The sequence below is a fragment of the Bartonella sp. CE47NXGY genome (assembly GCF_042195415.1).
Classification (GTDB): domain Bacteria; phylum Pseudomonadota; class Alphaproteobacteria; order Rhizobiales; family Rhizobiaceae; genus Bartonella.
On sequence record NZ_JBHIOI010000013.1, the window covers coordinates 1 to 42,479 of the forward strand.

38 protein-coding genes and 3 tRNA genes are annotated in these 42,479 nt (G+C 36.4%); 17 read left to right on the plus strand and 24 right to left on the minus strand.

Translation table 11 applies throughout. The features are described 5' to 3' along the window. Positions 1-344 precede the first annotated feature (344 nt). The 4 genes from ACFIL3_RS05370 to folE form a co-directional block, all read right to left on the minus strand. Entirely contained in the window at positions 345-851 is a 507-nt protein-coding gene (locus ACFIL3_RS05370) for a hypothetical protein (protein ID WP_015856440.1), read from the minus strand. Positions 852-988: 137 nt separating this feature from the next. Further along, positions 989-2,161: an alpha/beta hydrolase gene (locus ACFIL3_RS05375; RefSeq protein WP_375681906.1), complete on the minus strand. Its 1,173-nt coding sequence runs from the start codon at positions 2,159-2,161 to the stop codon at positions 989-991. A 193-nt stretch (positions 2,162-2,354) separates the two neighbouring features. Then, positions 2,355-2,439 (minus strand) — tRNA-Leu (locus tag ACFIL3_RS05380). 137 nt (positions 2,440-2,576) lie between these two features. Then, positions 2,577-3,188: a GTP cyclohydrolase I FolE gene (gene folE / locus ACFIL3_RS05385; protein WP_375611579.1), complete on the minus strand. Its 612-nt coding sequence runs from the start codon at positions 3,186-3,188 to the stop codon at positions 2,577-2,579. 125 nt (positions 3,189-3,313) lie between these two features. On the opposite strand from folE, the gene ACFIL3_RS05390 reads away from it, so the two are divergent. The 3 genes from ACFIL3_RS05390 to thrS all read left to right on the plus strand — a co-directional run bounded on the left by ACFIL3_RS05390 (position 3,314) and on the right by thrS (position 6,181). Continuing rightward, positions 3,314-3,742: an iron-sulfur cluster assembly scaffold protein gene (locus ACFIL3_RS05390; RefSeq protein WP_375611578.1), complete on the plus strand. Its 429-nt coding sequence runs from the start codon at positions 3,314-3,316 to the stop codon at positions 3,740-3,742. Further along, positions 3,743-4,093 (plus strand): membrane protein insertion efficiency factor YidD, encoded by a 351-nt coding sequence (gene yidD / locus ACFIL3_RS05395; protein ID WP_375607118.1) that lies wholly within the window; start codon positions 3,743-3,745, stop codon positions 4,091-4,093. A gap of 111 nt (positions 4,094-4,204) precedes the next feature. Beyond that, positions 4,205-6,181, plus strand: a complete 1,977-nt coding sequence (thrS, locus tag ACFIL3_RS05400) for a threonine--tRNA ligase (protein ID WP_375611577.1) — start codon at positions 4,205-4,207, stop codon at positions 6,179-6,181. Positions 6,182-7,229: 1,048 nt separating this feature from the next. Here thrS and ACFIL3_RS05405 read toward each other — a convergent pair. The 5 genes from ACFIL3_RS05405 to ACFIL3_RS05425 form a co-directional block, all read right to left on the minus strand. Next, on the minus strand, positions 7,230-7,733 hold the full coding sequence (locus ACFIL3_RS05405) for a MerR family transcriptional regulator (RefSeq protein ID WP_375607116.1): 504 nt from the start codon (positions 7,731-7,733) through the stop codon (positions 7,230-7,232). A gap of 196 nt (positions 7,734-7,929) precedes the next feature. Beyond that, complete coding sequence (locus tag ACFIL3_RS05410; RefSeq protein ID WP_273791377.1) at positions 7,930-8,244, minus strand: integration host factor subunit alpha; 315 nt, start codon at positions 8,242-8,244, stop codon at positions 7,930-7,932. A gap of 77 nt (positions 8,245-8,321) precedes the next feature. Next, positions 8,322-9,296 (minus strand): beta-ketoacyl-ACP synthase III, encoded by a 975-nt coding sequence (locus tag ACFIL3_RS05415; protein WP_375629381.1) that lies wholly within the window; start codon positions 9,294-9,296, stop codon positions 8,322-8,324. 49 nt (positions 9,297-9,345) lie between these two features. Next, entirely contained in the window at positions 9,346-10,416 is a 1,071-nt protein-coding gene (gene plsX, locus ACFIL3_RS05420; protein ID WP_375613059.1) for a phosphate acyltransferase PlsX, read from the minus strand. A gap of 149 nt (positions 10,417-10,565) precedes the next feature. After that, positions 10,566-11,123, minus strand: a complete 558-nt coding sequence (locus tag ACFIL3_RS05425) for a DUF177 domain-containing protein (protein ID WP_375613060.1) — start codon at positions 11,121-11,123, stop codon at positions 10,566-10,568. A 221-nt stretch (positions 11,124-11,344) separates the two neighbouring features. Here ACFIL3_RS05425 and ACFIL3_RS05430 point away from each other — a divergent pair, with 221 nt between their 5' ends. Beyond that, positions 11,345-11,824, plus strand: a complete 480-nt coding sequence (locus tag ACFIL3_RS05430) for an outer membrane protein assembly factor BamE (protein ID WP_375674487.1) — start codon at positions 11,345-11,347, stop codon at positions 11,822-11,824. Positions 11,825-11,897: 73 nt separating this feature from the next. On the opposite strand, the gene nusB is transcribed toward ACFIL3_RS05430, so the two are convergent. The 6 genes from nusB to glyA form a co-directional block, all read right to left on the minus strand. Next, a complete protein-coding gene (gene nusB / locus ACFIL3_RS05435; protein WP_015856452.1) occupies positions 11,898-12,368 on the minus strand; it encodes a transcription antitermination factor NusB in 471 nt (156 codons plus the stop codon). A gap of 2 nt (positions 12,369-12,370) precedes the next feature. Then, positions 12,371-12,826 (minus strand): 6,7-dimethyl-8-ribityllumazine synthase, encoded by a 456-nt coding sequence (locus tag ACFIL3_RS05440; RefSeq protein ID WP_375611572.1) that lies wholly within the window; start codon positions 12,824-12,826, stop codon positions 12,371-12,373. Between the two features lie 81 nt (positions 12,827-12,907). Continuing rightward, on the minus strand, positions 12,908-13,525 hold the full coding sequence (locus tag ACFIL3_RS05445) for a riboflavin synthase (RefSeq protein WP_375611571.1): 618 nt from the start codon (positions 13,523-13,525) through the stop codon (positions 12,908-12,910). Continuing rightward, positions 13,507-14,637: a bifunctional diaminohydroxyphosphoribosylaminopyrimidine deaminase/5-amino-6-(5-phosphoribosylamino)uracil reductase RibD gene (ribD, locus tag ACFIL3_RS05450; RefSeq protein WP_375611590.1), complete on the minus strand. Its 1,131-nt coding sequence runs from the start codon at positions 14,635-14,637 to the stop codon at positions 13,507-13,509. Before ribD ends, ACFIL3_RS05445 begins: the two co-directional genes overlap by 19 nt. Continuing rightward, positions 14,630-15,112, minus strand: a complete 483-nt coding sequence (gene nrdR, locus ACFIL3_RS05455) for a transcriptional regulator NrdR (RefSeq protein WP_375611570.1) — start codon at positions 15,110-15,112, stop codon at positions 14,630-14,632. The genes ribD and nrdR overlap by 8 nt, the downstream gene beginning before the upstream one ends. An 11-nt stretch (positions 15,113-15,123) precedes the next feature. Next, positions 15,124-16,437, minus strand: coding sequence for a serine hydroxymethyltransferase (gene glyA, locus ACFIL3_RS05460; RefSeq protein WP_375611569.1), 1,314 nt, complete (start codon positions 16,435-16,437; stop codon positions 15,124-15,126). Positions 16,438-16,759: 322 nt separating this feature from the next. Here glyA and argC point away from each other — a divergent pair, with 322 nt between their 5' ends. Further along, on the plus strand, positions 16,760-17,692 hold the full coding sequence (gene argC / locus ACFIL3_RS05465; RefSeq protein ID WP_375613064.1) for an N-acetyl-gamma-glutamyl-phosphate reductase: 933 nt from the start codon (positions 16,760-16,762) through the stop codon (positions 17,690-17,692). A gap of 20 nt (positions 17,693-17,712) precedes the next feature. On the opposite strand, the gene ACFIL3_RS05470 is transcribed toward argC, so the two are convergent. The 4 genes from ACFIL3_RS05470 to hfq form a co-directional block, all read right to left on the minus strand. Next, the gene (locus ACFIL3_RS05470; RefSeq protein WP_375629412.1) at positions 17,713-18,789 is read right to left on the minus strand and encodes a COX15/CtaA family protein; all 1,077 of its coding nucleotides are present in this window, start codon (positions 18,787-18,789) and stop codon (positions 17,713-17,715) included. A 146-nt stretch (positions 18,790-18,935) separates the two neighbouring features. Next, positions 18,936-20,762: a hypothetical protein gene (locus ACFIL3_RS05475; RefSeq protein WP_375638201.1), complete on the minus strand. Its 1,827-nt coding sequence runs from the start codon at positions 20,760-20,762 to the stop codon at positions 18,936-18,938. A 144-nt stretch (positions 20,763-20,906) separates the two neighbouring features. Continuing rightward, positions 20,907-22,250 carry a GTPase HflX gene (hflX, locus tag ACFIL3_RS05480; RefSeq protein WP_375681907.1) on the minus strand — a complete coding sequence of 448 codons (1,344 nt, stop codon included), beginning with the start codon at positions 22,248-22,250 and terminating at the stop codon, positions 20,907-20,909. A 53-nt stretch (positions 22,251-22,303) separates the two neighbouring features. After that, complete coding sequence (gene hfq / locus ACFIL3_RS05485) at positions 22,304-22,543, minus strand: RNA chaperone Hfq (RefSeq protein ID WP_005773461.1); 240 nt, start codon at positions 22,541-22,543, stop codon at positions 22,304-22,306. Positions 22,544-23,198: 655 nt separating this feature from the next. On the opposite strand from hfq, the gene ACFIL3_RS05490 reads away from it, so the two are divergent. The 8 genes from ACFIL3_RS05490 to mazG all read left to right on the plus strand — a co-directional run bounded on the left by ACFIL3_RS05490 (position 23,199) and on the right by mazG (position 36,902). Continuing rightward, positions 23,199-27,758, plus strand: coding sequence for a hypothetical protein (locus ACFIL3_RS05490; protein WP_375681908.1), 4,560 nt, complete (start codon positions 23,199-23,201; stop codon positions 27,756-27,758). Positions 27,759-28,762: 1,004 nt separating this feature from the next. Further along, the gene (locus tag ACFIL3_RS05495) at positions 28,763-31,081 is read left to right on the plus strand and encodes an NADP-dependent malic enzyme (RefSeq protein WP_375611563.1); all 2,319 of its coding nucleotides are present in this window, start codon (positions 28,763-28,765) and stop codon (positions 31,079-31,081) included. A gap of 189 nt (positions 31,082-31,270) precedes the next feature. Continuing rightward, a complete protein-coding gene (locus tag ACFIL3_RS05500) occupies positions 31,271-31,555 on the plus strand; it encodes an acyl carrier protein (RefSeq protein ID WP_005773457.1) in 285 nt (94 codons plus the stop codon). Between the two features lie 10 nt (positions 31,556-31,565). Continuing rightward, complete coding sequence (locus ACFIL3_RS05505) at positions 31,566-32,741, plus strand: beta-ketoacyl-ACP synthase (RefSeq protein WP_375681909.1); 1,176 nt, start codon at positions 31,566-31,568, stop codon at positions 32,739-32,741. A 15-nt stretch (positions 32,742-32,756) separates the two neighbouring features. Next, positions 32,757-34,031 (plus strand): beta-ketoacyl-ACP synthase, encoded by a 1,275-nt coding sequence (locus ACFIL3_RS05510; protein ID WP_375613071.1) that lies wholly within the window; start codon positions 32,757-32,759, stop codon positions 34,029-34,031. A gap of 57 nt (positions 34,032-34,088) precedes the next feature. Beyond that, the gene (locus ACFIL3_RS05515) at positions 34,089-35,117 is read left to right on the plus strand and encodes a zinc-binding dehydrogenase (RefSeq protein ID WP_375633158.1); all 1,029 of its coding nucleotides are present in this window, start codon (positions 34,089-34,091) and stop codon (positions 35,115-35,117) included. A gap of 6 nt (positions 35,118-35,123) precedes the next feature. Further along, a complete protein-coding gene (locus ACFIL3_RS05520; protein ID WP_273791402.1) occupies positions 35,124-36,053 on the plus strand; it encodes a lipid A biosynthesis lauroyl acyltransferase in 930 nt (309 codons plus the stop codon). Between the two features lie 33 nt (positions 36,054-36,086). Beyond that, on the plus strand, positions 36,087-36,902 hold the full coding sequence (gene mazG, locus ACFIL3_RS05525; RefSeq protein WP_375681910.1) for a nucleoside triphosphate pyrophosphohydrolase: 816 nt from the start codon (positions 36,087-36,089) through the stop codon (positions 36,900-36,902). A 70-nt stretch (positions 36,903-36,972) separates the two neighbouring features. On the opposite strand, the gene ACFIL3_RS05530 is transcribed toward mazG, so the two are convergent. Continuing rightward, on the minus strand, positions 36,973-37,338 hold the full coding sequence (locus tag ACFIL3_RS05530; RefSeq protein ID WP_375681227.1) for an iron-sulfur cluster assembly accessory protein: 366 nt from the start codon (positions 37,336-37,338) through the stop codon (positions 36,973-36,975). Positions 37,339-37,944: 606 nt separating this feature from the next. Here ACFIL3_RS05530 and ACFIL3_RS05535 point away from each other — a divergent pair. Next, positions 37,945-38,021, plus strand: a tRNA-Pro gene (locus ACFIL3_RS05535). 250 nt (positions 38,022-38,271) lie between these two features. On the opposite strand, the gene ACFIL3_RS05540 is transcribed toward ACFIL3_RS05535, so the two are convergent. After that, positions 38,272-38,739, minus strand: coding sequence for an Hsp20 family protein (locus tag ACFIL3_RS05540; protein WP_375613075.1), 468 nt, complete (start codon positions 38,737-38,739; stop codon positions 38,272-38,274). Between the two features lie 258 nt (positions 38,740-38,997). On the opposite strand from ACFIL3_RS05540, the gene ACFIL3_RS05545 reads away from it, so the two are divergent. The 3 genes from ACFIL3_RS05545 to ACFIL3_RS05555 all read left to right on the plus strand — a co-directional run bounded on the left by ACFIL3_RS05545 (position 38,998) and on the right by ACFIL3_RS05555 (position 41,293). Continuing rightward, the gene (locus ACFIL3_RS05545) at positions 38,998-39,915 is read left to right on the plus strand and encodes an alpha/beta hydrolase (protein WP_375629406.1); all 918 of its coding nucleotides are present in this window, start codon (positions 38,998-39,000) and stop codon (positions 39,913-39,915) included. A gap of 843 nt (positions 39,916-40,758) precedes the next feature. Next, the gene (cpdR, locus tag ACFIL3_RS05550; protein WP_005773448.1) at positions 40,759-41,121 is read left to right on the plus strand and encodes a cell cycle two-component system response regulator CpdR; all 363 of its coding nucleotides are present in this window, start codon (positions 40,759-40,761) and stop codon (positions 41,119-41,121) included. 97 nt (positions 41,122-41,218) lie between these two features. Beyond that, positions 41,219-41,293: transfer RNA gene (locus ACFIL3_RS05555), tRNA-Val, on the plus strand. 88 nt (positions 41,294-41,381) lie between these two features. On the opposite strand, the gene ACFIL3_RS05560 is transcribed toward ACFIL3_RS05555, so the two are convergent. From ACFIL3_RS05560 to ACFIL3_RS05570, 3 genes are all read right to left on the minus strand, one after another. Further along, on the minus strand, positions 41,382-41,756 hold the full coding sequence (locus ACFIL3_RS05560; RefSeq protein WP_375681911.1) for a helix-turn-helix domain-containing protein: 375 nt from the start codon (positions 41,754-41,756) through the stop codon (positions 41,382-41,384). Positions 41,757-41,902: 146 nt separating this feature from the next. Next, positions 41,903-42,133: a hypothetical protein gene (locus ACFIL3_RS05565; RefSeq protein ID WP_375674992.1), complete on the minus strand. Its 231-nt coding sequence runs from the start codon at positions 42,131-42,133 to the stop codon at positions 41,903-41,905. A gap of 116 nt (positions 42,134-42,249) precedes the next feature. Next, complete coding sequence (locus tag ACFIL3_RS05570; protein ID WP_375611041.1) at positions 42,250-42,477, minus strand: hypothetical protein; 228 nt, start codon at positions 42,475-42,477, stop codon at positions 42,250-42,252. Between the last annotated feature and the right edge of the window lie 2 nt (positions 42,478-42,479).

The following is a 42,479-nucleotide window of genomic DNA, read 5'->3' on the forward strand; positions in this document are numbered from 1 at the left end:
AACTCAATAGAATCAAGATTCACCTATTCCCTTATATTAGACATAACTATTTTATTTTACTTGCTTTTTATTTGCCTAATGAATATACTAACAACTTTATGACATTGGTAAAATTATCCGGCGGGCTATTATTAAAAGAATCAGAAAGTTTTTTGTAAAATTCTTTCCACAAACATTTTTTTCAATAAAGCCACCTAATTCATCAGCCTTAACTTTAGCAAAGATATAAGGCATGTGTTTCATTTATTAAAGAAAAGAATTTGCTTTAAAAAGGTTATAGCCTTCTATCTAACAGCGTTTTTGCTGTAAAATTCAAATTATCTATCTGCTCAACTAAAGAACTTTTATTGTTTAGCTTTTGTGCTTTTTTCAAAGAGATGTGGGCTTTCAAGAATAAGCTTCTCTCGTGCTTTTTGTAACTGTTTAATGACTTCATCAATCTTTGACGGAGAACAAAAAGATTCTTGGCTATTCAACAAATGCAGCCTCTCCTTTCCCTCATATAAACATTGCATCTGAGATTGAAGAATTCTAACTTCTTGAAAAAAAAGACGTCCTGTTTCCTTAAAACCATTATTAAGTGCAAAAAGTTGATCAGAAATGGATAGCAGAATTTGTTTTAAAAAACGCTCATTTTCTTGGCGTTTACGATATTCTAAAATAAGAGCATGGCTTATCTCATCTAACTGTTTTTTTGTAGAATCAATTTGACGCAATAAATTTGGTTTTTCCCCCATATCACCTTTTCTCACCTTCACAAGCATAGCATGAATGTCTAATAACTTAATTGCGGAATGAGATAAATAATCAACAACTGTAGGCGTATTAACATAGCGTTTCCGTGCAATCATCACAAACTCACCTAATGACTGTTTTTTACATTCATCCCGCTATTTATTTTTCATTTTACAAGACCATTCTAAAGAAAGTGCTAAAAAATATTACCTCCAATACATTATTCGATGGAGCCCCTTCTCTCTTTTCACGATCAACGTGGAATCCGTGGAGAGAGAAAACGTACAGGTGTATAAAGGATAAGATGTGTTGTTTTTTCCAACACACTACTACCATCAGCAAGAAGGGCTTGACTAGGTGACAATTCTGTACCTTGCATAATTGTGGAAGCCAAAGAACCTTCTCGAGAAAGAGCCATCAACGTTGGCGAAGATGCAAAGACATTGTGTGCTCCCCCATCCACATGAGAAAAATCAAGAACAGCTATTCCATTTTTACGCAACATTTCAATATCTGAGCCATCGCCCACACGATGATGTCCACCCGTAAGACGTCCTGAAACCGCAAGAGCTTTATCCGCTCTGGATACTAAAATAGCGGTTGGCTGCGGAAGTTTTTTTATATCATTAAGTTGGCGCTCAAATACATCAACATCAATATCTGGTGCAGCCATTAATAAACTTGTAATACGACGAATAGGCTTATATTTTCCCTGTAACGCTAACGTTCTAAATGCTTCCATTATAACAAAATTGCCCATAGAATGTGCAATAACCGAAATTTGATCAGCATTGGTTTCACTAATAAGTGTTAAAAGCTCTATCAATCCGTCACGGGCAAAATTAGCACTGTCACGATCATAAATATAAAGAGGAACTGATCCGGCCGAAGGCCAAGAATAATGCACAGCGACAACATTTAAAGAATAATCGTGTGTAAATTGTGCTGTACGAAATGTACCATCTGCAAAATTATTATTATACCCATGGATAAAAAGAAAAACTTCTCTTTTTCCTTTTGGCTTTTTTGCTAAAGCAGCATTTAATTGCTGTTTAAACTGTTCTTTATTATCGTATTTTTGCAATGCTACTGCTGCAAAATACTTATCATGCGTAGGTTTATAGGCATTTATTTCAACAACTCCCTTTACATGTTGCTGAGGAATTCCTACGTCAACGCGATTATAATGAACTTTATTTGATCGCTCTGCACCATAAGGTTGAGCGTAATTATTTTGCATCATACGACTTGTTGCAACATACACTGGAACGACGGCTTTTGGAGAAACTGGTTTCCCTTCAACTTCCCTTTCTACGGCAGTCATAGAAGGTGTTGCATGCACCCCATGCCAAAGTACAGCACGTGAATCACTACACGCTGATAATAAAGAAATACAAATAAGAAGTGTTAAATATCTCAGAATCATTATACTTCTCACTGCAACTTCACCCCACCTTATAAAAATATAACATTTCAAATGCATAGATAAAGTAATAAAAAACGAAACATTATTGGCAACACACCAACAAATAACATACAAAAAAGATTTTTCTATAATGCCTATAAATCCCCTCTCTCTAACATAACTTCATCTCATTATGGAGAGACTCACTGCTAACTGGTGCGGTCGAGAAGACTCGAACTTCCACGGGTTGCCCCACAGCGACCTCAACGCTGCGCGTCTACCAATTCCGCCACGACCGCACGTGGAAAGAAAAAATCTTGGTTTTTAGCCTTTAACAAATCATAAAGAAAGGTACAAGCCAATTTTCTTTTTCTCATAATTTATTTTATCCGGATGCTTTATAACTTAATAAAGATTAAGAGAAATATGGGCTTTACTATGACCTTTGAACCATCATCATAAAATGTGCTTGTGCCGCTTGATCTTTTTCATAATAACCATGAAAGTTTTTTGTAATTGTTGTAGAGCCCTGTTTTTGGATTCCTCTCATAGCCATACACATGTGCTCAGCCTCAATCAATACTGCTACACCATGAGGCTTCAGATACGTTTTTAACGCGTGAGCCACTTGCGCTGTCATAGCTTCTTGAGTTTGTAAACGACGAGAAAAAATATCTACAACACGTACAATTTTTGAAAGACCAACAATTTTTGCATTAGGAAGATATGCTATATGTGCTTTCCCAATAATTGGGATCATGTGATGCTCACAGTGTGAATAAAAAGGTATATTCTTTACGATTACGGCTTCATTGTATCCTGAAACCTCTTCAAAAACTGTACCTAAGGTTTCTTTAACCGATTGACTATAACCATTAAAAAGCTCGCGATATGCCTTGGCTATACGTTTTGGAGTATCTAAAAGCCCTTCTCTATTTGGATTTTCCCCTATCCATAAGAGTAATGTACGAATCGCTTCTTCCACCTTTTCAATACTCGGACGCTTTTCTTCAGATAAATTTGCGTCTTCTTTAACAACATTACGCATTCAAAAACTCCAAGCTTACTCTATACAAAGCATTTGCTCCATACCTATCTCATTTTGTATAATCTCTATATAAGCGAATTAAAAGTTTAAACAATCACGACTTTCAAAATTTCAGGCAATAGCGCATGATTGATACTATCTATAATGATAAAATACTTAAATATGCTGCACATATAGGCAAAATTGGGCGTCTTAATAATCCTGATGCAACATCAAGAAAACATGCACACCTTTGTGGTTCGACAATCACTGTAGATTTAAAAGTGGAAAATAGTATTATTACCGATTTTGCTCACGAAATACATGCATGTGTGCTAGGGCAAGCTTCAGCTTCACTTTTAGCATCTCATATCATCGGACAAACAACTCAAGATCTTAAAATATTGCGTGAAGTTATCTACCAAATGCTAACGCAAAATGGTCCTTCTCCTCAAGCTCCATTTGAGGATTTTTCTTGCTTACAGCCCATTAAAGACTATAAAGTGCGCCATGCAGCAACACTACTACCCTTTGATGCAACGATAGACTGCATTCAAAAAATTGAAGAAAAATAAATGTTCAAATCACAATCTAGACAAAAAAAGTTGACTCGGAATTACACAGGCACTTGGCAAAAAACACCCGGACGATTATTGGGTATTTTCTTAATACGGTTCTATCAAATAACACTTTCGAGCCTTATAGGCAATCAATGTCGCCATGCCCCGACTTGTTCAGAATATACATATGAAGCGATTGCACGCCATGGGCTTTGGGCTGGTGCATGGATGGGACTCTTTCGTATCATGCGTTGTGGGCCCTTTGGAACAGATGGCTTTGATCCAGTCCCTCCATCGCTTGGAAATTCTTGCTGTTTTTATAAACCTTGGCGTTACTGGAAAATTTCTGACAAACACAACAAATAATCCTTTTCTTTTTTCACATGTATTGATAAAAAATTAGTCTATAAGCTTTTTACTCAATTTTCACGAAACCATCCGCAATCGTTAGCGGAATTGGATTAAAAGGGTGTTTTTATGTCTTGCTCTATTTCTCTTTTTTTTCCCGATGGTTCAAAACGTAATTACCCCGCTGAAATGACAGGCTTGGAATTAGCAGAATCTATTTCTAAATCACTTGCAAAAAAAGCAGTCGCCTATAGTCTTGATGGTATCACGCGAGACTTATCGGATCCATTGGGACAATCTGGTCAAGTAGAGATTATTACCCGAGAAGATTCACGCGCTCTTGAGCTCATAAGGCATGATTGCGCCCATGTCCTTGCTGAAGCAGTGCAAGAGCTCTTTCCTGAAACGCAAGTAACAATAGGTCCTGTCATTGAGAACGGATTCTATTATGATTTTGCACGCCAACAACCTTTCACATTAGATGATCTCACCGTCATTGAAAAGAAAATGCGTGAAATTATCCAACGCAATAAACCTTTTAGAAAAGAAATTTGGTCTCGTGAAAAAGCAAGAAAAGTTTTTTCTGAGAAAAAGGAATTTTATAAAGTTGAACTTATTGATAGCATTCCTGAAAATCAAGATTTAAAAATCTATTATCAAGGGGAGTGGTTTGATCTTTGTCGCGGACCGCACATGCAATCTACAGGGCAAATTGGGAATGCTTTCAAATTAATGAAAGTTGCAGGAGCTTATTGGCGTGGCGATGCCAATAATCCAATGCTCACGAGAATTTATGGAACAGCATTTGCAAATGAAAATGACTTAAAAGCCTACCTCCATATGCTAGAAGAAGCTGAAAAACGTGATCATCGCCGCTTGGGACGTGAAATGGACTTATTTCACTTTCAAGAAGAAGGGCCAGGAATGATTTTTTGGCACAAAAAAGGTTGGAAAATGTTCCAAAATTTGATCAGCTATATGCGTAGACGCCTTGATGATCATCAATATGCTGAAGTTAATGCACCACAAGTTCTCGATAGGTCACTCTGGGAAATATCTGGCCATTGGGGTTGGTATAAGGAGAATATGTTCAAAGTAATTTCAGCAGAAGAAGATTCAGATCATGGGAATGTTTATGCCCTTAAACCAATGAACTGCCCTGGTCATGTGCAAATTTTTAAACATGGTTTAAAATCTTATCGTGATTTGCCTATTAGACTTGCTGAATTTGGACTTGTTCATCGTTATGAGCCTTCAGGCTCTTTACATGGTCTTATGCGTGTGCGTGGTTTTACACAAGATGATGCGCATATTTTTTGTACTGATGAACAATTAGCCGATGAATGTCTCAGTATTAATGATCTTATTTTATCAACTTATGCCGATTTTGGTTTTAAAGAAATTAGTCTTAAGCTTTCAACCCGTCCAGAAAAACGAGTTGGATCTGATGCATTATGGGATCATGCAGAAAGTATCATGGAATCTGTCCTTAAAACGATTGAAACAAAATTTGCAGGACAAATCAAAACAAGCATCCTTCCAGGTGAAGGAGCATTTTATGGTCCAAAATTTGAATATACATTAAAGGATGCTATCGGTCGTGAATGGCAATGTGGAACAACACAAATAGACTTTAATCTCCCTGAACGTTTTGGTGCATTCTATATTGATAAAGATTCAGAAAAACGTCAACCTGTTATGATCCACCGTGCTATTTTTGGATCAATGGAGCGTTTTCTTGGTATATTAATTGAAAATTTTGCTGGACATATGCCACTTTGGCTTGCTCCTGAACAAATTGTTGTTGCAACAATTACATCCGAAGCAAATGAATATGCCCAAAAAATAACAGCAAAACTTAAAGCTGTTGGGCTTTCCGCAACAATAGATCTCCGCAATGAAAAAATTAACTATAAAATACGAGAACATTCTTTACAAAAAGTCCCCGTAATTTTGGTATGTGGCAAACGTGAAGCTGAAACAAACAGCGTAAATATGCGCCGCTTAGGAAGTACAAATCAAACCCTTTTATCTGTAGAAGATGTGATTAAACAACTCTCAAATGAAGCAACACCTCCAGATTTGCAACGTGTAATAAATGCATAATATCACGGAAGATGGTAATACGTTAATTTTTTACTATAAATTTTCAGTTTTTGTACAAAATGAAATAATTTGATATTGTAGTGTGTTTTTGTTTCATGCACAATGACCTGTCACCAGAAAGAATAACGTGCTCTTTCTCTACAAGGTGGATTGGTGAAAAAGTTGAATATAAGCTATGAGCTGTTTAAATGCAAAAATCATAGACAATTGAATATTAATAATAACATTAATCTTTTACCTTTATAATGAAAAAATTCTGCTATTATCATGGATAGATCATTACAATAATTATAGAAACATCAAGCAAGAAAACTGAAAACAAGATTATATTTATTAATAAAAAATATGTAAAATTAGCTGAACAATGATATTTCTTATTCGTAAGATAAGCCCTTATAAAAAGGACAAGATATTGATTTATAATGATAATATATCGTTGTTCATATTAAATAAGGTTTCGAATATCATAGGCTTCTCTTATTTTTAATATGTTTATGTTGAATCTATCAAAATCATTTGCTTGCACGAAACAAGCGGAATGAGTGCGTGGATAAAAATTATTGAGAAAGGACTTTTAAAATGCCTACAATGAACCGCCTAAAGTGCTAAGAATTGTTGCAGTCATTGAGAACAGGCTATAATTATAATGATGATGCCGACTTGAACCTTCATAAGTATAAAAATAGCGGTACTCAACGAGTTTACCATTAATCATTCACGAGGCATTATGGTAAAATAAGATTAAGAAGCCTTAAGAAACATCTCTTTAAAACAAGCACATGAATTGGTAAGCTAATGGCATTCTACATCCCGCAATCTACACTGATGAGATATTGCCTTAATTTTTATAAAGCCAAATCAAAAAAAATGGCAAAACTCAGCGTTTATTCTTTCTCTTCTTCATGTTTTACCAAATGAAAAACTCTTATAAAAAACTCGTTAAATATACACATACGATATATGACTACTCGTTGAACGTATAAAATTCTGTGCACATCCATAAAACATCTAAATATCTACGAAACACATATAAAATAAAAAAATATTATTATCGTGCTCTATCAAGAACACGCTTACATTCAATGAGTTCAAACAGAATTTCTTGTAACAATGCTTTATCAGTTTTATCTTTGTAAAGATTCACAGAACCGACAGATGTTTCTCCCTCATTCCTCATGAAACTCAAAAGCCCAAAAGAAGATTTCTTAGGCTTATTGCTAGCATTTTCAGAAGTTTGTCCTGCATGTTTCTTCTCTATGACCACATTCATAGCATCAAGATCACCATTACCCAATGCAGTCACAAAAGCAACACCATTTTCTTTCAAAAGGCGTTGCACACCTTTTATTGTATAACCCTGATCATATAGTAACTGCTTGATACCATTGAGCAAATCAACATCGACCGGACGATAATAGCGCCTTCCTCCCCCACGTTTCATTGGTTTAATCTGCCTAAAACGTGTTTCCCAAAATCTTAAGACATGCTGCGGAAGCTCCAATAACTCCGCTACTTCGCTAATTGTGCGAAAAGCATCAGAGCTTTTATCCATTTTGTAACACCTTATTTAAAACAAAATAAATTACTTCACAATGACTCATTCTGTCTCAATTTCTCAACAAGATTAGTCAAAAATAAGACCATCATTGATACCTTACTCACCAGTCTTTTTCTAAAAAATAAAGACCCTTATTTTATACATTTCTTTAACAAATACCAAACATACCATGGCATTTATTTATGAGATATCATTTTTTCTGTTTTGCACGATGCGAATCTAAAATTCTCTGTTTAAGGACATTGGCAGCCTTAAACGTCACAACACGTCGCGGCGGAATCGGTGCTTCAACACCTGTTTTTGGATTGCGTCCAACACGTTCATTTTTACTGCGAACCTGAAAAGTTGCAAAAGAAGATAATTTAACCGCTTCACCTCTTACAAGTGAGTTGCAAATCTCATCCAAAACCAATTCGACTAAAGCTGCTGATTCAGTATGTGACAAGCCCACTCTTTTACAAACTACGCTCGCTAAATCTGCACGCGTTACTGTCTTACTTGTCATTATAACCACCTATTAAAATATTAAAAATTACAAAATGACTTATACGTTTTCTTGAAATATGGTCAAGTAGCCATAATTTACCAACGAATAAGAATTGCTCCCCATGTAAATCCACCTCCCATGGCTTCTAACATGATAAGATCTCCTTCTTTTATTTTTCCATCGCAAACAGCTGTTGTTAAAGCCAACGGAACTGATGCAGCAGACGTATTACCATGTTGATCAACGGTAATCACAACTTTATCTAGTGAAATTCCCAGCTTTTTAGCAGATGCTTCAATAATGCGCTTATTAGCCTGATGAGGTACAAACCAATCTAGTTGTGAAGAATCCATACCTGCAGCTGCAAAACAATCATCAACCACATCCGTTATCATACCAACAGCATATTTAAAAACTTCTCGTCCTTCCATACGCAAATAGCCTGTCGTTTGTGTTGTTGAAGGTCCACCATCAACATATAGCTTATCTATATAAGCACCATTAGAGCGCAATTTCGCAGACAATATACCACGCTCAAAAGCAATATCACCCTCAGTTTCTAGTGCTTCCAAAATAACAGCACCAGCACCATCACCAAACAAAACACATGTCGTACGATCTTCCCAATCTAAAATTCGAGAAAATGTATCGGATCCAATAACTAAAATTCTTTTAGCCCCTCCACACCGTAAATAAGAATCTCCTGTTGTTAAAGCAAAAATAAAACCAGAGCAAACAGCTTGAATATCAAAAGCAAATCCATGGCTCATTCCCAAAGCATGCTGAATTTCAACAGCAGAAGCAGGAAAAGTACGATTCGGGGTGGACGTTGCTAAAATAATACAATCGATGTCTTTTATTGTTAAACCAGCATTTGTAAGTGCTGCTTGCGCAGCCTCAACTCCTAAAGAAACAGTTGTTTCATTTTCACTGGCAATATAACGTTGGCGTATTCCTGTACGCTGAACAATCCATGAATCTGACGTTTCAACAAACTTTGCAATCTCATCATTTGATAAACTTCTTTTCGGCAAAGCACTTCCTACACCACGTATAATTGACCGAATCATTCAGCTCTTACCTTTTCTTCAAATTTTTTATTTCTATTATAAGAGCTTATCATAAGGACTCTCCATTCATCACCGCTTCATCTTCTTGGTCAAAAAGTGTTGCTTTATTTTCATGAAATCGCCGTAAATCAGCCGTTATTTTTTGTAAAAGTCCATTATTAACCATTTTATAACCAACGCGGATAGCAGAAGCAAAGCCATTAGCATTAGCACTGCCATGACTTTTTATAACAACACCATTCAAACCTAAAAGAACTCCTCCATTCACCCTATCAGGATCCATTTTATGTTTCAGTATACGAAAAGCACCCCGTGATAAAAAATAACCAAGAGATGTTAAAAAAGAACTGCGCATTGCAGAGTTTAAAATCTCTCCTATCTGTCGCGCGGTTCCTTCTGCGGTTTTTAAAGCAATATTACCAGAAAACCCCTCTGTCACAACAACATCGACTGTTCCTTTTCCAATGTCATTGCCCTCAACAAATCCTTTATATTCCAATCCTTCTAATTGCACTTCACGCAATATCATTCCTGCTTTTTTTATTTCATAAAGTCCTTTAACCTCTTCCACCCCCACATTTAAAAGCCCAACACTTGGTCTTTCAGTGTGATATAAAGCGCGAAACATACCTGCTCCCATAACCGCCAAATCAACCAACTGACTAGCAGAGGCACCAATTGTTGCTCCAATATCTAAAACAATACTCTCACTGCGCAGTGTTGGCCAGATACCCGCAATACCAGGACGTTCAGCCTCTGCAAGCATTTTCAAACAAAAATAAGACATGGCCATGAGTGCACCCGTATTACCAGCAGAAATGCAAGCATCAGCTTCACCATTTTTTACCGCTTCAATGGCGTACCACATTGATGATTTACCACGTCCATTACGAAGTGCTTGGCTTGGCTTTTCATCCATGCGTGTATAACTTTCTGTAGGGCAAAAGCGCGATACAGAATCCAAACAGGGATATTTTTTTAAAACCGGACGAACTGCCTCCTCTACTCCATAAAATAGAAAATAAATATTTGATAAATATTTTTGTACAATTGCTGCTCCTGCAATAGCTGCTTCTGGACCGTAATCACCGCCCATGACATCCACAGAAATTCTAATCACGCTTGCATATCCCACATCTTTTCATTTACATCTTTAAATACATATTATGATTTTTGGCTCCTGAATACTCACACAGCACATCTTGCGAAAATCGCTCCGCAGAAAATACCGTTTAGCATACAATAGATATTTTTTGTATGTTTCTACAATCACTTCCAATTTTTCAAAACAGAAAATGGAGAGAATTTTCGCTCTGCTTCTTCTAAATTTTCACCCATATTCATCTTTATCCCTTCTTTACGTGGATAATGATTAATAGACAACTCAAAAAACTCTTCCATGATTGCGCCAATATCAATTTTATCATCATAAAACACTTCAGGAGTATCAAGCCCCCCCACATCTAAAAACAATTCCCCTGTATCCTCTGATATTTGGGGCTTCATCAAATTTGAATCTTCAGGAACAAAAACAACCTCAATATTTTCACAAAGGATATTTTCTAATGGTTCCAATGTAACAACACATAACTGTAGTATACGCGCTTGCAACAGACCTTTTATACGCACTCCGCGTTTTTTCCACGGGAAAATATGGAATTTTCCCTCACAAGATTTTACTTCAATTAAATCATGGTTCTGGGCTAAATGTGTACATTCTTTTTTGTTTGCACAAAAATGAACCCTTATACCTTTAGCAGGTAGAGAACGTACAGATATTGGATAAGCCAAAGCAAATGTCATTTGAGGAACATTTTGAACATTCATTGACAACTCCCAAACATAAAAACGCGTAAAGCACTATGTTTTTATTTATCTCAAGTATTTATGCATTTTTTTCTTTTCTAAAGAAATTCTATATGGCATAATTTGCTTTATAACAGGGAAACTCAGTGTAAGCTACGGTAGATTAAGTTAAAATTAGAAAAAACTTGAGGTTGCCTTCTTGTCCTACATCTCAGTATAAAAAGGAGATACCATTGTTTCAAATGCCTCACATAATAGCCTTAATCAAACGTAAATTATTGATTGGTCTATCAATAGCAAGCATAGGAATGCTTGCTGGGTGTAGCCTTCTTGATTCTTCAGGTTCGAGCCAAATTTATAGAGAGGGCTATGTTCTTGATAAAAATGCTCTAAGTTCTATCTCTATTGGCTCAAGTCAAGAGCAAGTTCTTTTAACTTTAGGGACCCCTTCATTAAAAACAAAATATGATAATGAAGTTTTTTATTACATCTCACAGACACGTTATCGTGGGATGCAGTTTATGAAAACAAAGATTATTGATCGCAAAGTTTTAGCCATTTACTTCAGTAAAAATAATCAGGTTACAAAAGTTGCAAATTACGGATTACAAGACGGTCAAGTGTTTGATTTTATTACACAAACAACACCAACTGTAACGAAAGAACATCCTTTCTTAATTCAAATTATAAAAGGCCCTGTGAATTTGCCACCCCATAACTAAATTATATAGTCTGCATACCGTTTCAATATTATAGGTCTGATAATATCAGATCTATAATAGGGATTTGTAGCTCTTAGAGGCGGACTTTTTTTGCCATACTGTCGAGAACTGCATTAACAAGTTTTGGCTCATCACCTTCAAAAAACGCCTTTGCTATGTCAACATATTCATTCATGACAACTGCAACGGGAACATCTTTACGGTTGATCAACTCCCATAAACCTGCTCGTAAAATTGCTCGCAATATAGAATCAAGACGTGAAAGAGACCACTCTGCAGAAAGCTGTTGATGAAGCAGCGGATCAAGCTGCTTTTGATCTTTTACAACACCCGTTATAATAGCCAAAAACCACTGAAAATCAGCTTCAAGATATTGATCTCCATCAATATCTTTTCCCAAACGATAAGCCTCATACTCAGCTGCCGTTTCCATCACCCCCGAACCCACGATATCCATTTGATAGAGTGCTTGAACTGCAGCGAGTCTTGCTGCTCCACGTTTATTGGCTGAACGCGGAAAATGTCTGCTTTTTATATCAGCCATATTTAACGATTATCTCCAAATCTCTTTTTTAGAGCGATCATACATAAAGCAGCTTCAGCCGCAAAACCACCTTTATTTTTATCATCTAGTTTTGCACGCACCCATGCTTGTTCTTCATTTTCAACAGTCAAAATACCATTTCCAATAGCCAAGTGCTGATGAACAGTTAAATCCATCAATGCACGACAAGAATCATTAGCAACAATTTCAAAGTGATATGTTTCACCCCGAATAACACAACCAAGAGCAACATAACCATCATACGATATCTTGTTTTGTTCAGCAAAAGCTATTGCACTTGGTATTTCTAATGCTCCAGGAACCGTTACAACATCATAACTTGCTTCAGCTTTTTGCAAAGTATTCACTGCACCTCTCAAAAGTGCATCAGAAATCCCCTCATAAAAACGTGCCTCAACAATCAATACGTGAGGCTTTTTACCTATCTCTTTCATCATAATGGAATTCCACAAAAAACGAATCAAAAAAATCAAAGTTATAAAGCATAAAATTCTGAAAACGATCAATAGAGTGTTGGCTTATTCATCTTCTCTTTTTAAAGTAAAAAGTTTTGCAGCATAACGAGCAAGTTGATCAATTTCCAAATTGACCCGATCTCCAATTTTAGCTTGTCCCCACGTTGTCATTTCAAGTGTATGGCGAATAATAAGAACATCAAAAACACAATCCTCAACACCATTAACAGTCAAAGATGTCCCATTAAGTGCAATAGATCCCTTATTAACAATGAAAGGCATAAATTGTCTTGAAACTTTTAAATAAAAGCGAATTGCATCCCCTTCATTTTTTTGATCAATGATTTCAGCCAAACCATCAATATGACCAGAAACTAAATGTCCTCCCATTTCATCACCCAATCGAAGCGAACGTTCCAAATTAACAAAAGTTCCTTTTATCCATTGTGCAAGATTCGTTAAACGTAATGTTTCTTCCCACGCCTCGACAACAAACCAATTGGAATCTTCTTGCTTTAATCCTCGCTCTACAATTGTCAGACAAATTCCTGAACAAGCAATTGACGCCCCAATTGCTAAGCTTTCTATAGCATAGCGGGTAGAAATCTTTAAACGCATCCCCTGCTTTAAAGGTTGAACATCTTCAACACAACCAATATCCGTTATAATTCCTGTGAACATAATGTCTTACGTCTCCACTTATAAAAACGGTCATTTCCAAACATTCTTGTCTCAATCTCATGAAACTGCGAGAGATAATTTCCAAAATGAGGGGCTTCAATACGATTTTTGCCTAAAACAATGGGGGTATGAAAACATATCAAATGATCAACACAACCAGCATTCAAAAATTTTTCCCCTGTCTTGACACCCCCTTCCAATAAAACACTATTAATCCCATGTTTATAAAGCATCTGTAAAAGAGCAAAGGGTTCTACACAACCATTGTTCATCTCGACCGAATAAACAGACACACCATATTGCTCCAATGCATTTTTTTTGCTTTTCTTTGAAATATCCACATCACAAATAACCCATGTAGGAATTTTTATGGCTGTTTGGACAACTTTTGCATCAAGGGGGATAGATAAATCTGCATCCAAAATAATACGAATTGGTGAGCGCATCTCCATCCCTGGCAAGCGGCAATTGAGTTGTGGATCATCTGCTAATATAGTACCAATACCAACGAGGATAGCATTATTTTGAGCACGTAGAATATGCGTATGGGCATGAGAAAGTGTTCCACTAATTTTTACGCTGCCCTTCTCTCTTTTTCCAACACCATTATCGGCAGAAATTGCCATTTTAAAAGTGACCGCACAGCGTTGTATCTTCCTTATGCACCAATGCGTCCATAAGGATTCAAAAGCCTCTTCAGCTAAAATGCCCTCAACCACTTCAATACCCGCCGCTCGCAAAAGAGCAATACCATGACCATCAACACGCTTGTCACAATCAGTCAGCGCAATAACAACTCGAGAAACACCTGAATCAATAAGCGCATTCACACACGGCGAAGTTTTTCCATAATGCGCACAAGGTTCTAAAGTAACATAAGCAGTCGCTCCTTGAGCCAAAGAACCTGCCATGTGTAAAGCTTGCACTTCCGCATGAGGACTCCCATGAATAGCTGTTACGCCATAGCCAACAATAAAAGCCCCCACAGCACCATTATCGTTTCGCACAATTAACGTACCAACGGAAGGATTCTCACCTGTAAGACCGACATGACGTTCTGCTAAACGAATAGCTGCAGCCATAAACCGTTCATCTTGCACTTTTTTATTCATCAAAACGAGATTCTGTATCCGCGATACCCTTTGACAATTCATCTATAACATCGTGAAAATCGCTTGCATTACGAAAATCTCGATACACAGAAGCAAAACGAATATAAGCAATATCATCAATTCTTTTCAATGCTTCCATCACAAGATGCCCAATTTTTTCTGAAGAAATCTCTGGTTCTCCCAAACTTTCAAGCTGGCGTACAATGCCAGAAATTGCTCGTTCAATATGATCGGGATCAATATTGCGCTTACGTACAGCCACATCAACTGATCGCATTAACTTATCACGATCGAAGGGTTCACATCGTCCACTTTTTTTAGCAACCAAGAGCTCACGCAACTGAACACGTTCAAAAGTTGTAAAACGACCACCACAAACGGAACACACACGGCGGCGGCGAATCACTGCCCCCTCTTCTGCTGGACGAGAGTCTTTGACCTGTGTATCCTCATATTGGCAGTAAGGACAGCGCATCCTTTGTATCCTTAACGAGTGGTAAGATAAGAGTAAAGAGGAAATTGATTCGTTATATCTTTTACCTTTTTCTCAACAGCCATTTCAACGGCATGATTATCTTCATCACTTTTTGCACTCCGAAGACCATCAAGAACTTCTGAAATCAGATGACCAACTTGAATAAACTCTTTTTCTAAAAAACCACGCGTCGTGGCAGCAGGTGATCCCAAACGAATTCCCGATGTTATAGATGGCGTTTCAGAATCAAAAGGAATGCCATTTTTATTGCAGGTAATATGAGCGCGTCCCAAAGCCAATTCAGCACGTTTACCTGTTAGATTTTTAGAACGTAAATCAACCAACAACAAATGATTATCTGTACCACCAGAAACAATATTAAAACCATTACCCTGTAATGTTTTTGCTAAAGTTTTCGCATTAGCGACAACATTGGCACTGTAACTCTTGAAAGAGGGACGCAAAGCCTCCTCAAACGCAACAGCCTTTGCGGCAATCACATGCATTAAAGGACCACCTTGAAGACCAGGAAAAATTGCAGAATTAATTTTTCTGGATAAAGCCTCATCATTTGTCAATATTAAACCACCCCGAGGACCTCGAAGCGATTTATGTGTTGTTGTTGTTACAATATGCGCATGTGGAACAGGTGAAGGATGCACGCCACCAGCAACAAGACCAGCAATATGAGACATATCAACGAGTAAATGAGCACCGATTTCATCTGCAATTTCACGGAATCTTTCCCAATCCCATAGCCGTGGATAAGATGAGCCCCCTGCTATAATAAGTTTTGGCTTACGTTCTTTTGCAAGCTGCTCAACCTCATCCATATCAATAATCTGATCTTCTTGACGCACACCATAGGAAACAACATCAAACCATTTTCCTGACATATTAACAGGTGAACCATGCGTAAGGTGACCTCCAGCATTTAAATCCAACCCCATAAATGTGTCACCAGGCTGAAGTAAAGCTAAAAAGACAGCTTGATTCATTTGGCTACCAGAATTAGGCTGTACATTCGCAAACGCAGCACCGAAAAGCTGTTTTGCCCTTTCAATAGCTAAATCTTCAACGACATCAACAAATTGACACCCACCATAGTAGCGCTTTCTTGGATAACCTTCTGCATACTTATTGGTTAAAACAGACCCCTGCGCTTCAAGGACCGCTCTTGAAACAATATTCTCTGAAGCAATAAGCTCAATTTCATGTTGTTGACGCTCAAACTCCCCTCTAATTGCGTCAAAAATTGCACCATCAACAGTTTGTAAATTATCATTAAAAAAGCGCTTTTGTGCGTCATTTTCTTGCTGAGTCATAAAACACATTCCTAACATAAAAAAATAAAGTCAAGGAACGATAACACAGCAAACCATGCAAACCAAACATTTTAAACTACTTACACTCAAAAATAATGAGGCAAATATTTATCTTATTCTTTGTTATAAAAACAGCGAAAAACTTTCCTCTCGAGAATAGTAAAAAATGAGATTACATTTCTTTTTTTACACTCTTATTTGTTTACACCTTTTACAAAAAATATCTATAATCTAAAGAAATTCAATAATTTAATGATTAAAAATAATTTATAATGTGAAAAGCTGAATATAATAGGCAAAGTTAATACGAAGGCAAATAAAAATGCTAACCAAAGTTTTTATTGATGGTGAACATGGCACAACCGGACTACAAATACAAAAACGCTTAGAAAGGCGTACAGATTTAAAACTACTCTCTCTTGCTCATAAAGATCGCCATAATGTTCATCTGCGACAAGACTATCTTAATCAAGCCGATATTGCTATTTTGTGTCTTCCAGATGATGCTGCACGCGAAACGGTTCATTGGCTTCAAAAAAATAAAAACATTAGGATTATTGATAGCTCGACAGCCCACCGTGTTGCACCAGACTGGGTTTACGGTTTTCCTGAAATGACAGCAGGACAAAGAAAGCGCATCCAAGCAGCACATTATATAACCAATCCCGGATGCTATCCTACCGGTGCCATTAGTTTGATTCGCCCACTCCGTGAAGCAGGACTGCTAGACGCCGATTATCCCATCTCGATTAATGCAATCTCCGGCTATACCGGTGGTGGAAAACAGTTGATTTTACAAATGGAAAATCAATCTCAACAAAATATTCAGGACAATTATTTTATCTATGGTCTTAATCTTGAACACAAACATGTGCCAGAAATTAAAATCTATGGACAAATCAATCAACCCCCAGTTTTTATACCAAGTGTGGGTCGTTTTCCCCAAGGAATGATTGTGAATCTTCCTCTGCATCGCCATTTATTCACAAAATCAGCAAACTGTTCTGATTTGCGCGAAATTCTCGCAAACCATTACGATGGACAAAATACCATTTTAGTTGCATCACAAGAAGAAACTGCTTCACTTCAAAGACTTAATCCAGAGTGTTTAGCCAATAAAGATGGTATGAAACTGTTCGTATTTGGAAATGATCGTGAAGGTATTTTTAATCTCAGCGCCATATTCGATAATTTAGGAAAAGGCGCATCAGCTGCAGCTATCCAAAACCTCGATTTAATGCTTTCAAGCGACTAAACCTCCCTACCCACAAACTTTTATTCAACAACGCGATAAGCCCCTTTTGTTGCTCGCCAATGTGCAACAACAAAACACAACACGACTAATGCCATACTTTGATGAATGAGCCCCAAACTTATCGGAACCTCATGTAACAGTGTTAAGATACCCAAGACTGCTTGGATAATAATCATAACACAGATAAGAAATGCACGACGAGAATGAGTTGAATGTGGAGCATTTTTTTGTACATAGAAAGCATGAATAGCCGAGGCAATCAATAAAAAATAAGCAAAAAACCGATGAATAAATTGAACCATTAAGGAATTTTCGAATAAATTGAGCCAAACAGGACGATGCTGCAACAATCCATCAGGAATAATCTGCCCATCCATAAGGGGCCATGTATTATAGACTTTTCCAGCATGAAGCCCTGCAACCAAAGCTCCGAAATAAATCTCTATCAAGACGAGAATAACAAGCCATGCCGCAAAATATTGCACCTTTTTATTTGCTGGTTTTTCTGAATATTCTGCAAGCCCTCGAGATAAATAAGTAACAAAAACAATAACAAAACATGCCGTTATAAGATGAAATGCCAAACGATATTGGCTCACACTTGTTAAATTACTTTGCCCAATCCCTGAAGCAACCATCCACCAACCAATAAAGCCTTGAAAGGCGATAAGAATAGGTACAACAATAAGCGGGAGTAAGATATTTTTTTCAACACGCTTAGTCGCCCAAAACCAAATGAGCCCCAATAAAGCGACAAGACCAACAAGACGCCCAAGAACACGATGCGCCCATTCCCACCAAAAAATGACCTTAAAAGCACTTAAGGTCATATCAGGATTAAGCAGCTTATATTGTGCTATTTGTTGATATTTTAAAAATTCCTCTTGCCATTGATCCTCACCAATCGGTGGAATAACGCCGTGTATTGGCTTCCATTCCGTTATAGATAATCCTGATCCCGTCAAACGAGTAGCGCCACCTACTAAGACAATTGCCAAACAAAGCAATAAAATAGAGTAAAGCCACACCTGTATATGTTTTCTATTTTCCTTTTGCACAGGCGTTAAAATGCTATTGTTTAATCTCTTTACTGCCATCTCTGATTGCCCCACGCTTCTCTCCAACTAAAATGCATTTTAAAATTTAAACATTAACTCTTTGTCTATTTTAGTATGTACTACAACTTTAGCAAAAAACAAGCGTACCACTATAACATGCGATACATATTTCTTTTTTACGAAGCTTATGATGCTACAACGCGATAAACAGTCTTTGGAAAGCTGTCTACCATACGCATCATCCATTCTTGTTTATTAAGAACAGTATTACAAATATAATAGTCTGTTAGCTCTGCAAATTGCTCAAACCCATATTTGGGTTCGCTTGCCATCTCTAGGATGATAAAATCATATTCTTTTTTAAATTCTTGTAATATATGAAAAATATCATTTGAAAAATCTTGTGCTGAAATAGCACTTGTTAACCCCTGAGGAAGAATATCAACCCCCGTATCATAATCACGGTAAATAACATCATGCAACTTGGCATTGCCCGTTAAAATATCACTCAGTCCGCGATGTGGGCCTATGACTTTCTCTATTTGTTGACCAGAAATATCGACCAACAAAATTGTTTTGTTCTCTTTTGTGAGATGAAGTGAAAGCTTTGCCGCTGTCCGTGCAGCTTCTGGTCCAATGATTGAAATAATGGTTGAAGCACGCCATTTCAAAACATCAGATAATCCCTCTATCGTAATAAAAGCTTCAAAATTTTTCATTTCTTGAGAGACTAAAATACTCTCATTCTTCTTAAGATCATTTTCTTTTGATCTCAAATCCTCTTCTGAGATTTGGTCTTTTTTCCTTTTAAAGCACGGATAGAATAACAATATTCCTAGCAAAAGAGTAAGGAAACTGACCAATGCACTCACAAGAATATTTTTTCCATAAAGAGCCATAAAAGAAATTGGTGCTAACGTTGTTGGCGTGACCACGTGGATATTTGTATTTTGTAAGAGAAGAGGATCATCACTCAATCTCCGATATGAATCAATAATTTTTTCTCTTCGTTGAGCAGACTTGCTCATCGCTTCATTTTGGGCATCGACTGCTACTTTTATTTTATTTTCAAACTCGTTAAATATTTCATTCAAAGATTGGGATTGATCTTTTACAAAAAAGTTCATTCTTTTTTTGAGCTGTTTTTCTAATTCCGTTGCAATAACCTCATCTGAATGAACTTGATAAACGATTTGTAAAATTTTATTTTTTAATTGATGAGAAACTGTCTCTAATTCTGCAGTCATCGCTTTAATTTGAGGATGTGTCCACCCTAATTGCACAGCCATATGTGCTCTTTGTGTTTCCAAGAGATCACGTTTAGATTCCAGAGCAGCAATTGCTGAATTGCCTGCAATAAACGATAAAGACAGTAAAGACTGCCCATTTTCACGCATCATGTTAATCGTTGAATTCAAACTTGTTAAATGAATACGCTTTAAAGTTGCTTGCGTTAATTGCATCGAAAGATCATGAAGCTCTGTTTGTTTTACACCACGCTGAATAAAAGAATCAATAGATTTACGAAATTCCTGCACGATATTAAGGATTGCAATATTATCATATTGTTTGTCTTCTAATTTATCATTTAACAAGAATTGTTTCTGTTTTATGATTGCTTGTGAAAATGCGGAAAACCAAGTTTCCAACCCACGTTGAGCTGCTTCAAGTGTCTCGGCTTCAAAAGTAAGATCGATAAAATCACCATGACGCGATAAACGGATATTTTCATGATTTTTTTTCTTATAAGAAGCACTTAAAGAAAAATTCGAATCATTGAAGAACATAGGCTGTGAAAACAAAAAGGCGATAACATTGTCTTTCTTTTTAATTGGTAATGGCTTTCCTACAGAATCAGATAATGAAAATGTTAAAGTTGCTTGGTAACCACGAGGCTGGACAAAATAATACAACCAAATCAAAGATACACATAGCATTTGTAATAGCAAAACAATCAAAATGCTTCGCCATACGGTACGTACGAATAGTCTTTTATTACATGTAAGACTCATCTTTATTTTAACCAGCAAAATACTTCTTCATATTGTTTTATTAAGAGAAAGTAGTAACTATCCTCTTAACTTGCTGTCATATTATTTTGAGATAATAAAAATATAAAATTTAAGAACAAATGTTCAAAAATAGCTTTAAAGAACTTAATTCATATTTTTTTTGAGGCTCTCTAGTTGTTTTTTTGCTTCAGAAGTAACAACCGCTCTAATGGTAATAGACCCATCATCATGCCCTTCTTGCACTATTTCCGCAGAGTTTTCATAAAACCAATCAATAAGCGACATTTCATGAGGTTGTAAAAGATATTCAATGCTTTGCACCTCTCCAAAAATTCGCTTTTCAATGGCTCTTAATAATTGATCGAGTCCATCCCCCTTAAGTGCTGATACCATGAGAGCAGGATTTAATCGCGTCTTTGCGCTTGTTTGTAAAACATTCAATGCTTGCTCATCTAACATATCAATCTTATTCCAAACTTCTATGATATGCTCCATATCATCAATATCGATATCAAGACTTGAAAGCACTTCTAAAACATCTTGGGCATGTGCTCGATGATCAAGATCTGACATATCTCTTATATGAAGAATGAGATCCGCTTCAACCACTTCTTCAAGGGTTGCTCTAAAAGCTGCAATCAAATTCGTTGGCAAGTTAGAAATAAACCCTACAGTATCAGACAAAAGAACAGTTTTTCCATGGGGAAGCACAACTTTGCGCAAAGTCGGGTCAAGCGTTGCAAATAACATATTCTTTGCTAAAACATCTGCACCGCTTAAACGGTTAAAGAGAGTTGACTTTCCTGTATTCGTATATCCTACCAGTGCCACAACAGGATAAGATGTTTTTTTCCTTTTTGCTCTATGAAGTGCACGTGTTTTAATAACCGTTTGCAATTCGCGGCGAATACGAATAATTTTCTCTTGTAAAAGACGCCTATCTGCTTCAATTTGCGTCTCACCAGGTCCACCTAGGAAGCCACGCCCCCCGCGTTGCCTTTCCAAGTGCGTCCAACTCCGCACAAGCCTCCCTTTTTGATAGGACAAACGCGCTAACTCTACTTGCAAAACTCCTTCTTTTGTTCGTGCACGATCCCCAAAAATTTCAAGAATCAAAGCCGTTCTATCGATAACTTTGCAATTCCATAATTTTTCTAAATTACGCTGCTGTACTGGCGTTAAAAAGTGATCTACAATCGCAAGCTCAATAGAATATTCATCTATATAACAGGTTAACGCATCTACTTTACCTTTTCCAAAGAGAGTCGCAGAGCGAGGCGTTGCAATATTAATCGTTTCATAATTAACAACTTCTAACCTTATAGCACGTGCTAACCCCAATGATTCTTTAACACGAGAAGATATAGAACACTCTCTCAAAGAGCTTTCACTTCTATTTTCTTGAAAAATCGGTATCAGAACAAGTGCGCGCACCTGTTCTGTATTCTGCGAAAATACCCCTCCTAATCTCTCATTTTCATTTATCATAGCAATCTAAGTACTTTTAAATGGGATAAGAGGTCTATCTTAAAATGATATGTTTACTCAGGACTTTCACCCTCAAACATCTGTACAGGCTGTCCAGGCATAATCGTAGAAATAGCATGCTTATAAACCAATTGCGCGTGTCCATCTCGGCGCAAAAGAACACAAAAATTATCAAATGAAGTTACAATACCCGTGAGTTTAACGCCATTGACAAGAAAAATTGTAAGGGAAATTTTTTGCTTACGCACCGTATTTAAAAACACATCTTGCAGGTGTTGTGATCGCTCTGCCATTATTCTTACACCTTTATCTAGATTGCATAAAAATATTCGTGCATGCATATCGACTGAAAAATATCCAATTGTCAACGTAGAAGCTTAAAAATTCAGCAACAAACAACTGAAATTAGAGAAAAAACGGCTCTTTAAGACAATAATAAAGTACAACTTACGAAAAGCTATATTAAATTAAAAATTTTTCCACGTTTACTTTTTTATGAGCTTACAATTCAAAGGCATACTTTTATACATCCTAAGCTATTACGGACTATATGTGATGATGAATCTGCTTCGTTTAGAATCAATAAAAGTAAGCGGACAACAACATTTATTAACGATTATCGATATTAAAGAAAGGCATTCGCACCTTACTGTATATATAACCGCTATTAAATTGTCCTTATTTCAAAGACTACCGGCTTATAAAGCTTTCTATAAACACAAGTTGTAAACAGTATTTTTGTTTTAGTTAGATTTAAATAATAAATTGTTTTTACTATATTTTATAACATTTTTAAACAGGGTACAAGAAACCGCGTTAACTTTATCTTGATAAGTTTTTAAAATTTTTCCCTAAGCATATTCCTTTCTAAATAATTAACAGCTAGTATGTAGAAATTATGTGGAAGAGAACGTATCCCTTTTCCGGCTGTAAGAGTACGAGGCGAGTATGGCACGCAGAACAAAATTGCAAACATTTGAAGTTGAAGTTGAAGAAGCCCTCACAAAAGCTATGAACTTTGATTTCGATGACACAGGATTTGAAACGATATCATCCAATAATTCTGAAAATGTTGTTAATGTCGATGATCTGATTCAAAAAATTGCAATGGCAGAAGAAGAATTTTTTGCTGAAAACGGTACGTCAACTTTTGTTTCTAATATTCATGATGAAGCTGTTATTGATAAATCCGTTGTTGAACAGCTTTTTGCTCCAAAACCTTCACCTGATATTTCAGGTGGAACTGTTCATAATACATTATTGCCTACAAAACTTCTTCCCGCAAATGATGATATAACAACCCCTGTAAATTTTGGACCATTCAAGCAGCGTTCTTCCTCTCGAGTCTACTGGTATACAACAGCGCTTAGTGCTTTATGGGCAACGGGAGGAGCTTTTATTGCGCACAAGCTCGCACCTACCGGACTCAGCTCCTTATCCAATATCAGCACTTTTGTTACCTCCCCAACAGGACTTGCTTTAGCAGCCGGAACAGCAATTCCTATCCTTATATCTTGGGGCGTTGCTCAATTAACAAAACGTTCAAACGACTTGCATAATATTGCGCTTCTTATGACCAATGCTGCACAGCGCCTTAGTGAACCACAACATCTATCTGAAAAACAAGCTATTGCTATAGGGCAAACCATTCGTGAAGAAGTAGCGGCAATGAACGAAGGTATTGAACGTACCCTCGGACGTGCTGTTGAACTTGAAGCAATCATACAAGGTGAAGTTCACAATCTAGAACAAGCCTATGCTGAGAATGAATCACGCATTCACACATTAATCAAAGAATTGAGTAACGAACGCATAGCCATTTTGAATCATGCAGATCGCGTACAATCAACAATTAAAGGAACCCAAGAACAACTGAGTGATGAATTTGGTTTGGTTACCTCTAACATTGTGACCAATGTTGAAAAGCTTGCACAAACCCTTTCTCAAACTTTACAAAAACAAGGCGAAGACCTTGTTGAAAAACTTTCCTATGCCGGTGATGGCGTAACAAATCAACTTGTTGAAAAATTTAACAAAACAACAACACAAATTCAGCAGAAAAACACGGAATTTTTTCATGAATTAGGAAAAAACTTCGATGGCTTTGCAAAACGATTTGATCATAATGAAAAACAAATAGAAAAAACTTTTAATGAAACAGCTGAAAAAGCAGAAGTACATGTTGCTAAAATTGCAACACATATACAAGCAGTAACAGATCAAACTTTGCACGCTGTTGATGAAAAGTTTAAAGCCTTGGATAAAGCTCTTATTGATCGTAATAATCAATCTCTACAGAATTTTGATGAGAAGATCTTAAAGCTCGACGACCAAGCACATAAACTCTCTTCTAAATTTGATAACGTAACCTCGCAAGCAATTGGAGCCTTTGAACAACGTTTAGCAACTGTTGATCTTTCTCTTAAAGAACATAGTGATTCCATCATTGATTCCTTTATAGAACGCAGTCAGGCTTTAGAGGATAATGCTGAAAAACTTGGTAACTTCTTGGAAGCTCATGTCTTGAAAATAAATGAGAACCTCCAAGAAAAAACAGCAGACATTACCCATGCATTTACAAATGGACGTGAAGCTATTCTTTCTGCAATTGATAAAAGTAAAGAAAGTCTGAGAGAAGAAATTCAATATGTCGACAATGCCATTGTTGATATCATACAAGAACGTTCACAAGATTTTAAAGTACAACTTTCTGATCAACGAGCTCTTATGGCAGACATGCTCGATAACGAGAAAAATAAAATTGCGGATACATTAAGAAATCAAATTGATGTTTTGTCCCAAAATACTTCTCATATTGAAAAAGTTTTGGCTGATAATGTTCAAGTCGTTGATAAACAAGCTGAAAATCATATTACAAACATCATTCAATGCACTGAAAAGTTACAAGATGTCATTGTACAAAGTTGTAATACAACCCAAGATGCTTTAGAAGCACAAGCGAGAAATATTGATATCCGTGCCGATGCTCTGCGCGATTCTTTAGCGATTAATAGTTTTTCTCTCAATGAAGTTCTTGCCGATCAAGCACGCACACTTGAACAACGCATGGAAACAATCCATAATCTCATTGCAAAAAGTGATATACGTGTCGATGTTGCATTGAAACAACAAATAGATTTAGTTGAGAGTGCAATTGTCGCCAATAATAAAAACATTACTGAAACGGTTCAAGATCATATCAAAAACCTTGAAAGCCATGCCGAAATTTTAAAGAATACTCTCTCTCAATCGAGTGGTGTTTTCTTTGAAACCCTTGAAACACGTATGGAATCATTCGATACAGATCTAGAAGATCGTGCACACAAAATTTTTGAACGGACAACAACGCTAGAGGAAACATTATCTGAAAAATTTAGCCAAATCTGTGAAGCCATTGATATGCAAACATCTGTTATTGAGGAACGTTCTGACACATTAAAAACGTCTCTCATGATTAGTAATGAGCAAAGTCAGATAATTCAACAAGCGCTGGAAAGCAGTGTTGACAATATGCGTGTAACCTTAGAAGACTCTGTTAATACAGTGACAGATAACCTGCATAATAAGATTATAAAAGCTTCTGATATTCTTTCTTCTACGAGTGAACAAATTCTTTCATCTGTTACAAATGTTACTGCACAAGCAGAAAATATTCTCTCAGAATCAGGCAATCGCATTGTATCAAATGTCAAAAAAACTGTTTATGATACCAGTGAAAAAGTTCTGTCAGTTCTGTCTGAACAAACAGCGCATACTGTCGAAGCTTTCGCAACAGCCAGCCATAATGCACAAGCATTATTGAATGAAACTATTCACACATCAACAACAGCAATAGAACAAGTTCTTAATGAACGCTGTGATGTTCTTCATCACTCTATGCAAAATCTTAAAAATAATTTAGGATATCAGCTCTCTGATGTAACGAGCCGTCTGGAAGATGCTGGAAATCAAACAACAACACAAATTTCACAACATGTTGGAAAAATAACAGAGCTTACAAATCACTTAAATCAAGCAGCGCAAAATACGACAGAATCAATTGATTCTTTAACACAGCATATCGGTGAACAACTCTCTCTTTCCACACAAGATGCTGAACAAAGAATTTATGCACATAATGAATCTTTAGTGAATAGCTTAACCAAAGCTAACTCTGAAACACTTCAAACAATAACGATTATGAAGGAAGAGCTTGTTAATAATGTTTCATCCATCTTAACACAGTTGAATCAATCAATTTACAATTTTCACGAAAATAGTAATGTTTTATTATCGGCTGTTCAAAATATTGATGGGCAGTTTAATGAGAGTACGAATAATTTTTTCCGCAACACGGACCAAGTAGCAGAGCGTTTGTCAGCTTCAAATCAAGCGCTCAATACTAATGTTGAAATTCTGCAAGGACTTTCAAAGAGTACCTTTGAACAAATTAATCATATAACGAGCAGTTTTGGTGAACATGCAAAGACACTTTCCCAAACTATTCATGTTCTTGAACAGTCTGAAAATTCACTTAGTGCAACACTTGAAGAAAAACATAATACGCTTTCTGTATTAAGCGATGCTCTTGTTTCAAAGTCTCATGAAATTAATCAAATGATTGGGCGTTATGAAAAAATCTTCAACTTAGCACTTGAACGCTCTGATAAGAATGCGCGTAACTCCACAAATTCATTCCAACAATCACTTAATAAGCTTGTTAGTGAAGCATCAACGCGTTTTTCAGAAGCAGCAGAAGATATACGTCGCTCCGCTGATGAAGTTCGTTTAGAGCTTTCAAAGATTAATAATGATATCAATGAAAATGTAAAAAAACTTCCAGAAAAAACAAAAGAAACAACGCAAACAATTCGCACAGCTTTGAATGAACAGATTACAGCGTTACAAGATTTAGTCAGTGTTATACAAAATGATCAAAAGAGCGCACAAAAACAGCTAATGTCAGCATTTCCTACATCATCAATGTTTAATCAAAAAAGTGACAGTTCCACTGAGTCTGTTAAAAAGATTGTGCCACCTAAGCCTATTTTGCAACAAGATCAAAGCAAAAAAAGACCAAATAAATGGGTATCAAATCTCTTAGAAAGAGCTTCACGTGAAGAAACATTTTATGATGCTCCCCCTAGTGATGATGTTTTAACATCAGTGCAAACAAAACCATCTCCTGCAAACTGCTCTCTTAATTCATTAGCTTCTGGTATAGTGCAAGCTATTAATCACAATGCCATTGTTGAGCTATGGGATCATTATCAACGTGGACAAAAAAACATCGTAACAGAACGCCTTTATACCTTAAATGGACAAAAAATATTTGAAATGATTAAGAAAAAATATATGAGCGATTTTGGGTTTAAACGTTCAGTGAATCAATATGTTACAGATTTCGAAAAGCTCTTACGTGATATATCGCGCAGTTCTGGCTCTTCCAACTCAGTTCGCAAGTACTTGATATCAGATACCGGAAAAGTTTATACTATGCTTGCTCATGCAAGTGGTCGAATCCAATAACAAATAAGAAAGTGGAAAAAGATATTTTTTCCACTTTCTGTCTCCAGTTGTTTTAATGGCTCATCATAGAATGCTTTTTTTCAACTGTAGCTTTGTACTTCAAAGGTTGGGATAATTGGGCATGCGGTTTCCTTTGATATCCTAAGCAATAACCCTAAAGAAGCGTAATGGCTTATCAAACAACGTATCATTCTAAGAATGATAAAGCATGTTTTCTATTTCCTTATCTTTTTCTTAACTCCTTTATTTTTCATAGTTTCATAAAGGTACAAAATCAGTAATAATTATTTTTATTAATTGTGAAAAAAATTCATGCTTTTGTATTAAAATAGCTCATAGAAACACTTCTATTTATTTTTTTTTAATGTTTTTTATCCACATATTACTCTCGTTTGAATTATGTAAGTAAATATTTTTTATTATATTAGATGAGTTTGAGCTAAAAGAATCTTATTGTATTCAAATTTCTCATTCAACATACGAGATGATTCATTATAAATTATAAAGTTTGCATTATTAAGAGTTCAATTGAATAATAAACAAAACAACTCCCATTTTTAAAGTTCCAATTTCCTTTTAAATAGCTGCAAAAATAATTTATAAATTGCAAATTGTTATTTAAAATTTCTTCTACCTCCCTATAGAAATTTAAATAAAGAAGATGAAGTTAATAGAAAACACTCTTCTTTTCTTTCCTTAAGTTGTAAGCATTGCAAAAAAAATAATGGCTTGGTAATGTAATTATTAGTAATATTTTATTCGTTTGTAGACTAATCAATTTTTACGCGTTTTATTAAGGAAAGAAAAAACTAATCGTGCTTCTATCAATGAAATTATTCATGCACACAAACAAAAAGAATCATCAAACTGGTTTTACGATCCAGAAGAGTTTTCTCATACTCATGCATTTTGATATTCAGAGAAATGAGGATCTATTAGTGGACAAAACCTTATCGTAGATGGAACATCTCATATACACATACGCTAACTTGGATATCATAAAAATGTCTAGAGAACGAAATAGTGATTTCAGTTCACCAAAAGCTGAACTTGACAGTGCCGCACTTTTTTATCACCAGTACCCTAAACCTGGAAAATTGGAAATACAAGCAACAAAACCTCTTGATAACCAACGTGATTTAGCTCTTGCTTATTCTCCAGGTGTTGCTGCACCATGTCTTGCAATTCATGAAGATCCTAATCTTGCTGCTCAATATACCTCCCGTTCTAATTTAGTCGCTGTTATATCCAATGGAACTGCTGTTCTTGGTTTAGGAAATATTGGCCCTCTTGCTTCAAAGCCAGTTATGGAAGGTAAAGCCGTTTTATTCAAAAAATTTGCGAATATTGATGTCTTTGATATTGAAATTGATGCATCCGATATAGAACAAATGGTACAAACGGTATCGACTTTAGAACCTACATTTGGTGGTATTAATCTTGAAGACATTAAGGCTCCTGAATGTTTTGACATCGAAGAAAAGCTTCGTGCTAAAATGAAAATTCCAGTTTTTCATGATGACCAACATGGAACTGCCATTATTGTTTCTGCGGCTGTATTAAATGCCTTAAATCTTTCAGGAAAAAAAATTGAAAATGCAAAAATAGTTACCTCAGGTGCAGGTGCTGCTGCCCTCGCTTGCCTTAATCTTTTGGTTCGTCTTGGGGCAAAAGTTGAAAATATTTGGCTTAGTGACTTAGAGGGAGTTGTTTATGAAGGTCGCAAGACCCTTATGGATCGTTGGAAAATCAATTACGCACAAAAAACGGACGCACGAACTTTATCTGATATTATTGATGATGCGGATATTTTTCTAGGCCTATCTGCAGGTGGTGTTTTAAAGCCTGAATATCTTAAAAGAATGGCTCAAAATCCACTCATTTTAGCACTGGCTAATCCAGTACCAGAAATTATGCCTGAAGAAGCACGCTCTATACGACCAGATGCAATGATCTGCACAGGACGCTCTGATTATCCCAATCAAGTTAATAATGTCCTTTGTTTTCCCTATATCTTCCGTGGTGCATTAGACGTAGGTGCTAGTGCAATTAATGAAGAAATGAAAATGGCCGCTGTTCATGCGATTGCTGCCCTTGCACGTGAAGAAACTTCAGATGTTGTAGCACGTGCATACTCAAAAGAACCACCCAATTTTGGACCAGACTATCTAATCCCCTCTCCTTTTGATCCGCGTTTAATACTGCGTATTGCCCCCGCTGTTGCTAAAGCAGCAATGACAACTGGTGTTGCCATTCGTCCCATTGAAGATATGGAGGCCTACTATGATATCCTCAATCGATTTGTCTTTCTTTCTGGTTTAACAATGAAACCTGTTTTTGCTGCAGCAAAAACAGCAAAACGTAAACGCGTCATCTATGCCAATGGTGAAGATGAACGCGTCCTTCGTGCGGCACAAGTTGTCATTGAAGAACAAACAGCAACGCCCCTCCTTATCGGCCGTCCACATGTCGTAGAAGCAAGATTAAAACGCTTTGGTTTAAGAATTCGTCCCGGTATAGATTTTGAATTAACAAACCCTGAAGATGATCCACGTTTTCGTGATTATGTTAATTTATTTTTTCATTATACAGGAAGGCGTGGTGTTACGCCTGAAATGGCAAAAACAGTAGTGAGAACATCAACAACGGCTATTGCTGCCCTTGCCGTTATGCGTGAAGAAGCAGATGCAATGATTTGCGGCTTAGAAGGACGCTTTGAACGTCAACTTGAATTGATTGAACAAATTATCGGTCTTGATCCTCATGTTCACCGTTTTTCTGCTATGAGTTTGCTTATCTCTCAACAACGTACTCTTTTCCTTACAGATACTTACGTCAATGAAAATCCTTCTGCAGAAGAAATCGCTGAAATGACTGTGTTGGCAGCTCAAGAAGTTGAAGCATTTGGAATAACACCAAAAGCAGCCTTATTATCACACTCAAACTTTGGTTCTAAAAACACAGAAAGTGCGCGTAAAATGCGACGTGCAACAGAAATTCTTGCCAAATTACACCCTGATTTAGAAGCAGATGGTGAAATGCATGCTGATGCTGCCCTTTCCAAAGTTTTTCGTGATCGTGTTTTTCCTAATTCTCGTCTTAAAAGTGAAGCTAATTTGCTTGTCTTTCCAACACTTGATTCAGCCAATATCACGCTCAACACTGTTAAAAGCCTCACAAATGCACTCCATGTTGGTCCTATTCTAATCGGGGCAGCACGTCCCGCCCATATCTTAACACCTTCAGTAACTTCCCGGGGAGTTGTTAATATAACAGCCCTTGCTGTCCTTGCTGCCAATAGAAAAAATAGTCTTGTAAAATAAATGCGTAATAAAATTTCAAAGTTTTTTAAATATTGAGATATAGTATTTCATGTACTGTAAACCTCTTTTCTCTATAGATAAAGACAGCTATATTCTGGATTAAGTCTTTTTTTTAAAGAGAAAAAAGGCTAGAAGAACAATATTAAATGTATTTTGAATTTACTAACTCTATAATAAGGAATCCGTACATTGCCTTCCACGTTTGATAAAGTTGCTGATATCATTGCAGAAATCAGTGAAATTGATCGCAATACAATTACACCTGAGAGTCATACAATTGACGATTTAGGAATCGACAGTCTTGATTTTCTTGATATTGTTTTCGCTATTGATAAAGCTTTTGGAATAAAAGTCCCTCTAGAACAATGGACACAAGAAGTCAACGAAGGTACCGTTGCAACAGAAGAATACTTTGTTCTTAAAAACCTTTGTGCAAAAATTGATGATCTCGTTGCCTTAAAACAGGCGGAGTAGTTTTTTCGCCATGCATGATCAATCTGTATTCATCACTGGTATAGGTCTCATAAGCTCTCTGGGGGAAGGAACTGATCAACATTGGAATCTCTTAAATGATCCAATCCGTACACCAAACCTAGATTATACAACTTTTTCACCTTACACGGTTCATAAATTGCCCGAAATTGATTGGAGTTTACAAATTCCTAAAAAAAGTGATCAACGGCAAATGGGAACATGGCAGCGTCTTGGTACCTATGCGGCTGGTCTTGCTCTTGATGATGCTGGCATGAAAAATAATGAACAACTCACTTCAACAATGGATATGATCGTAGCGGCAAGTGGGGGAGAACGTGATATTACTGTTGATACACAGATTCTTTCTAAAGCGCGCGCAGTTGCCGATCATGCTTCTATGTTAAATGTTGCTCTTTCAACTGAACTTCGTCCAACATTATTTTTGGCACAACTTTCAAACCTTTTGGCAGGAAACATTTCAATTGTTCATAAAGTCACTGGATCATCTCGTACATTTATGGGAGAAGAAGGCAGTGGTCTTTCTGCACTTCAAATTGCTGTAGCTCGTATTAAATCAGGTCAAAGTACCCATGCTCTTGTAGGAAGTTCCTATAATGCACAAAGTTATGATATGTTGTTGGCGCATGAGCTTGGTGGTCTTTTAACCCATAATGGATGGAGCCCAGTGTGGGGTCGTAAAGTTTACCCTGGCGGCGGTATTATAACCGGTTCTGGTGGTATTTTCTTCGTTCTTGAAAGTGGAGAACATGCGAAAAAACGTAACGCACGTGCTTATGCTGAAATTAGTCAAATTGTTACAGACCAAATAGATAGAACCAAAACTTCACTTAGAGATTCAATTGCAACAATGTTAAAAACTGCGGGCGCTAAATCTGCCTTAGCCATTTCAGCAGCCTCAGGAGCTCACGAAGCAACAAAAGCAGAACAAAATGCTCTTGATAATGCTGATCTATTTTACCGTGGCATTACAACATTATTTGGTTATATGCGGGAAGCACAATTTCCTCTAGCTCTAGCTCTTGCAGCACTTTCAATTGAAAAAAAACGCGGTTTTCCAGTGTTAAGTCCTCATGAAAAACCTTTTTCTAAAGAAGTACGTGAAATATTTGTTACAACGATTGGTATAAAAAGAGCTGAAGGTATTGTGCGTCTTACTGCTGTTTGAAGGGGAATTTCTATAGTGAAATATCATGATCATTTTGGGCGTCCACTTGTAGCAATAACTGGTGCAGGCATTGTCACATCACTGGGACAAGGGAAACATGAAAATTGGCAAAAATTAACAAGTGGTGTAAGTGGTATCCACAAAATAACACGTTTTCCCGTTGAGGGATTAAATACATATATTGCTGGAACAATTGATTTTCTTAAAGAAAGTACACTTGGTGCTTCAGCTCTCTCTGAGAAGCTTGCACATCTTTCTGCTGAAGAAGCTTTAGAACAAGCTGCTATTGATAAAAAAAATTTTAATGGACCACTCTTTCTAGCTGCTCCTCCTGTTGAACTTGAATGGAAAGCACGTTTTAGTCTTGATCAAGAGGAAGAATTCAATAATGAGCCTTCTTATGCACATCTTCTTAAAGTCTGTAAGGATAAACTCCATGAGACGCTTTTTGAATCCACACAATTTGGTGCAATTGCAGAAAAACTTCAAAAAACATTTGGCACAAAAGGACTTCCTGTTACACTTTCCACTGCCTGTGCATCTGGTGCAACAGCAATTCAATTAGGTGTTGAGTCTATTAGACGGAGAGAGACAAATAGAGCTCTCATAATTGCGACAGATGGATCAGTTTCAGCAGAATCTCTTATTCGTTTTTCGCTACTATCTGCTCTTTCAACTCAGAATGAGCCTCCAGAAAAAGCAGCAAAACCCTTTAGCCGTGATCGAGATGGTTTTGTTATGGCAGAAGGCTCAGGCGCTCTTGTTCTTGAATCTCTTCAAAGCGCATTAAACCGTAATGCTACAGTTTTAGGAATTTTAGCTGGCTGTGGAGAAACCGCCGATGACTTTCACCGTACACGTTCAAAACCCGATGCATCACCAGCAATTGAATCCGTTCGCAAAGCTTTAGACGATGCAAAAATAACCATCAATGAAATTGACTATATTAATGCCCACGGAACTTCAACACCTGAAAATGAGAAAATGGAATATCTTGCATTATCAACAGTATTCGGTGATCTTTTAGAGCATATTCCTGTCTCTTCTAATAAATCAATGATTGGGCATACATTAACTGCTGCTGGTGCAATAGAAGCGGTTTTTTCGCTTTTAACCATTCAATCGGGAATACTTCCACCGACAATAAATTATGATAATCCTGACCCTACTATCCCTTTAGATGTTGTTCCTCATCATAGCCGTAAGTCCTGTGTCAATGCGGTTTTGTCAAACTCATTTGGATTTGGTGGTCAAAATATGAGTCTTGTTATCACTGCATATAAAGGATAATCCTTTAATAATAAAATTTTATAACGCTAACCAATAATATATTTAAGGGGGATGATAATGCGTGCACTGAAACTCTTCGATGATCGTCGGCTTGAAATCACCAATATTTCCCCGCCATCTTCACCTAGTATAGGTGAAGTAACTGTGCGGATAAAAGCCGTTGCTCTTAATCATATTGATGTATGGGGATGGCGTGGCATGGCTTTTGCGAAAAGAAAAATGCCACTCATCATTGGTGCAGAAGCCTCTGGTGAGGTTATACAAATAGGAGATGGCGTTGAACATCTCCAACTTGGACAGATTGTCTCAATTTATGGTGCACAAACCTGCGGAGTATGCCAAGCTTGTCATGAAGGACGGGATAATCTTTGCAGTAATGTAAAGGGAGTCTATGGTTTTCACCTTGATGGATTTGCGTGTGAGCTTGTCAATTTGCCAGCACGTTTATTAGTTCCATCACCTCCCCAATGTGATGAATTGCAAGCAGCAGTTGCTCCAATTACTTTTGGTACCGTAGAACATATGCTTTTCGATAACGCAAAACTACAAGCAGGAGAAACAATCCTGGTACAGGCTGGTGGCTCAGGTATTGGTTCTGCAGCCATTCAACTTGCAAAACACATGGGCTGTACAGTTATCACAACTGTAGGTTCAGATGAAAAAATTGCAAAAGCGCACTCTCTTGGGGCAGATCATGTGATTAATTATCGTAAAGATCGTTTTGAAGGTGTAGTGCGTAAATTAACCCAAAAAAAAGGTGTTGATGTTGTTTTTGAGCATGTTGGTGTAGATACATGGAACGGTTCTCTGTTATGTATGAAAAAAGGAGCACGTTTAGTGACTTGCGGTTCTACCTCTGGTGTTTCAGCACCAATAAATCTCATGCAATTATTCCAGCAACAGCTTAAGATATTCGGTTCATTTGGCTGCCGTATGGAAAATATGAAAAATGCCATGCAAAAAATGGCACAAAAAGCCGTACACCCTGTCATTGATACAATTGTTGGGCTGGATGAAATTGATACAGCTTTAAAACGAATGGAGAGTCGTGATGTTTTTGGTAAAATTATCCTTAAAATCGATTAAATCATGATGAAGCTTTCTCTTAAAAATCTCATATATCGTATTAAAATTATAGCTAAAAAAATATCCTACTTGTTATGGGCATATCTGCTCTTTGGTTCTTTATTTATTCTAAAATGTTTTCCAGCCAAAATGGGAATTTCTTTTTTTGCTTGGTTAGCAAAAAAAATTGGTCCCCTTGTACATCGTCATCAAATCACACTTGCAAACCTTAGGAGTGCATATCCAGAAAAAACAGAGCAAGAACTCCGTGCGATTGCAATAGAAATGTGGGAAAATATAGGACGTTTCCTAGCCGAATATATTTTTCTTGATAAAATTTTTGATTTTGATCCTCATGCAGACGAGCCAGGTTTCATTGAGGTTAAAGGTATTGAAATATTTGAGCGATTAAAAAATGAAAAAAAACCACATATTTTTTTCACCGCACATACTGGAAATTTTGAACTTCTGCCTATTTGTGCACAAAGTTTTGATCTTAATGTTACGGTATTATTTAGACCACCCAATAATCCCTATGTTGCCAAACGAATCCTTAAAGCACGACAAACTTCTATGGGACACCTTGTTCCCTCCAAGGCCGGAGCAGCATGGGCATTAGCAGCCAAATTAGAAGAAGGTGAAAATGTTGGTATGCTCGTTGATCAAAAATTTCGCCGCGGTATTATGGGAACATTTTTTAACAGACCTCTTAAAACAAACCCCTTAATTATAAAACTTGCTCGACAATATGACTGTGATATTTATCCAGCACGTTGTATTCGTTTGCCTAGTGGACGTCATCGTTTAGAGTTATATGAACATGTAGAACTTCCACGTGATGAAAAAAATGATATCGATATAGCTGCTTCTACGCAAAAATTAAATGATATTGTTGAATCTTGGGTCCGTGAATATCCTGGACAATGGATGTGGTTACATAGGCGTTGGGACATCTAACATAAGCTCTATTGCTTACAAAGGAAGTGCAAAATGTTAGCCTCAAAAGATATCAAAGATCTCACAGCAATTATCACTGCATTACGAAACTCTGATAATGGTTGTATCTGGCATAAAAAACAAACTTTTGAATCCCTCATACCCTATATGCTCGAAGAAGTTTACGAAGTCATCGATGCCATTGAACGAAAGAATCGAAAGGATCTCTGTGAAGAACTTGGGGATCTTCTTTTACAAGTTGCCTATCATGCTACCATAGCACAAGAAGAAGGCAGCTTTACTTTTGAAGATGTTGTTTATGCAATCACGGAAAAAATGATTCGACGCCATCCTCATGTTTTTGGAAATGCCGAGCAAAAAAAACGAGGATTTATAAAAGAGGAGTGGGAATATATAAAAAAAAGAGAACAGGTTGAACAAAAAAGAATGTGCGAAGAAAAAAACAACAATTCCTCCATAAGCATACTCGCAACAGTAAAACAAATCCAGCCAGCAAACCAAGAGGCACTTGCTTTACAAGAAGCAGCAGCTAAAGTAGGTTTTGATTGGCAAAAAAGTGATAAAGTTTTTGAAAAAATAGAAGAAGAACTCGAAGAGCTCAAAGAAGCCATCAAAAATAAACAAAACTCAGAGATAGAAGCAGAGTTTGGAGATCTCTACTTTATACTCCTTAACCTCGCGCGCCACTTAGCGATTGATTCACAAAAAGCATTAAAAAAAACGAATATAAAATTTCGAAATCGTTTCGCCTATATTGAAGAAAAGCTATCCACTCAATCTAAAACACTCACTGACACATCCTTGAATGAAATGGAAGCACTTTGGAAGCAAGCTAAAAATGAACAATAAAAAATAGTAGATTTCTTCTACCTAAAAGAACAAGCCCCTCTAAAATTACTAAATTATAATTTAGCTCAGCTCAATTTGTTTTATATTGATCCTGCATAGCAGGACGAAGTTCCACCGATTCGCCACACCCGCATGCTGAAACTTGATTAGGATTTTTAAAGATAAAACCAGACCGCAGCGTTGTCACTTCATAATCCATCTGCGTCCCTAATAAAAATAATACCGCATCATGTGCTACAAAAACACGGGCACCATTCACTTCAACAACATCCGCATCTATCCCCTTTTCTTTGACAAGAGTAATTGTATACTCCATCCCTGCACAACCACCTTTTTTGATACCAACAAGAATACCCTGTGCATCTTTTGCATCCATAATCGCTTTAACACGATCCACTGCTGCTTGCGTCAAATTTATTACCGAAAAACGGCTCATAGTTTACTCTTTTCTTAGTTCAATAGACACTTTGAAAGTTTTTCCTCTATAATATTTTATCTGATATTTTAGAAAAAAAACAACAAAACATAAATTAAAGCATTCTGATCTTGTTTATTTGGATAAAAATACATACCCGTAAAATGAGATTTGTGATTATACAATCCAGAACTTACAATTTTTTATCCATATAAAATGAAAATACCTCGTCTATAAAACTCTAAAAAACGAAAACTTTTCAAAACCATATATTCACTCCTCTTCTTTTGAAAATCTTTATCTTTTTAGAAAAGTAACGATTAGGTAAGAAAAAAATATACCTTCAGCACTCATTTGCTCCAATTCATACCTTCTACACCAATCTTACCCCCCTCCTCACAATCTCAAAAGTAATTAAATGCATACATCTATTAACTATAGAGCTAAAAATTTAATGATCACAAAGAATTTTACAAATTCGTTATTTATCTTGAATTAACAACAAAATATTGATGTCCAAAATTTTTACTTTCAAAAGCTCTAAGTGCAAGAGCATTTTAGATTTTATTCTGTTTATTTTTTCTCTTGCCTTTAAAGAAACAGTCATTTAATCGTTTTACACGAACTCGGAGCGTAGCGCAGCTTGGTAGCGCACTTGACTGGGGGTCAAGGGGTCGTGGGTTCAAATCCCGCCGCTCCGACCATTTTAAAATGCTATAAATAAGCTTACTTAAAAAGTGAATCATTATGCATTTCAATTGCACACACATGAACTTTTTCTTCAACGTAGAATAATGTGCAATGATATTTTATCATAAATTCGAGATAAGCTTTTTTATTAAAATGCGCTTCGTTCTTAGGAAAACACATACGAAACGCGAGACCTTTTGCCTCGCGTTTTTTATTTTTCAGAAAAATTTATAATTATCCGATCTCATATTTTCTAAATTTTCTTTACACGATAACGTCGCTGTTATCATTTTTTGTAATGGATGGTGACATCTGTACGGTTATCTTTTTGGGTTTTAATTCAGCTGGCATTTCCCTTTTAAGCTGAATATGAAGAAGCCCATCTCCAAGTTCTGCCCCAATAACCTTAACATGATCAGCCAAATGAAAACGCCGTTCAAAAGCACGCGAAGCAATACCTCGATAAAGGAATTCTCGCTCTTCATCATCATTTTTAGACTTTCTGTCTCCCTTAACGATCAGCTGGTTACAATGCGTTTCAATATCAATTTCATCTTGAGAAAAACCAGCAACAGCCATAGAAATTCTATAAGAATCTTCAGTTAAACGCTCGATATTATAAGGGGGATAAGAAGAAACTTCGTCTGGTTGTGTTCTAGAATCAAACCAGTTAAAAAGATGATCAAAACCTACTGTGGAACGATAAAATGGTGAAAAATCTACTTGACGCATAATATTGCCCTCCTCTAGAGCGACTATAATTTATAACTAATTCACAAAGTTCCCACATGGCAAACTTACTTGTGAACCTGCGGCCCCATCATGGCAACCGCACTATATTATCTAGTAATCGTTTTTCTTTATTTCAACTCTTTGGGACCTAAATTGATAAAAACTATCTAAAAAGCAATATACCCCTTTTTAAATCCTTTTTCTTCATTACATAAATGTCAAAGCACTAAGCAGCAAATACACTGTAAAGGATTTCAATTGGAAACACCTCTTTATCCCATAGACTGGGGGGCCACTCCTCTTAATGTCCATCATGGTACTCTTAAAATAGCAATAGATCATGAAATTCGTTTTGCTATAACATATCCTGAGGTGGAAAAATCTAAGGGAACAATTGTTATTCTCAAAAGCTACGCAAATGCTTTAGAAAAATATTTTTTATTAATAAATGAAATTTCTAAACGCGGTTTTCATACAGCAATATTTGACTGGTTTGATCAAGAAAAAACATCCCTCAAGATAAGAAAACAAAACAGACATCATTATTTTGATATAAATAACGATATTAATGACTTATATAAATTTCTTAAAAATATTGTTTATCCTAATTGTCCGCCACCTTACTCTATGCTTGCCTACGGCATAGGTGGATTGATAGCACTTAGCGGATTAGATCTCATTAATCATCAGTTTAATAGATTGCTCTGTGTTTCTCCCCTTTTTGCTCCATTCGGCAATAAAACAAATGGTTTTCAACATAAATTAACACAATTTCTTTCTGATATAGGTCTTGGCTTTATACCAGCGAAAGATGGTAAAAAATTAAACAAAACAAAACAAAAAAATATACAATTGGGACACATACATAAAGTGCCGCTCTCTTCCATTAAGCCCCCAACATCCCAATGGATAGCATCAGTATTTAATGCGATTGATTCTGTGAAGAGAAATGTACTTCATGGAGATTTACGAATCCCAACACTCTTTATTCTTGCCAATCAAAATAATATTGCAAACAACATTGAAGTGCAGCAATTATGCCAACACACACGTCTGACAGAAAGTATTACTATTACAGGCGCTGAACTGGATACAATTATGGTTAACGAAGATTATAAAAAGCAATTTTGGGCTGCATTTGATGCATTTATTCCCGATAATGTATCTGTAAAATAACACTAAACCTTAATTTCCGCTCCGCCCTATCAAAAAAGAAATTTTCTACGAGCATTGGATCTACAAACACTTTTTAATATAATGGATTTTACTTTCCAACCACTCATATGATTCGTTTTCTAGCCTCTACAGACAAGCCATGACCTAAATATTCACCACGCATTCTAATAAAAAAACTAATATACAAAGTATATCATTACATTAAACAATATTATTTTATATCATAAAAAATAACTTAATAAAAAACTATTTATATAAATAAAAATAATAAATCTATCTTAATATAACATGATACATATTTATAAATAAAGCATCAAAATACTATTTTTGATCTGTTATTAAGTGATAATTTAATATTATATCTAGGAAAACAATATTTTTCATCTATTTAAGGAAAAAAACTGGAAATAAAGCGCATTTATAATATTTATTACAAATCTCTATAAAAACAAATAACTATAAAATTTCTATTTCTTAGGAGAACTTTTTAAAAACAATAAATTAACATAATATTCTTTTAATTTCTCGATATAGGAAGTCCCTACAATAACGGTTTTCATAAGTTTTTTAATGGAATTCTGATAATAATCAGTAACTTTAAAAGAAAAGATAGTAATGAATCATCTTAGTAGTTTTAGAGAACCCCTTCTTTTTTCAAAATCACATATATTTCGAATTTAACCAACTCACAACGAATATGCTGTATTTTGAATCAGAATGTAAGAATTAACCATTTTGCCATTCATTTCAATTATGAGCATTTTACCATCTTTTTTATAAATACTCTATATTGTATAATTGATGCGGCAAAACTCTGACAAATGGAGCCATTGGAATATAATCATGAAACGAATCCTGCTCGCAGAAGATGATAACGATATGCGTCGCTTTCTCGTAAAAGCCCTAGAACGTGCAGGCTACGAAGTCGCCGATTTCGATAATGGTATTAGCGCATATGAACGTTTACAAGAAGAGCCATTTTCCCTTCTCCTGACTGATATTGTGATGCCAGAGATGGATGGAATCGAACTCGCACGACGTGCTACTGAGATTGACCCTGATTTACGAGTAATGTTCATTACGGGTTTTGCAGCGGTAGCACTCAATTCAAATAGTGATGCCCCTCCTGATGCAAAGGTTCTCTCTAAGCCATTTCACTTACGTGAACTCGTCAATGAGGTTGAAAAGATCCTTATCGCTGCTTAAAAAGTATTTTTTAAAGTTATTTGCATCTGTTGAAAGAGAAAATAAAATTAGGCATTGACGTTTGGCATTCTATATGGTGTATGCAACATCAATGAATGGGCGTGTAGCTCAGCGGGAGAGCACTACGTTGACATCGTAGGGGTCACAGGTTCAATCCCTGTCACGCCCACCATTGCATTTTATATCAACAATAATTTATTGATTTTACATATGTTTTTTTAAGTGAGGGATACCTTAATAAAGTTAAGGGAATAGGATTTTTAACATTTCTCTATAAAGCACGCTTCGCACAATGTTTCTAATGTTTCTTTGAAGTCTGCTAACGCTTCTTGATGTAAGCCATCTAAAAGTCTCATAAACGCAACAACAGTTTCACGTTGCAACGGAGTAGAAGGCTTTATGATGATGCTTTTTCGACAAGAATAGGCTTCTTTTTTTAAGAGAGAAGCCTTCTCTTTATCTAAACCATAAAGCTCTATTATCTTTTCCTCCAGTCCTACAGGAACAGATTTTTTGCCAATTTCTACAGCAGATAAAAATGATACAGATATGTCTAATTTCTTAGCCATATCTAAGAGGCGTTCGGAGTGATCAATGCGAAGTTTCCGTAAAATTTTACCAAAAGATGTAACCATATAAAAAGTCCTATTAGAGAAGAAATATTTCTTCTGATTCTAACAAATCTTTTTATGATTTTCTTCAATTATTACGAATCAAGAGTTCTTTTCGGGGTGGTTTTTTAGCAAAACCAGAGGTCCAAAGGGTCGCTATTCTAAGATAGCTAACTTTTTGTTAACCATCTTTTAAGATGTGAGAAGCTATTCTCTATGGCGTCCACGCAACGGGAAAAATCTATTACAAACATAAAGAGAATGAAGGCAATCAATTTCATGATGCGTGACATCATCTTTAAGCCTTGATAGGTCTCTATCATCTCGTGAAGGAGCTGTTGTTCTGTTTCTGTAAGACCTTTATCTTTGCTGCTTCGTTTCTTGACCATCTTTCCAACCACATAAATGGGCTCCCTGCTTGTTATGCTTCAAAATATCTCTTGCAAGGTTGGAACTGATGACCTCAACATCCTGATTATCCAAATAAATGGGCAACCAGCCACCACAAGAAACAGACCTATTTGCCGCGCACCCAACGAGAAAGTTCAGAGCGCACACCAGCATCACTTTTTCGATTAACTTCATTTTCTACCTCAAGACGGGTTGTTGCTGTCTTTAAAGCATTCTCTGTTTGCTTTTGCCGTTCGCTTTGCTTGCCAAGCTGAAACGCCTTGGCTAAAGCCATAAAAAAAACGGCTAAAGCCGCTGTAAACATAAGAGAATATTTCTTTAGCCAAAAAATCATAA

Bases quoted from the DNA above. Each gene is read 5' to 3' on its own strand.
- ACFIL3_RS05370 (WP_015856440.1), bottom strand. From the start codon at position 851: ATGATTGCACGGAAACGCTATGTTAATACGCCTACAGTTGTTGATTAT.
- ACFIL3_RS05375 (WP_375681906.1), bottom strand. From the start codon at position 2,161: ATGATTCTGAGATATTTAACACTTCTTATTTGTATTTCTTTATTATCA.
- folE (WP_375611579.1), bottom strand. From the start codon at position 3,188: ATGCGTAATGTTGTTAAAGAAGACGCAAATTTATCTGAAGAAAAGCGT.
- ACFIL3_RS05390 (WP_375611578.1), top strand. From the start codon at position 3,314: ATGATTGATACTATCTATAATGATAAAATACTTAAATATGCTGCACAT.
- yidD (WP_375607118.1), top strand. From the start codon at position 3,743: ATGTTCAAATCACAATCTAGACAAAAAAAGTTGACTCGGAATTACACA.
- thrS (WP_375611577.1), top strand. From the start codon at position 4,205: ATGTCTTGCTCTATTTCTCTTTTTTTTCCCGATGGTTCAAAACGTAAT.
- ACFIL3_RS05405 (WP_375607116.1), bottom strand. From the start codon at position 7,733: ATGGATAAAAGCTCTGATGCTTTTCGCACAATTAGCGAAGTAGCGGAG.
- ACFIL3_RS05410 (WP_273791377.1), bottom strand. From the start codon at position 8,244: ATGACAAGTAAGACAGTAACGCGTGCAGATTTAGCGAGCGTAGTTTGT.
- ACFIL3_RS05415 (WP_375629381.1), bottom strand. From the start codon at position 9,296: ATGATTCGGTCAATTATACGTGGTGTAGGAAGTGCTTTGCCGAAAAGA.
- ACFIL3_RS05425 (WP_375613060.1), bottom strand. From the start codon at position 11,123: ATGAATGTTCAAAATGTTCCTCAAATGACATTTGCTTTGGCTTATCCA.
- ACFIL3_RS05430 (WP_375674487.1), top strand. From the start codon at position 11,345: ATGCCTCACATAATAGCCTTAATCAAACGTAAATTATTGATTGGTCTA.
- nusB (WP_015856452.1), bottom strand. From the start codon at position 12,368: ATGGCTGATATAAAAAGCAGACATTTTCCGCGTTCAGCCAATAAACGT.
- ACFIL3_RS05440 (WP_375611572.1), bottom strand. From the start codon at position 12,826: ATGATGAAAGAGATAGGTAAAAAGCCTCACGTATTGATTGTTGAGGCA.
- ACFIL3_RS05445 (WP_375611571.1), bottom strand. From the start codon at position 13,525: ATGTTCACAGGAATTATAACGGATATTGGTTGTGTTGAAGATGTTCAA.
- ribD (WP_375611590.1), bottom strand. From the start codon at position 14,637: ATGAATAAAAAAGTGCAAGATGAACGGTTTATGGCTGCAGCTATTCGT.
- nrdR (WP_375611570.1), bottom strand. From the start codon at position 15,112: ATGCGCTGTCCTTACTGCCAATATGAGGATACACAGGTCAAAGACTCT.
- glyA (WP_375611569.1), bottom strand. From the start codon at position 16,437: ATGACTCAGCAAGAAAATGACGCACAAAAGCGCTTTTTTAATGATAAT.
- argC (WP_375613064.1), top strand. From the start codon at position 16,760: ATGCTAACCAAAGTTTTTATTGATGGTGAACATGGCACAACCGGACTA.
- ACFIL3_RS05470 (WP_375629412.1), bottom strand. From the start codon at position 18,789: ATGGCAGTAAAGAGATTAAACAATAGCATTTTAACGCCTGTGCAAAAG.
- ACFIL3_RS05475 (WP_375638201.1), bottom strand. From the start codon at position 20,762: ATGAGTCTTACATGTAATAAAAGACTATTCGTACGTACCGTATGGCGA.
- hflX (WP_375681907.1), bottom strand. From the start codon at position 22,250: ATGATAAATGAAAATGAGAGATTAGGAGGGGTATTTTCGCAGAATACA.
- hfq (WP_005773461.1), bottom strand. From the start codon at position 22,543: ATGGCAGAGCGATCACAACACCTGCAAGATGTGTTTTTAAATACGGTG.
- ACFIL3_RS05490 (WP_375681908.1), top strand. From the start codon at position 23,199: ATGGCACGCAGAACAAAATTGCAAACATTTGAAGTTGAAGTTGAAGAA.
- ACFIL3_RS05495 (WP_375611563.1), top strand. From the start codon at position 28,763: ATGTCTAGAGAACGAAATAGTGATTTCAGTTCACCAAAAGCTGAACTT.
- ACFIL3_RS05505 (WP_375681909.1), top strand. From the start codon at position 31,566: ATGCATGATCAATCTGTATTCATCACTGGTATAGGTCTCATAAGCTCT.
- ACFIL3_RS05515 (WP_375633158.1), top strand. From the start codon at position 34,089: ATGCGTGCACTGAAACTCTTCGATGATCGTCGGCTTGAAATCACCAAT.
- ACFIL3_RS05520 (WP_273791402.1), top strand. From the start codon at position 35,124: ATGAAGCTTTCTCTTAAAAATCTCATATATCGTATTAAAATTATAGCT.
- mazG (WP_375681910.1), top strand. From the start codon at position 36,087: ATGTTAGCCTCAAAAGATATCAAAGATCTCACAGCAATTATCACTGCA.
- ACFIL3_RS05530 (WP_375681227.1), bottom strand. From the start codon at position 37,338: ATGAGCCGTTTTTCGGTAATAAATTTGACGCAAGCAGCAGTGGATCGT.
- ACFIL3_RS05540 (WP_375613075.1), bottom strand. From the start codon at position 38,739: ATGCGTCAAGTAGATTTTTCACCATTTTATCGTTCCACAGTAGGTTTT.
- cpdR (WP_005773448.1), top strand. From the start codon at position 40,759: ATGAAACGAATCCTGCTCGCAGAAGATGATAACGATATGCGTCGCTTT.
- ACFIL3_RS05560 (WP_375681911.1), bottom strand. From the start codon at position 41,756: ATGGTTACATCTTTTGGTAAAATTTTACGGAAACTTCGCATTGATCAC.
- ACFIL3_RS05570 (WP_375611041.1), bottom strand. From the start codon at position 42,477: ATGATTTTTTGGCTAAAGAAATATTCTCTTATGTTTACAGCGGCTTTA.